Annotated in this window: 51 protein-coding genes (1 of these 51 running past the window's edge); 28 read left to right on the forward strand and 23 right to left on the reverse strand. The window is 43.9% G+C overall.

The window, feature by feature from the left end:
* The first annotated feature begins 104 nt into the window (after nt 1-104).
* Complete coding sequence (locus POW22_RS01630) at nt 105-713, forward strand: hypothetical protein (protein ID WP_272830706.1); 609 nt, start codon at nt 105-107, stop codon at nt 711-713.
* 51 nt (nt 714-764) lie between these two features.
* On the opposite strand, the gene POW22_RS01635 is transcribed toward POW22_RS01630, so the two are convergent.
* A complete protein-coding gene (locus POW22_RS01635; protein WP_272830707.1) occupies nt 765-1,511 on the reverse strand; it encodes a TerB family tellurite resistance protein in 747 nt (248 codons plus the stop codon).
* Nucleotides 1,512-1,647: 136 nt separating this feature from the next.
* Between POW22_RS01635 and POW22_RS01640 the strand changes: the two genes are divergently transcribed.
* The 3 genes from POW22_RS01640 to POW22_RS01650 all read left to right on the forward strand — a co-directional run bounded on the left by POW22_RS01640 (nt 1,648) and on the right by POW22_RS01650 (nt 3,507).
* Nucleotides 1,648-2,058 carry a BrxA/BrxB family bacilliredoxin gene (locus POW22_RS01640; protein ID WP_272830709.1) on the forward strand — a complete coding sequence of 137 codons (411 nt, stop codon included), beginning with the start codon at nt 1,648-1,650 and terminating at the stop codon, nt 2,056-2,058.
* A gap of 65 nt (nt 2,059-2,123) precedes the next feature.
* Nucleotides 2,124-2,864, forward strand: coding sequence for a lysophospholipid acyltransferase family protein (locus POW22_RS01645; protein ID WP_272830711.1), 741 nt, complete (start codon nt 2,124-2,126; stop codon nt 2,862-2,864).
* Nucleotides 2,851-3,507 carry an HD domain-containing protein gene (locus POW22_RS01650; protein ID WP_272830712.1) on the forward strand — a complete coding sequence of 219 codons (657 nt, stop codon included), beginning with the start codon at nt 2,851-2,853 and terminating at the stop codon, nt 3,505-3,507. Before POW22_RS01645 ends, POW22_RS01650 begins: the two co-directional genes overlap by 14 nt.
* Here the strand turns inward: POW22_RS01650 and POW22_RS01655 are convergent, their stop codons facing one another.
* The 9 genes from POW22_RS01655 to POW22_RS01695 form a co-directional block, all read right to left on the reverse strand.
* Nucleotides 3,508-5,514, reverse strand: coding sequence for a hypothetical protein (locus POW22_RS01655; RefSeq protein ID WP_272830713.1), 2,007 nt, complete (start codon nt 5,512-5,514; stop codon nt 3,508-3,510).
* Nucleotides 5,515-5,623: 109 nt separating this feature from the next.
* Entirely contained in the window at nt 5,624-7,603 is a 1,980-nt protein-coding gene (locus tag POW22_RS01660; RefSeq protein WP_272830714.1) for a hypothetical protein, read from the reverse strand.
* A gap of 91 nt (nt 7,604-7,694) precedes the next feature.
* Entirely contained in the window at nt 7,695-10,730 is a 3,036-nt protein-coding gene (locus tag POW22_RS01665; RefSeq protein ID WP_272830715.1) for a carboxypeptidase-like regulatory domain-containing protein, read from the reverse strand.
* Between the two features lie 102 nt (nt 10,731-10,832).
* Complete coding sequence (locus tag POW22_RS01670) at nt 10,833-11,903, reverse strand: PA0069 family radical SAM protein (protein WP_272830717.1); 1,071 nt, start codon at nt 11,901-11,903, stop codon at nt 10,833-10,835.
* A 168-nt stretch (nt 11,904-12,071) separates the two neighbouring features.
* Entirely contained in the window at nt 12,072-12,854 is a 783-nt protein-coding gene (locus POW22_RS01675) for an enoyl-CoA hydratase/isomerase family protein (protein ID WP_272830718.1), read from the reverse strand.
* A 14-nt stretch (nt 12,855-12,868) separates the two neighbouring features.
* Nucleotides 12,869-14,278: a sensor histidine kinase gene (locus POW22_RS01680; protein ID WP_272831836.1), complete on the reverse strand. Its 1,410-nt coding sequence runs from the start codon at nt 14,276-14,278 to the stop codon at nt 12,869-12,871.
* A gap of 86 nt (nt 14,279-14,364) precedes the next feature.
* Entirely contained in the window at nt 14,365-14,904 is a 540-nt protein-coding gene (locus POW22_RS01685; protein WP_272830719.1) for a CopD family protein, read from the reverse strand.
* 1 nt (nt 14,905) lies between these two features.
* Complete coding sequence (locus tag POW22_RS01690) at nt 14,906-16,102, reverse strand: S41 family peptidase (RefSeq protein ID WP_272830720.1); 1,197 nt, start codon at nt 16,100-16,102, stop codon at nt 14,906-14,908.
* Nucleotides 16,095-19,196 (reverse strand): WD40/YVTN/BNR-like repeat-containing protein, encoded by a 3,102-nt coding sequence (locus POW22_RS01695; protein ID WP_272830722.1) that lies wholly within the window; start codon nt 19,194-19,196, stop codon nt 16,095-16,097. The genes POW22_RS01690 and POW22_RS01695 overlap by 8 nt, the downstream gene beginning before the upstream one ends.
* Before the next feature lie 317 nt (nt 19,197-19,513).
* Here POW22_RS01695 and POW22_RS01700 point away from each other — a divergent pair, with 317 nt between their 5' ends.
* From POW22_RS01700 to POW22_RS01715, 4 genes are read left to right on the forward strand one after another with little or no spacing between them, the layout of a single operon-like run.
* Nucleotides 19,514-20,044: a hypothetical protein gene (locus tag POW22_RS01700; RefSeq protein ID WP_272830725.1), complete on the forward strand. Its 531-nt coding sequence runs from the start codon at nt 19,514-19,516 to the stop codon at nt 20,042-20,044.
* A gap of 3 nt (nt 20,045-20,047) precedes the next feature.
* A complete protein-coding gene (locus tag POW22_RS01705) occupies nt 20,048-20,872 on the forward strand; it encodes a CPBP family intramembrane glutamic endopeptidase (RefSeq protein ID WP_272830726.1) in 825 nt (274 codons plus the stop codon).
* Nucleotides 20,873-20,893: 21 nt separating this feature from the next.
* Nucleotides 20,894-21,310 (forward strand): hypothetical protein, encoded by a 417-nt coding sequence (locus tag POW22_RS01710; protein WP_272830728.1) that lies wholly within the window; start codon nt 20,894-20,896, stop codon nt 21,308-21,310.
* A 4-nt stretch (nt 21,311-21,314) separates the two neighbouring features.
* Entirely contained in the window at nt 21,315-22,472 is a 1,158-nt protein-coding gene (locus POW22_RS01715) for a hypothetical protein (RefSeq protein ID WP_272830729.1), read from the forward strand.
* On the opposite strand, the gene POW22_RS01720 is transcribed toward POW22_RS01715, so the two are convergent.
* The 3 genes from POW22_RS01720 to POW22_RS01730 form a co-directional block, all read right to left on the reverse strand.
* Nucleotides 22,469-23,845 carry an MATE family efflux transporter gene (locus POW22_RS01720; RefSeq protein WP_272830730.1) on the reverse strand — a complete coding sequence of 459 codons (1,377 nt, stop codon included), beginning with the start codon at nt 23,843-23,845 and terminating at the stop codon, nt 22,469-22,471. The two genes, POW22_RS01715 and POW22_RS01720, sit on opposite strands and share 4 nt — an antisense overlap.
* Nucleotides 23,846-24,889 (reverse strand): ferrochelatase, encoded by a 1,044-nt coding sequence (gene hemH, locus POW22_RS01725; protein ID WP_272830731.1) that lies wholly within the window; start codon nt 24,887-24,889, stop codon nt 23,846-23,848.
* 85 nt (nt 24,890-24,974) lie between these two features.
* A complete protein-coding gene (locus POW22_RS01730) occupies nt 24,975-25,859 on the reverse strand; it encodes an AraC family transcriptional regulator (RefSeq protein ID WP_272830732.1) in 885 nt (294 codons plus the stop codon).
* Between the two features lie 197 nt (nt 25,860-26,056).
* Here POW22_RS01730 and hemA point away from each other — a divergent pair, with 197 nt between their 5' ends.
* The 13 genes from hemA to POW22_RS01795 all read left to right on the forward strand — a co-directional run bounded on the left by hemA (nt 26,057) and on the right by POW22_RS01795 (nt 37,141).
* Entirely contained in the window at nt 26,057-27,325 is a 1,269-nt protein-coding gene (gene hemA, locus POW22_RS01735) for a glutamyl-tRNA reductase (protein ID WP_272830733.1), read from the forward strand.
* Nucleotides 27,325-28,233 (forward strand): hydroxymethylbilane synthase, encoded by a 909-nt coding sequence (gene hemC / locus POW22_RS01740; RefSeq protein WP_272830734.1) that lies wholly within the window; start codon nt 27,325-27,327, stop codon nt 28,231-28,233. Before hemA ends, hemC begins: the two co-directional genes overlap by 1 nt.
* Nucleotides 28,230-28,883: a uroporphyrinogen-III synthase gene (locus POW22_RS01745; RefSeq protein ID WP_272830735.1), complete on the forward strand. Its 654-nt coding sequence runs from the start codon at nt 28,230-28,232 to the stop codon at nt 28,881-28,883. The genes hemC and POW22_RS01745 overlap by 4 nt, the downstream gene beginning before the upstream one ends.
* Nucleotides 28,880-29,905, forward strand: coding sequence for a uroporphyrinogen decarboxylase (gene hemE / locus POW22_RS01750; RefSeq protein ID WP_272830736.1), 1,026 nt, complete (start codon nt 28,880-28,882; stop codon nt 29,903-29,905). The genes POW22_RS01745 and hemE overlap by 4 nt, the downstream gene beginning before the upstream one ends.
* Nucleotides 29,906-29,908: 3 nt before the next feature.
* Nucleotides 29,909-30,394, forward strand: a complete 486-nt coding sequence (locus tag POW22_RS01755) for a DUF6973 domain-containing protein (protein WP_272830739.1) — start codon at nt 29,909-29,911, stop codon at nt 30,392-30,394.
* A gap of 2 nt (nt 30,395-30,396) precedes the next feature.
* Entirely contained in the window at nt 30,397-31,158 is a 762-nt protein-coding gene (locus POW22_RS01760; RefSeq protein WP_272830740.1) for an EI24 domain-containing protein, read from the forward strand.
* Nucleotides 31,148-32,071, forward strand: coding sequence for an oxygen-dependent coproporphyrinogen oxidase (gene hemF / locus POW22_RS01765; protein ID WP_272830741.1), 924 nt, complete (start codon nt 31,148-31,150; stop codon nt 32,069-32,071). The genes POW22_RS01760 and hemF overlap by 11 nt, the downstream gene beginning before the upstream one ends.
* Before the next feature lie 8 nt (nt 32,072-32,079).
* Nucleotides 32,080-33,054 carry a porphobilinogen synthase gene (gene hemB, locus POW22_RS01770; RefSeq protein WP_272830742.1) on the forward strand — a complete coding sequence of 325 codons (975 nt, stop codon included), beginning with the start codon at nt 32,080-32,082 and terminating at the stop codon, nt 33,052-33,054.
* An 83-nt stretch (nt 33,055-33,137) separates the two neighbouring features.
* On the forward strand, nt 33,138-33,638 hold the full coding sequence (locus POW22_RS01775; protein WP_272830743.1) for a DinB family protein: 501 nt from the start codon (nt 33,138-33,140) through the stop codon (nt 33,636-33,638).
* A 45-nt stretch (nt 33,639-33,683) separates the two neighbouring features.
* The gene (locus POW22_RS01780; protein WP_272830744.1) at nt 33,684-34,781 is read left to right on the forward strand and encodes a CNNM domain-containing protein; all 1,098 of its coding nucleotides are present in this window, start codon (nt 33,684-33,686) and stop codon (nt 34,779-34,781) included.
* Between the two features lie 4 nt (nt 34,782-34,785).
* Entirely contained in the window at nt 34,786-35,259 is a 474-nt protein-coding gene (locus POW22_RS01785; RefSeq protein WP_272831837.1) for a methylated-DNA--[protein]-cysteine S-methyltransferase, read from the forward strand.
* 1 nt (nt 35,260) lies between these two features.
* The gene (locus tag POW22_RS01790) at nt 35,261-36,403 is read left to right on the forward strand and encodes a serine hydrolase domain-containing protein (RefSeq protein ID WP_272830745.1); all 1,143 of its coding nucleotides are present in this window, start codon (nt 35,261-35,263) and stop codon (nt 36,401-36,403) included.
* Nucleotides 36,404-36,433: 30 nt separating this feature from the next.
* The gene (locus POW22_RS01795; RefSeq protein WP_272830746.1) at nt 36,434-37,141 is read left to right on the forward strand and encodes a 3'-5' exonuclease; all 708 of its coding nucleotides are present in this window, start codon (nt 36,434-36,436) and stop codon (nt 37,139-37,141) included.
* Between the two features lie 59 nt (nt 37,142-37,200).
* Here the strand turns inward: POW22_RS01795 and POW22_RS01800 are convergent, their stop codons facing one another.
* Nucleotides 37,201-40,215 (reverse strand): M4 family metallopeptidase, encoded by a 3,015-nt coding sequence (locus tag POW22_RS01800; protein WP_272830748.1) that lies wholly within the window; start codon nt 40,213-40,215, stop codon nt 37,201-37,203.
* 333 nt (nt 40,216-40,548) lie between these two features.
* Between POW22_RS01800 and POW22_RS01805 the strand changes: the two genes are divergently transcribed.
* Nucleotides 40,549-42,225, forward strand: a complete 1,677-nt coding sequence (locus tag POW22_RS01805) for an ABC transporter ATP-binding protein (protein ID WP_272830750.1) — start codon at nt 40,549-40,551, stop codon at nt 42,223-42,225.
* 313 nt (nt 42,226-42,538) lie between these two features.
* On the opposite strand, the gene POW22_RS01810 is transcribed toward POW22_RS01805, so the two are convergent.
* The 6 genes from POW22_RS01810 to trhO form a co-directional block, all read right to left on the reverse strand.
* Nucleotides 42,539-43,195 carry a 3-oxoacid CoA-transferase subunit B gene (locus tag POW22_RS01810; protein ID WP_272830752.1) on the reverse strand — a complete coding sequence of 219 codons (657 nt, stop codon included), beginning with the start codon at nt 43,193-43,195 and terminating at the stop codon, nt 42,539-42,541.
* Nucleotides 43,195-43,896 carry a CoA transferase subunit A gene (locus POW22_RS01815; protein WP_272830753.1) on the reverse strand — a complete coding sequence of 234 codons (702 nt, stop codon included), beginning with the start codon at nt 43,894-43,896 and terminating at the stop codon, nt 43,195-43,197. The genes POW22_RS01810 and POW22_RS01815 overlap by 1 nt, the downstream gene beginning before the upstream one ends.
* Before the next feature lie 10 nt (nt 43,897-43,906).
* Complete coding sequence (locus tag POW22_RS01820) at nt 43,907-46,222, reverse strand: penicillin-binding protein 1A (RefSeq protein WP_272830755.1); 2,316 nt, start codon at nt 46,220-46,222, stop codon at nt 43,907-43,909.
* Nucleotides 46,223-46,224: 2 nt separating this feature from the next.
* The gene (locus POW22_RS01825; RefSeq protein WP_272830757.1) at nt 46,225-46,713 is read right to left on the reverse strand and encodes a gliding motility lipoprotein GldH; all 489 of its coding nucleotides are present in this window, start codon (nt 46,711-46,713) and stop codon (nt 46,225-46,227) included.
* Nucleotides 46,710-47,876, reverse strand: coding sequence for a PSP1 domain-containing protein (locus POW22_RS01830; RefSeq protein ID WP_272830759.1), 1,167 nt, complete (start codon nt 47,874-47,876; stop codon nt 46,710-46,712). Before POW22_RS01830 ends, POW22_RS01825 begins: the two co-directional genes overlap by 4 nt.
* 115 nt (nt 47,877-47,991) lie before the next feature.
* Nucleotides 47,992-49,023: an oxygen-dependent tRNA uridine(34) hydroxylase TrhO gene (trhO, locus tag POW22_RS01835; protein WP_272830761.1), complete on the reverse strand. Its 1,032-nt coding sequence runs from the start codon at nt 49,021-49,023 to the stop codon at nt 47,992-47,994.
* A gap of 558 nt (nt 49,024-49,581) precedes the next feature.
* Between trhO and recA the strand changes: the two genes are divergently transcribed.
* The 3 genes from recA (at nt 49,582) to POW22_RS01850 (ending at nt 52,821) form a co-directional block, all read left to right on the forward strand.
* On the forward strand, nt 49,582-50,589 hold the full coding sequence (gene recA / locus POW22_RS01840) for a recombinase RecA (RefSeq protein ID WP_272830762.1): 1,008 nt from the start codon (nt 49,582-49,584) through the stop codon (nt 50,587-50,589).
* A gap of 138 nt (nt 50,590-50,727) precedes the next feature.
* Nucleotides 50,728-51,270, forward strand: a complete 543-nt coding sequence (locus tag POW22_RS01845) for an RNA polymerase sigma factor (RefSeq protein ID WP_272830764.1) — start codon at nt 50,728-50,730, stop codon at nt 51,268-51,270.
* Nucleotides 51,271-51,273: 3 nt separating this feature from the next.
* Nucleotides 51,274-52,821 carry a hypothetical protein gene (locus POW22_RS01850; protein WP_272830765.1) on the forward strand — a complete coding sequence of 516 codons (1,548 nt, stop codon included), beginning with the start codon at nt 51,274-51,276 and terminating at the stop codon, nt 52,819-52,821.
* Between the two features lie 76 nt (nt 52,822-52,897).
* Here POW22_RS01850 and POW22_RS01855 read toward each other — a convergent pair whose 3' ends face one another.
* On the reverse strand, nt 52,898-53,473 hold the full coding sequence (locus tag POW22_RS01855) for a lysophospholipid acyltransferase family protein (protein ID WP_336407696.1): 576 nt from the start codon (nt 53,471-53,473) through the stop codon (nt 52,898-52,900).
* A gap of 259 nt (nt 53,474-53,732) precedes the next feature.
* Here POW22_RS01855 and trpS point away from each other — a divergent pair, with 259 nt between their 5' ends.
* Nucleotides 53,733-54,701 (forward strand): tryptophan--tRNA ligase, encoded by a 969-nt coding sequence (trpS, locus tag POW22_RS01860; RefSeq protein WP_272830766.1) that lies wholly within the window; start codon nt 53,733-53,735, stop codon nt 54,699-54,701.
* Here trpS and dprA read toward each other — a convergent pair.
* Nucleotides 54,698-55,804, reverse strand: coding sequence for a DNA-processing protein DprA (dprA, locus tag POW22_RS01865; RefSeq protein WP_272830768.1), 1,107 nt, complete (start codon nt 55,802-55,804; stop codon nt 54,698-54,700). The two genes, trpS and dprA, sit on opposite strands and share 4 nt — an antisense overlap.
* A 111-nt stretch (nt 55,805-55,915) precedes the next feature.
* Between dprA and POW22_RS01870 the strand changes: the two genes are divergently transcribed.
* Together POW22_RS01870 and POW22_RS01875 are read left to right on the forward strand one after the other, a co-directional pair.
* The gene (locus POW22_RS01870; protein ID WP_272830770.1) at nt 55,916-56,845 is read left to right on the forward strand and encodes an HU domain-containing protein; all 930 of its coding nucleotides are present in this window, start codon (nt 55,916-55,918) and stop codon (nt 56,843-56,845) included.
* A gap of 57 nt (nt 56,846-56,902) precedes the next feature.
* On the forward strand, nt 56,903-57,415 hold the full coding sequence (locus tag POW22_RS01875) for an acyl-CoA thioesterase (protein WP_272830771.1): 513 nt from the start codon (nt 56,903-56,905) through the stop codon (nt 57,413-57,415).
* A gap of 12 nt (nt 57,416-57,427) precedes the next feature.
* Here POW22_RS01875 and POW22_RS01880 read toward each other — a convergent pair whose 3' ends face one another.
* Nucleotides 57,428-57,671: the 3' end of a murein hydrolase activator EnvC family protein gene (locus tag POW22_RS01880; protein ID WP_272830772.1), read on the reverse strand. 986 nt of this gene lie beyond the right edge of the window; only the last 244 of its 1,230 coding nucleotides appear in the window; its start codon lies off the right edge, out of view; it ends in the stop codon at nt 57,428-57,430.

Raw genomic sequence — 57,671 nt, forward strand, 5'->3', positions numbered from 1 at the left:
AAGCTCGATTTGTGCATTTGAACGAATTTTCCTGCAAAGTGTCGGTTTTTTCTTACAGATCAAAAATCACCTTCTATATTCGCCCCAGATTAATTAACAACAACATGAAAAAACTAGTCGCTTTATTCACCTTATCACTTGCAGTTTTAACCAGCTGCTCTACAGATAATAGAGAAGATTATATTTCGCTTGATGCACCTAGCTTTGAAGTTAACGCTAAAAGACTTGCCGTTACTACTGCTGCTCAAGCCAATACAAGAACCTGTGCTTCTGCTAAGCTATGGGCCGCGCAAACTCAAGTCGCCGGAACACTTACTATAAGTACTGATGACACTTCAATTTTTGTGAAGTATGAAACTACTAGCGAGTGGGTTATTGATGCTACCCACCTTTTCGTAGGTTCTCTTGGCGATATGCCAATCACTCCCAGTGGAAACCCAAGAGTTGGGCACTTCCCGTACACGCAAACCCATGCAATGGGAACAAACGTAGTAGAATACGTTATCCCTATTGACGCTGTACCTGATTGCTTTTCTGTGGCCGCACACTCCGTAGTTACCAAGCTTAACGACGCTGGTAACCCAATTTACTGCGAGACCTCTTGGTCTGACGGAACCCCCGTAGGCGGATCTAACTGGGCGATGACGACAACATTCTGCAAGAGTGGATGTACCTCATCAACAACCGACGGACCTGTCCGCGTAGGACGCTAGTCTTAATCCCCCATTAAAAAGCCCGATCGATTTGATCGGGTTTTTTTGTTTTTAAAAGCCGCGTTCCTGCTGGAGTTGTTCGTAGGCTTCTTGTACTTTTCTGAATTTATCTTCCGCACCTTTTTTGTAGGCATCGTCCATATGCTGCACCTTGTCTGGATGGTATTTCTTGGCCATGGTACGGTAAGCCTTTTTGATCTCAGAGTCTGAGGCAGTTTTTTCTATCTCCAAGATCTTATAAGCGCTATCTGCAGATTTGAAGAACATGGCTTTCACGCTTTCAAAATCTGCCTGGCTGATCGCTAGATAACGTGCAATGCGGCCAATCTCTTCTACTTCTGATTGATCCACACGTCCATCTGCATTGGCAACACTGAACAGAAAGTGTAAAATCTGCAGTCTGGATTCGTAGCGCGTTTTTTGACGCATGAGTTTACAGATATTTTCTGCGGAGATGGCTCGATTCTTAATCACGTCATTAAAGACCTTAAAAGCGGCATTGGCGCGTTGCTTGCCGTAAGCCTGCACAAAGTACTGACGTACGTAATTGAGCTCGTCCTCATTGACGCGACCGTCTGCACGGATCACCAAAGAAGCCAAAGAAAGTAGGTTCAACTCAAAATCCGCCGGCGAGACCTGATCGGATTTGGGTTGATTAAAAACGCGTTTGTAAGGTTGCTTTTTGGATCCGCCTTTGTTGATCTCATCAATAAAACTACCAATGATAAAACCTATAACGGCACCAAAGAATCGGCCTCCAACAACCCAACCTAATACGGCTCCAGCCCATCGAAACATAATTGTGTAAAATAAAGATTAAAAATGCGACTAAAGATAACCATTTCACCTCGTGTGAGCGGCCACTCAGTCGCTAATACTAGTACAAAATTGGTTATCTTTGCAGTCAAATTGTTACACAAAAACAAGAAAAATTATGTATCCACCAGAATTAGTACAGCCCATGCGTGAAGACCTAACGGTTGCTGGGTTTTCTGAATTATATACTGCTGACGAGGTTCAGCAAGCACTTAATCAAGAAGGAACTACTCTAGTTGTAGTGAATTCTGTATGCGGATGTGCCGCAGCAAACGCACGTCCTGGAGCCAAGCATGCCTTGAATAACGGAAAAACACCAGACCATTTGGTGACTGTTTTTGCCGGAGTTGACACTGAGGCTGTAAACGCAGTACGCGAGCGTATGATTCCTTTCCCACCGAGCTCTCCATCTATGGGCTTGTTTAAAGACGGAGAATTGGTGCATATGCTAGAGCGTCACCACATTGAAGGTCGTCCTGCAGATATGATCGCAGAGAACCTGATGGACGCTTTTAATGAATACTGCTAAGCCCTCGACCAATAAAAAATAAGACCACGTTTTTAAACGTGGTTTTTTTATGACTAATTTTGGGCATGGCCAAATTGCTTTCCTATCCCATATCTGCGATCTATTATCTGGTTTTTGGATTGACCTTAGTGATCTTCCACCCCATCCAATGGGTGGCCTTACGCGTTTTTGGATACAAGGCACATAAGGTGACGGTAGATTGGCTGCAATTCTGGCTTATGGCTGGGACTGGTATCTTAGGAACCCGATACAGTTTTAAGAATCCGCATAAAGACAAGATAGGTACAGACAGACCTTTGATCTTGGTGTGCAACCATCAAAGTCTGTATGACATTCCGCCGTTGATCTGGTATTTTAGAAAGAACCACGTGAAGTTCATCAGCAAGAAATCCTTGGGAAAGGGAATTCCTTCGGTTTCCTTTAATCTGAGACATGGAGGCAGCGTGTTAATTGATCGCAAAAATGCGGCTCAAGCAGTTGCGGCTATTGCCAATTTTGGCGACTATATTGAAACCAATAAACGTGCAGCGGTGATTTTTCCAGAGGGAACCCGCAGTCGTACTGGGCAACCTAAACCTTTCCAATCGAAAGGCCTTTTAACACTTTTTGAGAAGATTCCATCAGCCCTAATTGTTCCCGTGAGCATCAACAATTCTTGGAAGTTATGGCGTTACGGCTCATTCCCATTAGGCCTAGGTAATCATGTAAAATTTACCGTCCACGACCCTATTTTATTGGAAGCTGTTGAAGATCGCTCCGCATTGATAGGTCAACTGGAGAAAACCGTCCACGATGCCATTAAGTAGCACCCTCATTGACAACACCATTGCTTTTGTCAAAGAAGAATTGGCTCAGGCAGAAGGCGGGCATGATTGGTTTCATATTGAGCGCGTTTACAAAACAGCTATGCGCCTGGCTAAAGAAGAGCAGGCAGAGCCACAAACAGTCGCTTTAGCCGCTTTACTACACGATATCGCAGATGCTAAATTTCACGACGGAGACGAATCCCTCGGGCCTAAAAAAGCCGCTGAATTCTTAAAATCCCAAAATGTTGACCCGGCTCAGATCAACGCTGTAGTGAACATAATTGAACATATGTCGTTCAAAAACTCCTTTGAGAAGAGTAGTTATGACAGCTTAGAATTACGCGTGGTCAGAGATGCGGACCGCCTTGATGCTATTGGAGCCATTGGTATTGCACGCGCTTTCAATTACGGCGGATTTAAAAACCGTGCCCTCTACGATCCGGAAATAGAACCTCAGCTTAATCTGACCAAGGAGCAGTACAAAAAGTCTACAGCTCCGACTATCAACCACTTTTACGAAAAGCTGTTGCTGCTTCAAGAGATGATGCATACCAAAACCGGCCGCCAAATGGCAGCCGGCAGGCATGAATTCATGAAAGCTTACCTTTCCCAGTTTTACAAAGAATGGGAAGGTGAATTATAATTAGTACTTCAGATCTTTAAGCGTGATCTTCTTGTCCAAATCAGACAGGTTGATCGTTCCCACTTCTTTAGTTTCTTGTGGAGTTGCGTAGTTTCTGTAGATCGTATACTTCAAATACGTTGGATTGATGGAAGCCATTGGATTGAGTGACTCTAAGTTGATCAGCCACTGTCCGGCCTCGGCATCATCGATCTCAAACTGCTGAATAGCATAACCTCCTTTGTAAGCCATTTTCATAGCCTCAAGATTGTCAAAACGGGTTTGTTTGTGCGTAAAGAACTTCCCTGCAGGACTCACAAATTGCAGGTCAAATTCTGCAGACGGATCGTTCCACTCAAAGACAATTCTAATGTCTTTTTTATACCCAACATTGAGCAAACGATTCGGTAAGGTCTCATAAGCAACCTTGTCCTTGTAATTAGACAATAATTGACGCATCTCAGCTTCTGCTACCCCTTGAATTCCAGTGAAATCTAAGGAAGGATTGTTGTTATCCAAAATGAACTTATAAAGGGAGAATGCTTTAGCATACTCACCGGTCTCTTTATACATATACGCCAGATCTCTATAGCTCTGTGCATCGTTCGGGTTAAGTACTGCAATGCGTTGAAAGACCGACTTAGCGCCGTTTAGATCTCCCATTTCTTGCAAACGATACCCAAGGCTCTTTAGCGCTTTTGGATTGTTTGGTGCCTCATCAAGGATACGAGAAGCCACCTTCATGGCAAACTCTTTATCCCAAGTTTCAAAATACTTAGAGGCATTCAAATAATACTCCACACCATAGGCGTTAGCCAATGAGCTTTGTTGCTTGTAAATGTCTTTAGCTTCTTCAAAACTTGTGGCGCGCTGTAACTGACTTAAGTATTCGCTTTTCACCATTTCATCCCTGGCCAAAATACCTTCTGAATAATCGTTATTTGTAGCTTTAAGTGCTTCTAACTTTTCTTCAGGGGTTGGATACTTCCCTTGAGCAGTTGCAAAGGTCTTGGTCTCAATAATGATTACACCACTGCGTCCTAAAGATCCGTAGCGAACACTACCAACCACTCCAGGAATGGTAGTAACGCTGTGAATGTTTTGCACATCAATTTGCGGCACCTGATTGATCCCTTGCTCGTAGATCATATCGTCAATCACCATGATAGGCAAGGTACTCTGTGTCACAGAAGTCCCGAGAGAACGGTTAAAGGCAAAGATCGGGTTTGGACCAAAGATATCGGACACAATGATTCCAGGCATTTTATTCAAAATTTGCCCTAACACAACATAGCTCGGTAAGATCTGCTCTTCTGTAATTTGAGAAGCAGCAAATCCTAAGGCGTCAAAATCCTTAGTTCCGTATGCCGTGTTGATGGTACGTGAACCCACTTTGTTCTCACGCTCCTTACGGGCTCGTAACTCTACTTCTTCTAAAAGCTCACCGTCAGTCTCTAAATTGACCTCCAGATCCTCTGCTTTGGCTACGAGCTCTGCAGGGTAGGTAGTGAGATAATCTACACGCAGTACGTCTCCAGGCAAAGCCTCAATGGTAAAGCGACCCATATAATCGGTCTTGACTTCATTGTAGCTTCCTTTTACACGCACTACAGCGCCTTGAACAGGTTCTCCTTCTGAAAGGACCACCCCGCTAATTCCATCCACCTCAGCTTTATCTTTTATTGTTTCTGCGCTGATGGCTTCATTGTATGGATTTAAGAACAGAATATTATTCGCTTCCAAAAGGTTGTAAAAGCGCGCCATACTCATCTGCTTTGGCGCATAACCTATGGCAGTGATCTCAATCTGATCTGAGGATGAGATCTGTTCTTCAACGATCTCCAATTTAAAACTTCCATCTGCTTGAGTAACTGTTCCGTAGTTGCGATCAACAATATTGATGTTCACAAACTCAACGGGTTGCTGGGTTTTTCCATCCAATACATAGGCGTCAACATAGATGACATTCATTTGTGCAAAGAGCGGAAAGCTCATAAAAACGAGTAGTAGTGTAATGATCTTTTTCATAGGTATGCTTGTTTTAAGGTTATTGGGTTACAGGCCAGAAGCATAGGTACTTCTGGCGTGTAATCCCAGACCCCTAAGGGTCAATGCAATAAATCGTAGCTTGGTCGGCTTAGTAGCGCAACTGCTTAATGGTCACTTTCTGATTCAAATCAGACAGATTCACCATCCCCGTTTCTTGGGTTTGGTTACTCTTGCCGTAATTGGTGTAGACAGTATACTTCAAGTATACGGGGTTGATGGAGGCCTCACCGGCTAATGATTCCACATTGATCAACCAGTTTCCGCGAACGCTGTCGTCAATCTCGAACTGTTCAATGGAATATCCCTTGGTGTATTCGTCTTCCATTTGCTCCAGATTGTCAAAACGCGTGTGCTTATACGTGAAGTATTTTTTACTTGGATCTACAAATTGAATGTCAAACTCTGCCGCAGGATCATTCCATTCAAAGACAATGCGAATGTCTCTTTTATAATCGGTTTGCAACAGGTTGTTTGGTAAGTCTTTGTAGTAAACCTTGTCCTTGTGGTTGGCCAAAAGCTCGCGCAATTCTGCTTCTGCGACTCCTTGAATTCCACTAAAGTCAACTCCTGGAGTTTGATTGGCCAAAATTCTTTTATAGAGAGCAAAGGACTTAGTATACTCTCCGGTTTCCTTATAGATATAAGCCAGATCTCTAAAGCTCTGAGCATCGTTTGGATTAAGCAGCGCCAATCTTTGGTAAGCAGCTTTAGCGCCTTCCAGATCACCCATATCTTCTAAACGATAGGCAAGAGTCTTTAAAGCCTTGTCATTTTTCGGTGCAATGTTCAGGATTTCCTGAGCCACTTTAGCAGCGTACTCCATATTCCACTTTTCGAAATATTCTGAGGCCTCTACAAAGAAGTCGATCCCATAAGCGCTTCCGCTAGCTAAAGATCTTTGCTGATTGTAAATAGACTTAGCAGCATCAAAGGAATTGGCTTGTCTCAAACGCGCGATATAATCACTAACCGGCAGATCTTCTAGCATGACCAAACTTTGGTTGTAGTTATTACCTGTGACCAGAGCAGTCTCTTGTTTCTCGTCTGGTTTGTAATCACCTTGCGCAGAGGCATAGGTTTTTGTTCTGATGATGATTACACCGTTACGTCCAAGAGTTCCATAGCGAACCGAACCGACAATTCCAGGAATCACGGTAATGCTGTAAACGTTATTGATGTCTACCAAACCGTTCACTCCCAAAGGACCAATTTGATCTGGACCGTAAACCATATCGTCAATTACAATAGCACGACCGTTACTCAAGTTGATAGAAGTCGGGTTCACAACTCCTACAGTTGGTAATCTCAACAAAGCTTGCTCAAAGGTCAAAGCGCCAGCAGAGATCTCATCGGCAGTGATCTGAGCCGCTCGGTATCCCAATCGGTCAAACTTCTTTTTGCCGTAAGCGGTCTCGATATTTCTATCGCTTAAGAATTCTCTCTTTTCTGATTTCAAGGTTACCTGCTCCAGGAGTTGACCATCTACGGTCAAGTCAATATTCATGTTCGACTGAGCACTTACTTCTTTTGGAAGTGTGGTCAAATAATCCACCTGAAGTACATCTCCAGAAAGTGCGTCAATTTGGAATTTCCCATCCGCATCGGTTTTTACTTGTTTGTAACTTCCTTTTACGCGAATGGTCGCTCCTTGAACAGGAACTCCTTCTGCAAGCACCACCCCAGCAACGCCTTTGGCGCGACTGCCTTGATTGGTGGTCTTGATGGTTTCCTGACTGATCACCTCGTTATAAGGATTCAAGTACAGGACATTGTTCTTTTCCATAAGGTTATACAGACGCTCCATACTCATGGTTTTCGGAGCATAGCCCAAGGCTACCAATTTGATCTGATCTTGTGGCCCGACTTGATCTTCAATGATCTCAAGTCTAAATTTTCCATCTGCTGTAGTCACGGTACCGAGGTCACGGTCCAAGACATTGATGTTTACAAATTCTATGGGTCGTTGTGTCGATCCATCCAAGACATAGGCGTCTATGGTCACCACATTCATCTGCGCTACGGCTGGTAGCGTCAGAATCGCTAATAAAAATGATAAAACTGTTTTCATAATAGCAACTTTAAAAGTTATCACTGCATGCACAACTAACTGATATCTAAGATACAACGCAAACCGCTAAAAAAGTAATCCCCGATAGAAATTAACGTTTGTTTGTGAAGCGGTCAAGTACCACTTTTGCAGGCAGTTCCGCCAAATTAACCACCTTGGTTCTCTGGGATTCAAAAGGCGTCCCATAATTGAGATATAAGGTGTATTTGAGGTAGGCAGGATTGGCTGCATTGGGTGCTCCAATATTTCTGAGATTGAACTGCCAGATTCCAGGAGCATCTTCTGCGATCTCAAAGGATTTGGTGTACACTCCAGACTTTCTAAATCGAACCATTTCTTCCGGATTGGAAAAACTGTCAAAACTCCAGTTGTAAAATTTCCCTTGCGGATTGACAAATTGCATCTCAAATTCTGCTAAAGGGTCGTTCCAACTTACTTCAACGCGTATTTTCTGAGAAAAATCATCATCCTTCAACCAAGTAGGAAGATCATCTGTATTGAGCTGATGTCCATGTGCATTTAAAAGACGCTTCATCTCAAAGGTCGCGTCCTGAGCCAGCTCTTGATAGTCCACGCCATCGGTCTGATTGGCTAGGATCTGCTTAAAATTCCCAAAGGCTTCCTCATAGACTCCCGCGCGCACTTGCGCTTTGGCCAGATCAAATAGACTTTGGGCTTCATACGGCCTTAATTGATGAATGGTCTGATAAACCTCCATGGCGCGCTTGTATTGCAGTTGTTGTTCCAACACAAAAGCATAAGTCTTTAAGATCTTGGCATTATTTGGCGCCAGAACAGCCAGATTAGAGAACAATCGCTTTGCAAAACGACCGTCTAGCTGTCTAAAATAATTCCCGCTATTGACTAAAAAAGGCACAATGAGCATGTTCTTTTGCCCTTTAAATTCTCTGTAAAGCGTTTTCGCCTCTTCTGTATTGGCGGCGTTCTTATAACGCACCACATAATTGGCATCTTGAATCACAGCCTCCAAGCGCGGCAGGTCTTCTGCAAAATCATTGCCCTTGACCAAGGCTGTATTGGTCTCTTTGGGAGTGTCAAAACGCATGGAACTGTTCTCTGTTTTGATCACAATAGCTCCATATGCGCCCAGAGAACCATATCTGTTAGAAGCCACGACAGATTTTAACGCCACAATGCTTTCAATGGTTTGTGGATCTATTGGCGGCAAAAGCTGATCCAAAGGCGCTTGACCTTGCTGATAGGTGATCCCATCTACCACAATTATTGGACTGGTGTCAAGGGTGACTGAGCCTGTGGTTAAACGGGCAAACGTATAGCGCTTTTCATCGCCTATTCCGGTAACCAATACCCCAGGCAACTTGACAACCAATTGATCCAAGTTCAAATGCTGTGGACCAATATCCTTCCGAGTGACTTGTTGCAGGTCATATCCAACCGCATCCGCATTGCGCTCGCCAAAGGGAGTATCTACTGTAGTTGCCTCTGAGGCAGCAGCAGCCTTGACCACCACTTCATCCAGAAGTTGTCCGTCGGTCTCCATGATCAAATCGAGTTCTCCCAATTGATCCAACACCAATCGCAAGGGCTTCATGCCCAAATAATCTACCGTGATAATATCGCCAATATCGGCATCGATATAAAAAGAGCCATCGCCGCGGGTCACCGTAGATTCAAAAGTTCCTAAAACCTTTATAAAGGCTCCGGGAAGTGGGCCAGCCTCATTACTCACCCGTCCAAATATATCTCCGGTTTGTCCCAGAGCGCCTCTTGCAGCATACCGCAAATTATCATTCAGATCATAGGTGAGATATCGCAGGGCTTGATCCATATTCATTCGGGCAAGGTTGATATAGTGCCCACCGCTTAATCGACAAACATCTTTTAAAGCGGCATCAGCTGCCATTTCATTACTGTTTACAGCAAACAAGGGTACTTCAAAGCGCTCAGAGAGTTGACTGGTAGCGCTGAGTCCGTTAGAAAAAAGAAAGGCCACATCGCTCTTTAAACCAAAATCTTCTTGCAAGACTTTAAAGTCAGCATCTCCGTCATAACTAGTGTCCAAAAGGAAATCTTCCAGCTCATCCCAAGATTTTCTCGCCCGATCAAAACGCTGTTTTTCTCGATAGCCCATGGCAAATTTCACCACAGTAATGTCCAGATCTTTTTGTTTTTTAATGTAATCTTTAAGCAGGTCTAGTTCTTCCTCAAAATTTCGATCCACAGAAGCTGCTGAAGCATCCCAATACAGCATCATTGTTGTTGCTTCTTCTCGTTTGAGCTCTTTGGAGATCCCAGAACTTTTAGGCCTTGAAGTGTCTAACCAAAAGCCCATCCCGATATAATCAGCCCGATCAAAATCGCCTTGGCTAACCAAACGCAAATAGGAAGTTCCGCGATCAAAAGAGCCAAAAAGCGCTAATCCTATCTTTTTACCATAAATCTCTATGAGTTCTATGCTAACCACTATGTCTTCATCTACTATGATGTTGTAGGGTTTGAGATCAATGGTCTCTACACCGTAATCCTTAGAAATGATGTGATAGATGGGTTTGGCTAATATGTTCTTGCCCGGATATTTGTTTCGGTAATCATAGACATTGACCCGTATGCGCAAACTGTCGGAGAGGTTTTCGGAGATCTTAAAACTCAGATTTAAAAGTTTGGTACGTTCTCTTTTTATTCTGATTCGCGTTGCGATCTCTCCACCCAGGCCTTTTTTATCTTTCCAATATCCTATGGTCTTATTGTCCAAGTTTTCAAAACCGATAGTCTCATACTTGCGCTCCTCATTGGTAATGGTGACCACATCCAGCTCATTAATAGCCGGTTTAAGATAGATCTTGGCGCGCTCCTCTCCGTATAAACCGTGATATTTGCCCAAGGACAAATTCAAGGTTTCATATCCAAGAATAGAAAATTGCAGTCGGTCTGTAGGTTCTGCATCGTTTGAAAAGTAAGTAAAGCCGTAAAAACCCGTTTCCTTACTGATGGTACCAATACCTTTAGATACGATTCCCACATTGGCGAATTCTATGGGTTCTTTGGTCTCTGCATCGTAGAGATAGCCCTGCACAATCCATTCTTGCTGTGCCAGCAAGGAAAAACTGCACAAGAGCATTACCCATAAAACGAAGCGCATTTTCATAACAAATCACATAAATCTCCCGCTTGAGATTTATATAAATTTACGACTCAAATGCCGCTTTAAAGGTAAATTCCAATAAAAAGTTACTATGATTCACATAAATCAATCAAACAATTTGAGCTGATTTTCATAAGGATTTGTAAATAGGTCGGTGCGGAGTTTCGGTTTTTCTGCGGAGGGGAAATACTGCTTTTTAGCCAGCGCAATTAGGTCATTAATTTGTGTTGCAATGGCCCCTTGGCCGCGCATACGCGTTCCAAACTCAGAGCTGTTCACTTGTCCGCCGTGACAATCTGCAATTTGGTTCAAAATGCGTTCTGCTCGGTCTGGAAGTGCGGCTTTTAACCAGGCAGAAAAGATCTGCTCCAATTGTCCATTAAGTCTAACTATAGTATGACCTATTCTAAGCGCTCCTGCATCCGCAACGGTTTTGGCTAAGGGCAGAATCTCATGAGAATTGAGTGAAGGAATAATTGGCGCCATCATAACCATTACCGGGATATTGTTCGCCGCCAAAGTCTCTACCGTTTGCAAACGCTTCTTGATGGTTGCCGTTCTGGGCTCCAACAGCCTTCGGGTTTTTTCAGAAAGTGAGGTGATAGAGATCACCACTTGAACCAGATTATGCGACGCCAGTTCTTTTAAAAGATCCAGATCTCTGAGCACTAAAGAGTTTTTGGTAATGATCCCAACCGGGTGTTTCCAGTCCAGCAATACCTGCAAGCATTTACGCGTCAATTCAAATTTCTTCTCGGCAGGTTGATAGCAATCGGTGTTTCCAGAAAGCACAATGGGGCTCGGCTCCCATTTTTTACTCTTGAGTTTTTTGATGAGCAATTCTGGAGCATTCTTTTTGACCATGATCACGCGCTCAAAATCCAATCCAGCACCGTATCCCCAATATTCATGAGAGTTTCTTGCATAGCAGTAGACGCAGCCGTGCTCACAACCTTGATAGGGGTTAGCGGAGAATTGCATCCCCACATCAGGACTGGTCACCGGATTGACAAAACTCTTGGGATAGACTGTTAAATAGCGTGTTTTATTGGATTCAAAGTCTTCCTGTTCCTTGCTGCAGTACTCCAAAAAGTCATCCAGCCACTCGTGTTTTTCGGAGGCGAATTTATTGTGGACACGCTCTTGCGCGCCCCGACCTTTTAGATGTGTTTGCATGTACTTTAGTGGGAATTACTCCTACCAAAGTACAAACTAATTTGGAATATTTCCAATTTTTTGGATTATTTCCTAAAAAGTAAATTTGACAATACTACGCATGCACCTAGCTGTCCTTGCAAGCGCGCTCGGAATTAAATATAGTATAAGAATGGACGGTGTTTACCCCTATTTTCCTGGGAAGATCGCCTTGCGTTTCTCTAAGAAAGCCTGAGTGCCTTCTTTAAAGTCTGCAGTACCAAAACACTTTCCAAATTCGGTGATCTCTGTATCGTAACCGTTCTCGCCGGCTTCGTAATTAGAGTTAATGGCAGTTATAGCAGCGGCAATAGCAACTGAAGAGTTCGTCATGATCTTTCCGGCGATCTCGTGACATTTTGGAATGAGATCTTCTTGGCTGGTGACGTAATTCACCAAGCCGTATTCTAAGGCTTTGTCTGCCTTGATCATCCCTGCGGTCATGATCATTTCCATGGCACGCCCTTTACCCACCAATTGCGGCAAGCGTTGTGTTCCTCCGTAACCCGGGATCACCCCTAAGGAGACTTCTGGCAAGCCCATACGCGCATTATCACTGGCCAGTCTAAAATGTGCAGCCATGGCCAATTCTAATCCACCACCTAAGGCAAAACCATTTACGGCAGCAATTACTGGCGTTGATAAATTAGCAACAAAGTCAAAAAGACGCGCCTGACCACTGCTAGCCAATTTCTCTCCTTCTGAGACGGAAAAATCAGCAAACTCGGCAATGTCTGCTCCAGCCACAAAGGCTTTTTCTCCAGAACCAGTCACTATGATAACCTTAACCTGGTCATCCTGATCTGCTGCCTTAAAAGCTTGATGCAACTCAGAGATGGTCTCTGTGTTCAACGCATTGAGTTTTGAGGGACGGTTTACGGTAATGGTGCAAACGCCATTAGCCGATTCAGATAGCACATTGTTGTAAGTCATGATTGTTTGGTTTTTTAGGTCAGTTTTGGAAAACGAACTTCGAAGGTGGTTCCTACCCCTTCTTCACTGGTAAAATTAATACTTCCGCCGTAGGTTTCCACAATATTTTTTACCATCGCGAGTCCAAGTCCCATCCCGCTGCTCTTGGTGGTGAATTTAGGCTCAAAAACAAGCTCTTTATTCGCTTCAGAGATTCCAACGCCATTGTCCTTTACACGAATCACTGCAGAATCTGCATCGGTTAAAACATGAACAAAGATCTTGGGATCTTCTTTGTTGACCAATGCCTGTGTAGAATTTTTGACCAAATTAGTGATCACACGTATGAGCTGCGTTCGATCAAACTTGGCGATAACCTCCTCCTGGTCTGCCTCAAAATAGATATAAGATTCATTAAAGATGTCCAATGCCAGCTTGGTGATCTTGACCACGTTTAGCGTTTCGTCTTTTTGGGCAGGCATTTTCGCGTAGGTAGAAAAAGCAGAAGCAATAGAACTCATGGTATCAATCTGCTGGATAAGGGTATTGCTATACTCTTTAACCTTCTCTTTGATTTCTGGGTCGTTCGGGTCAAACTTTCGCTCAAAACTCTGCACAGAGAGCCTCATGGGCGTTAATGGATTCTTAATCTCATGCGCAACTTGCTTAGCCATTTCTCTCCAAGCAGCTTCGCGTTCTCCAGCGGCTAATTTTGCAGCACTGATCTCCAGTTCATCAATCATGGCATTGTAGGACTCTACCAAATTGACAATTTCTGGACTGCTGTCATCGGTCACGATCTTCTCATTGCGAATCCCCAAAGAGGTCTCCGTCATTTTATCGCTAATGGATTGCAGCGACTTGGTAATGTATTTAGAAAGGAAGAAAGCCAAAAAGATCGCAATCCCAAGCATCAATAAATACACTTGTGCCAATCGGGTCAGAAACTCAACCAGCTCGCGGCTAATGAAGTCATCTTCCTCTATATAAGGCAGATTTAAGATCGCAATGGGTTTGAACTTATTGTCGGTAATATAGGAATAGGAAGAGCGGAAACTCTTGCCTTCTTCTGTAAACTTTTGAACGTATTTTTTGGTGGATGAATTCCGTAAACCGCTCAACATATCCTCCGGGATTTGAACGCGCGTGGTGTCTCTCATCAAAGACGCTTTGGAGCTCTTGAGCAACTTTCCATCCAGATCATAGATGTACAATTCCAGATTGTGAATGTCCTTGATCTCGTAGATCTTGGTGCGAAAGATCAATGGCAGGTTCTCTGATTCTACCGGATAGGTGGTCGTCTTTAGCACGTAGTTTATGCTGGACTTTATGGCCGATTCTTTACGTTCTAAACGTTCGGTGTGGTAGTCTTTAGCCTCCTCGCTGTACTGATAAATAGAAACCGCGGCAATGAGCACTGAGGCTGCAATCACCAAGAGCAACATGGAGAGGAATATCCGTGTTCTTAAGCTAAGTTTCACCGAGTTTGGAAGTTTTAATGTCCGTTCAAACTACAAATATTAGACCAGAATCATTCTTTTTCTGCTCGATATCTTTTGTAGGCCTTGAATCCAAGCATCAGAAGTAGCGCAAAGACAATGATTCCCAAAGTTCCGTAGATCCAGTTGATCGCATTTTTAAGAATCACCAAAAAGACCACCGCAAACAGGATCAAGGTTGCGCCTTCATTGAACAAACGCATAAAATTGGAACTGTACTTTACTTTATCAGCTTGTAAATCCTTATAGATCAAATGACACTTAATGTGATACGCGATCAGGGCCACCACAAAGGCCAGTTTGACCTGCATCCAAGCATCGGTAATGTAAAATGGACGTAGCGCTAACAGCCAAATGGCAAATCCTGTAGCTAAAAACATGGACGGCCAAGTAATGATAAACCAAAGTCTTTTGGCCATGATCTTTAATTGATCTCCCAGAATGGTCTTATCGGGTTCTGGCTTCTGCGCGGCTTCTATCTGATACACAAACAAGCGCACAATGTAAAAGAGCCCAGCAAACCAGGTGATCACAAAGATCAAGTGTAAGGATTTGATGTAATTATACTCCATATTAGTTGCCTATGCGTTCAAGGGCTTTTTCCATCCACGGATCGCCATCAGAATTCAAATCGTTCCAATTCAAATAAACTTCGGGTAAAAAGTCTTCCCGAGGAGTTCCGTTGACGTGAAATAATTGCTCAAAGGTAATGTTTAATCCGTAGCCTGAATTGGGCAAACTCACAGAATAATTTGCACCGAGCAGTCGCGCCATTTGGGTTCCCACAACGGTAGCATTGCCAAAGGCATCCAATCCAATGGTCACACCCTCTCCCATACTTCCAGTCCAAAAGTTGACCAAGACATAGATAGGCTTTTTATAAGTGACCCCGCGCGGTTCAACAATTTCTGTCCATCGTTTGTCTTCTGCCATTCTGTAATGCGTCTGATATGGCTTAGGTTCTGAGGTGAATCGACCTAAAATGGGCATCCCCACATTAGAATCACCACCAGAAGGGGTGTTCCTAAGATCTATTATCAAGGCTTTGGTATTGATCAACGTATTCAAGGCGTCGTTAAATACAGTGATCAAGTCAGTATTTACCAAAGAGTTCTCTATGCGGATATATCCAATATTCCCATCCAACAATTTGCTGGTGAGTAAAGTATTCTCATTTTGTGGATACGGACAAATCCCGAGATCTAATTCAAGCTGTTTTCCCTCGCGGATGACCGTGATTGTTCTGGGCGATCTATAGTCTCCAGCAAGCGCAATATTGAATCCGTTTTCTAAAGCGATCAGGGATTCTCCATTGAACTTTCCGCTGTAAAGAGCTGCAGCTTCCGATACAGGAATTCCGTTGATGCTAACCACAACATCTCCAGGCTTAATTATTGTCTTTGCTGGCGCTCCTTCTCGAACTTCCAAAATAGTATAGCGGCCATCAACAAGGCCTCCTTTCATATCTGTACCACTGGGTAACAAACGTTGAGATCGATCGGTATTGGTCAGTAAATGGGTGTGTGAATCCGCTAATTCACGCAACACCGCCTCAAGGTAAAGCGTAAAATAATACGGATGCGTGACCGTATCGGTCAAGGGACGGTAGTGGTTTTTTACCGCCTGCCAATCCGTACCTTGTCTTTCAAAATAGGCGTAATTCTTTTCAACCTCATCCCAGAGGAAGTCAAAATCGGCCTTAAAATCTTGCTGCGCTTGGAGACCAAGCGCAGCAGTAATAAAAAGGTATAAAGTCAGCAGCTTATTCATCAGCTACGAACAGATAATTCAAGTTCAAACTGTTGAAGGCGGCATTGAAATTGGCAATTTCTTGGGTGATGAGCACATCGAACTTATCCAACTGCTCGTTGATCAGTGCGGTAAGTTCATTTTTCACCATGATATCTTGCTCGGTAGGTGGGAAGTCATCCATTCCTACTAAAGAATTCAAGTGTGCCAATTTGTTGGTCAATTTGATCGGGAAGTTCAGCGGATCCTGCCCAGAACGGTTCTTGGTTTGATACAAGGCCTTTTCAATCTCCCCGAATTGCTCGCTGAGATTCTTGGCTTGCTCAATAAGTTCTGCAACGCGATCGTCTCCTTTGTACTGCTTTTGGAAAGCCTCCAATTGCTTGTTGACGTTTCTGATCTTCTTGATCGCCTTGTGTGCTTTATCCACGGTTTCATTGACATCATTGATGAAGTTAAACTGCTCGCGCATTCCAGCAATATCCGTCTCCGCATTTTCATCAGCTAAGATGTTGAAGGTCTTTTCTTGACTTTTTCCATCCACACTTAAGGCTACTTTATAAGTTCCGGGAACGGCCTTAGGCGCGTTGGTGCTCGCCCACCACAGGATCATTCCTTTCAGGCGCTCCGCACCTTCTCCACGCATGTTCCAGGTAAAGAGGTTACTGCCTTCAGAAACTTTAAGCTTGTTCTTTGGATCTTTGGTTCCGTAGCTCATAATGGTATCACCGGCCTGAGTCATATAACTCAATCGAATGTCTTTATCCTTAGGTTCGTTCACATAGAAATACGTCATAACTCCTCCCGGATGATTAGCCCCAGAGGTCATGGAGCCAGAACGTCCACCTCCACCCATACGATACGTATCTTTTGGCTGAAACAACATGGCATCTGCTTTGGCATTGCTAGCTGCTTGACGCAATAAGGTTAGGTCATCAATAATCCAAAGGCTACGTCCTTGCGTGGCGACAATTAGGTTATCATCCTTTAAAGCTAAATCTGTAATTGGTACGATAGGTAAATTCAACTGGAACTCTTGCCAGTTGGCTCCGTCATTGAAGGAAACATACATTCCCGTCTCTGTACCCGCATAAAGCAGACCTTTTTGTTTTGGATCCTCACGCAATACGCGAGTGAAGTGTTCTGCAGCGATTCCAGTGGTGATCTTTTTCCAAGTCTTACCATAGTCGCTGGTCTTGTATAGATAAGGTGCAAAGTCACCAGTTTTGTATTTGGTCCCCGCCACATAACATACCGCAGGGTCAAAACGAGAAGGTTCTATGCTGTTGATCATCATCCATTCGGGCATCCCTTTTGGCGTCACATTCTCCCAGGAAGCTCCTCCGTTACGGGTTAAATGCACCAAACCGTCATCAGAACCAACCCACATGAGGCCTTCTGTCACTGGCGATTCTGCCGCAGCAAAAATGGTACAATAGTATTCTACAGAAGTATTGTCTTGCGTAATTGGTCCTCCAGAAGATTTTAGTTTCTCCGGATCGTTTCTGGTCAGGTCTGGAGAAATGATGTCCCAGCTCTGTCCTTCATTAGTAGTCACGTGTACGTGGTTAGAGAAGGTGTACATCTTCTTCGGATTGTGCGGCGAGAAGATGATCGGGAAATTCCACTGGAAACGGTACTTCATGTCTTCTGCTCCATGACCCATCGGATTATCTGGCCATACGCTAATACTACGTACAGTTCCTGTTCTGTGATTGTAACGCGTCAAGAAACCATCATAACTACCACCATAAACAATATCGTTGTCTAAGGGATCTATCGCGATATGCGCACTTTCTCCACCAGCAGTAGATTCCCAGTCGTCCTCTCCAATGCTGAACCCTTCATTTCTGTGATTGATTCTAATGGTAGAATTGTCCTGCTGTGCCGCATATATACGATACGGAAACGCATTATCTGTGGTCACTCTATAGAACTGAGAGGTTGGCTGGTTGTGGTAAGTACTCCAGGTCTCTCCACCGTCATAGGTTACCTGTGCTCCACCGTCATCTCCAATGATCATGCGTTTAGGATCCTCTGGAGCAATCCACAGATCGTGGTGATCTCCGTGAGGTGCGTTATAGGTGCTGAAGGATTTCCCTCCGTCTGTACTTTTATGGTAACGTACGTTGAGTACATAGACCAGATCCTCATCTTGAGAATCTGCATAAATTCGTGTGTAATACCAAGCGCGTTGTCTGAGCTTACGCTCGCTATTAATATGACTCCAAGTGGCTCCACCGTCTTCTGAGCGGTACACCCCACCCTTGTCTTTATTTTCTACTATGGCCCAAACACGATCAGCATTCACCGGAGAAACCGTGACTCCAATGATCCCTAAAGTGTCTGTTGGGAAACCAGGATTCTTAGAGATCTCTGTCCAAGTCTCTCCTCGATCGGTACTCTTCCATAAAGCAGAACCATCGCCACCACTACTCAAACTATAAGGCGTTCTGCGAACGTTCCAAGTAGAAGCGTAAAGCACTCTCGGATTGCTTGGGTCTATAGTTAAATCCACAGCACCGGCATCTCGGTTCGCAAAAAGAACTTTGCGCCAGGTTTTCCCGCCGTCTGTACTTTTATAGACTCCGCGCTCGTCAGTTGGTTTGTAAATGTTACCCATAACCGCGGCATAAACCACATTATGATCGTTCGGGTCAATGGCAATTCGCGGAATGTGTCGGCTTTTTTCCAAGCCCATTTGGGTCCAAGTCTTTCCGGCATCAACACTTTTCCAAACTCCATAACCAGAAGATACATTGCCGCGCACGGTCTTTTCTCCTCCACCAACATAGATCACATTGGGATCGCTTTCTGCCACTTCAATGGCTCCGATAGAACCTCCAAAGAACCCATCTGAGATATTCTTCCAGGTACGTCCCCCATCATTGGTTTGCCAAATTCCTCCTCCGGTCGCTCCGAAGTAAAATAAATTAGGCTTTCCAGGAACACCGGTAACTGCTGCGCTACGTCCGCCTCTAAAAGGACCGACTAGACGATACTCCATCGCATCGTACAGGGCTTCATCTACCGCCTGGGCTTGTGTTTCAAAAGGAATGGCTACAAAAAGGAGTGAGAGTGCAAGGACAGTTGCACGGATCTTTGCGTAAAACATTAGGATGGTTTTTTGGTTTACGTAAAGATAACCAAGAATTCGCTAAGAAGCTGTTAAAAAAGGGGGTACAGCGCTGAATTTTAAGTCAAAAGCAATTTCATGAATATCACCCTAAATACATAAAAGTAGATTTCTTAGAGTTGGAAATGAGCTAATTAGCTTCCTACTTTTATCCTCCTGGCAAAAAGCCATCAGCATTAATTTTAAAAACTCATAAGAATGACATGACCCATCTAACTTGAATCAAGCAGACACCAGGTGTCTCGATTCCCGCTAAACGGCCTAAGGCCAATCATTAACTAAACAATCTCAATATTATGAAAATCAATGTACGCATGTTCATAATGTTACTCCTCTGCACCTTTATTTTCAACAACAATACCTGGGCTCAATCTGCCGCTTATATGAGCGAAAATCTGGCCATCACCAGTATAGATCTTGTAGATCAGAAAGACGGAAGCTTCGTGTTTCAGATCAAACTCACAGACTTTAGTGGCAAAAAACAGCTTCCTGAAGGTTTCGGGTTCAGTGGCGTTACCTTTACTGACGATGGCAAAGGAAATGACACAAAAGCTGGAGACGGCATCTATCACTCCAAAGAGTTGGGTGATTATAAAAAACTGAAAAATCGTGACTTTCTCGATGTGGTTATCGTTGGTAATCAATTCAAACACCATCAAAAACTCGGTAAGGTAAGCACTAAGGGAATTGGCTGTAAGTTCGTTCCTTGTGGTTGCCCTTGTGATAACGGATTAACCTGCAACGCTTGTTATTGGTTTGGTTGGAGCTGTTGGAAGATAGAATCCTGCGAGATCAGTATTAGCCTGAGTGATCTAATTATGCTCTAAACAATGAAAGGCCTCTTTAAAATAGACAAACGCATTCCACTGCTTTTACTGATCGTTCTGGTAGTGGGTGTGATCATAAGACAGTTTCAAGAAGTCCAACTGCCTGATTTGCTCAAAGTGCTAATTACCAACGGGATTCTAATCACCACTGTAGTCATTCTCTTTTGGTCAAACACAGTAGTATTTAGTTTAAAACTGCGCACTGGGATACAAGTAGGAATCTGGTTTTGGATTAGTTTGATTGCTTGCCTTGTATTTTGCTTGGCGACCTCATCAGGAGTGAATTTGGATCAATACGATTCGATATTCTTGATCCAGCTTTTGGGTATTGTCTTTGTTCAGACCTTTGCGGAAGAACTCATTTTTAGAGGCCTTTTAATCAACAGTTACCTTGTTCGAGGGGTTAAGATCCGGCAGGCGGTGTTTTATTCAGCCCTGTTATTTGGCGGTATGCATTTGATTAATCTGAGTTCCAATCCCGATCCCATCTCGGTTCTTAATCAAACCGCAATGGCAACTTTTATGGGAGTTTTTTTAGGAGCCCTTTACATCCATGTTAGAAATATCTATTGGATGGGATTGTTGCATCTGTTAATCAACTTACCGTCATACCTGAAGAAGTATCCCAATACATTTTGGATGGAATATGAGACCACACCCGCAAGTGAAATGGACCTCACCTCCAACCTAATCTCCTCTTTTTTAATCCTAATTATGTTCAGTCCTTTTTTGATATCAGGCTTACTCATGCTCAGAGAAAAAACACTGTCAAAACTGAACTTAGACACCACCAAAAAGGCTAAAGAAAAAGCATTTAGTCGCATTTAACTTCCCCTGCCAATATAAATTATGAAACGCTATCTATTTATGGCAATGGCCTCTTTGGCCTTGTCTCAACCCATCCATGGACAAACCGCAAAAGTGCAGTTTGGACGCTATGGAGACTGTCTTAGTGGTCGCGGAATTTGCGCGATCAGCAGTGAAGCAGAAAGACAGGAACACAACGCAACGATACTCAAAGAAAACGGCATTATCGTTTTGAGAATTCACACGGAAAATCTGGATGAAGCAGCTAAAAGTCAACTTACTGAAACAATCATCACTTCTCCCGCGGGATTCATTAAGATTGACGCCGGCTTTACTTTCAATGAATCCTTTAAAAGTCTGTTGAGCGAACTAGGCTCTACAATCAATGGTTTAAGTGCGCGGAACTATCCAATTACTGTGGAGAAAGGCGAAGTCAATATCTACCTCACCAAAATTTAACGGCATGAAAGCACTCCTTGTATTTACACTCCTGCAGTCTGCCTATATTCAGCCTTTGAATGCATTCAATAATGATCTGCCCCCTGAGAGAACATTCAATCTGATCCTCTTAGAACTGGAACATGAAATAGCAGAGATTAGAACTTCCTACCAGCAGGAATACAAAACCTTAGGACTTGCAATTGCCGAAGTTCGTCAAAACATGCTCATGGCAAAGACAACAACAGCTCTGGTAAAACTTATTTATAGAAAAGACCACCTGTTGGAACTTTTAGACATCACCAAACAGACAGAATATGCCGACATCAGCAAGGTGAGATATCTTAAAGGGCTTCAATTGATTCGGCTGCTTTATGAGAAAATGTTGTCCTTGGATCATCACTTTGAAGCGGTCACTACTTTCTCAGAAATGAGTGCTATGGCCAATCCGAACAACTTTGAAGTCTTCAATGAAGTAAAAGGGATCCTCAAACAACAGCAAAAGAAATCAAATTTTGATCTCCCGAATCTACTCGGAGATAATATCTATACTTCTATTGTTCACTCTATGGTGTCGCTGTTCAACAGCGGACAGTCACGAAAAGAGAAAGAAGCAGCCATAAAGGATATAGAATGTATTTTGGATTTTACGCTGAACATGCATCAGGACCTCAATACGATCTATTTTGAAACTGCTTTTTTAAAGTCGAGCAGCGATGGACTTTTAGCAGGATTGGAAGAGCTTTTCAGAGCATATACACTACCCATAGGTTATCAAAATAGTCTTGAAAAATGCCGATCCATAGACGACTGGGATGCTCTTAAAGAAGCCCTGAATCAATACCTAAACAAGATGCAATCCGCTATTCTGGACCCCTCTAAAAGCGACCAAGCCTTTAAGCTTCAAGTGAATTTGGAATTCAGTATTGACCGATTATTACAGTTCATTGCACAGTACAACAACTTTATTGATCAAGGCGCGAAATTCTATCAGAAGTTTGCCATAATGCTGTCTAGCTACGAGAACGAAGCACTTTGCAGGGGGCAGATTCCCGGGGAGTTTGAAGTTTTAAAACAAAAGATCACGAACTCCATCGATAAGTTCAACAATGCCTACAAGCCTGCAGAAATCAATGGAAGCAAATTAAAAGAGGTCCTTTACGGCATCAATGAATTCGATTAAGACGCGCGCATCTTTTTAACCGCAGCATTTAGGAAATAACCGGTCACTACTGTAGCCAATACGTCTGCTATGGGGAAGGATATCCAGACGCCAAATACGCCCAAATAAGTCGGTAAAATCAAGATCAAAGGGATTAGGAAGAACCCTTGTTTGGTAAGACTCAACAACAATGCGGGAACCGCTTTGCCTATGGCTTGAAAGTAACTCGCCCCAATGAGTTGCACCACTATGATGGGAGTCGCGGCAAATACCCAGCGTAAGGCGTTTGGAGTCCTTTTTAGAATCTCTGTATTGTTGGCCAGAGTTTGTGCATCAATATTATCACTGCTGCCAATAAAAACGGTTACTATTTCTGTTGGAAAAGCCATGATCAAGGCAAAGATCAGTACGGCCAATCCTCCAGAATATTTAATGGAGGTATTGATGGATTCTCGCACGCGCTCAAACTGTTTGGCGCCGTAATTGTACCCTGCAATAGGCAAGAATCCTTGGTTTACCCCAATGACTGGGAAGAGCGCAAACATGAGCATTCTGGATATGATTCCGTAAACGGCCACGTCCAAATCATCCCCATAATGAATCAATACGTTATTCAGCAAAATGGTCAGTACAGCAATAACTCCTTGTCGGGATAAAGTCACAAAACTCAAAGCATTGATCTCACGAACAATATCGCGTTGCAAGGAGAACGAGCTCCATTTTAATCGGAGTTCACTCTTAACGGCAAAGAACCAAAAGATAAAGGCAAAACAGATGGCATAACTTATAAAGGTAGCCCAAGCGGCTCCCTCCATTCCCATGTCGAGTACTTTGATCAAGATCCAGTCCATAAAAATGTTGCCAATTGCCGGCAACATCATGGCATACATGGCAAATTTAGGTTTGCCTTCTGCACGGATCACATTGTTGCCCATCATGCACATGGCCAACATCACAATTCCGTAAAGCACTATGTTGTAATAGGTCAATGCGAGTTCTTTAAAAGACTCGCCTGCTCCAAAGAACTCAATCAAATAATCTTGAAAGATCAGACCCAAGATGGCCAGAATCCCAGAGGTAAAAAAGGTCAGTGTAATCTGATTCCCAAAAACCTTTAAAGCCTTGTCGTTGTCTCCGGCTCCAAGGGCTCGCGATAATACAGAACCTCCTCCAATTCCAACGGCCAAACCAATGGCAGCAATAAAAAATGTTACAGGAATTACAACAGTGATCGCAGAAATGGCCAAAGGGCCAATCCATCGGCCTACAAAAATGGTATCAACGATCATGTTCAAAGACATGACCAAAATTCCAATGGACGCTGGTACAGCCTGCTGAATCAGCAATTTGCTAATAGGGGCCGTGCCCAGTGCTTTGGAATTTGCGTTCGCCATTTAGGCTATAGCTGTTTTTAAATCGGCAATGCGCCAGTGTTCGATCCAATCGACAAGTAGTGCGGCCCAATCATCATCCTCATTCAAACAAGGGATCACGGTAAAGTCTTCTCCACCTACTTCGTGGAAGATCTCTTCTCCTTCCATGGCAATCTCTTCTAGCGTCTCCAAACAATCACTTACAAAGGCTGGAGTAACAATGGCCAATCGTTTGGTGCCGGCTAAGCCCATTTTTTCAATGGTTCTATCTGTATACGGTTGCAGCCAGGGGTCAAAGCCCAATCGCGATTGGAATGTGGTGGAAAAAGTACCTTCCTCCAGATTGAGATATTCTCCAACCAATCTTGTGGTTTCTTTACATTGATGGCGGTAACAGTATGCATGCGCCGGGCTTGGTGTTTGACAACAACTGCCGTCTATTTTACAGTGTGAGTTGGTCGGATCACTTTTGCGAATGTGTCGCTCGGGAACTCCGTGGTAACTGAATAACAAGTGCTCATAATTGCTTCCTTCTAGACCGCGCTTGATAGATTCCGATAAGACCTTGATATAACGCGGATCGTTGTAAAAAGGATCCAAAGTACTGATGTGTAACTGTGGGAAAAACTCTTGACGCAGTTCTTCTACTTTTACTGTGATGGTCTCTGTTGTCGCCATGGCAAACTGCGGATACAAGGGCATTACAAGTATCTCTTCAACGCCTTTGTCCACCAATTCTTGCATTCCCTTTTTAATGGTCATACTACCATATCGCATGGCTAATGCCACAGGGATCTCTAATTTGTCTTGCACCTTAGCCTGTAAACGTTCTGAAAGCACAATGAGTGGAGAGCCTTCCTCCCACCAGATCTTGGAATAAGCCTCTGCAGACTTTTTAGGACGGGTATTCAAGATAATTCCTCTCACCAAGAGAATTCGCGCCCAACGCGGAACGTCAATCACTCTTGGATCCATCAAAAACTCATCCAAATAACGCTTTACGTCTTTAGGGTCTGTACTGTCTGGAGACCCCAAATTGACCATTAAAACACCTTTCTTATGCATGATACTTTTTTTGCGAAGTTAAGCCGCTTCAAGGCTAATCTTCTGCTGCTGTTTTATTATTTGACAATCGATTAATCAAAATCATCTATACTGTTTGACCCATGGTAAACTTCTTGGGCGTGGTTCCGTAGCGCTTTTTAAAGGCGGCTATAAAATGACTTGCTGTGCTATAGCCCAGTTTTAGGCCAACTTCATTCACATTGAGTGTTCCTGAGGCTAAAAGTTGACGCGCCACTTCCATTTTATACTCGAGCAAAAAGCTAAACACAGAATCTCCGTAGATCTGTTTGAAGCCTTCTTTAAGTCTATTGATAGGCATTTGCACTTCATCTGCCAATTCTTGCAAACTCGGTGGTTCCGCCATTCGTTTAATAATGATCTCCTTGGCCTGTTTGATCTTTTTCACATTAGCCTCACTGGCCAAAAACGGGCATTGTGCAATATCGAGTTCTTCTGGCTTGTGGAAATACAAGCTCAACAGCTCATAAGCCTTAGCTTTAAAGTACAGCGATTTTACATTCGGGTGTAAGTTGAATTGTAGAAGCTGATTCAAGGCCACTGCCATGGAAGGCGTGATGAGTGTCTCTTGATAATATTTTTGCTTGCTGTTTTCTTCGGACAGAAAGGTGATATAATTCGCCTCGGTTGAGAAAAAGCTGTGAAGCTTAGAAATGGGCACAATGATGGACAACAACCATGAATTAGGTTCCAAAGTGAGCGCTATCGGTAGTTCTTTCTTCGGATTGTAAAGTAGAATAGCCTTGCCCTCTCCCGCTGGAAAAGTGTAGGTGTTGTTATTGAATTGAAAGAATCCGCTGCCTTTAACACAGAAATGAAACTGCAAGCAATCTTGACGTACTTCCCTGCTGTAGAAGGCATTAGTATCTTCTTCATTCAAAAATTCCAGCACAAAAAAGCCTGGGTCGATACTGGTTTGATCGTAAATGCCGTTAGCGACACTTTTTTCCATTTTGCAGTTCTGTTTAAGTTTAATTATTTAGACTCATTCTAAATAAAGAGTTGACATTTATCATATCTCAGCCCCCAAAAATAGTGCATTTTGCGCCCCAAGGTTTCAATTTAAGTCAATATTAACAGGCTTCGATATTATAAATACCGCTAGCGTTATTTTTTAAAAATCGTAGCCATTAATTTTGCGGCGTTTCTATGAGCAAGAACACCCAAAGAACAACCACGGCTATGGCCGACTCTCGTTTTATCGTTATCGGGCTGAACTATCAGAAGGCCGATGCCGAGACGCGCGGACACTTTAGCTTGAGTCCGGATGCGCAACTTGCTCTTTTAGAAAGTGCAAAGCAGCAAGGCATTGATGCCATCAGTGTAATATCAACCTGCAACCGCAGTGAAATCTATGGCTTTGCGCGCTCGGCGGATCAATTCATTGATCTGCTCTGCGACCACACCAACGGAAACAAACCAGAATTTCTCACCGCATCCTACATCTACACTGGCAATGAAGCGATTCGCCATTTGTTCCGAGTAGGTACAGGACTGGATTCTCAGATTTTGGGTGATTTTGAGATCATCAGCCAATTGAGAAGATCTTTTAAGCAGGCCAAAAACCTGGGATTGCTCAATCCGTTTATGGAACGTCTCATCAATGAGGTGATTCGCGCCAGCAAACGCATTAAGAATGAAACGGCTTTATCCAGCGGGGCGACTTCGGTTAGTTTTGCTGCCGTTCAATATATTTTGGCACGTGTTCCTTACGTGACCAACAAAAATATTTTGCTTTTTGGGACTGGGAAGATCGGGCGCAATACTTGTGAGAATCTCATAAAACACACGCGCAACGAACACATCACATTGATCAACCGAACGCGTTCCAAGGCAGAGAAAATTGCTGGAAAATTCAATTTGATCGTTTCTGATTACGCCAATTTACAGTCTGAGATTGCTCAGGCAGACATTTTAATTGTGGCCACCGGAGCGCAAATGCCTACAATCTCTAACTCCCTGCTGCATCTCAAAAAGCCTTTGTTGATATTGGACCTATCGATTCCAAAGAATGTAGCCCAAGATGTGGAGAACAACCCATTGGTTCACTTGGTACACTTAGATCAACTCAGCAAGATTGCAGATGACACGCTTTCTGAACGCGCACAACAGGTTCCTAAGGCCTACAAGATCATTGAACTGATCGAGACCGAATTCTACGAGTGGGTAGAAAAACGCAAGTTCGCTCCAACGCTGCGCGCGCTGAAGGAACAGCTCAATTTATATGCAGCTGCAGAAATTGACAATCAACGCAAAAAATTAGACGATTTCAACGAAGAACAAGCGCAGATCCTCACCGATAGAATCGTCCAAAAAATTACAACACAAGTGGCCAATCACCTCAACAAGATGGATACTAAAGAGGTGGACCAACACGAATTGATCCGCAAAGTGTTCAACCTGCAAACCGAACAATAATGGAGGCCGCAATAAGAATTGGAACCCGTCAAAGTCCTTTGGCCCTTTGGCAAGCCAACACCGTAAAATCACTTTTGGAGGCTCAAGGGCATAACTGTGTATTGGTGCCTATTAATTCCCAAGGCGATCTCAATTTGGAACAACCACTTTATGAATTAGGTGTGGTTGGTGTCTTCACTAAAACTTTAGATGCCGCTTTACTAGCGGATAAGATTGACGTGGCGGTACACTCCATGAAGGACATGCCCACTGCTTTGCCTAAAGGCATTGCGCTTGCTGCTGTACTGGAACGAGCAGATTCGCATGATATATTGGTTCATAAGGGAACCGACTTTTTAAATGGCGAGGGAACTATTGCCACAGGAAGCCTGCGCAGAAAGGCGCAATGGTTACACAAATACCCGAACCATGAAGTTGTTGGATTGCGCGGGAATGTGCAAACTCGGCTTCAAAAATTAAAGGACAATCCCTGGAATGGTGCCATCTTTGCCAAGGCAGGTTTGGCCCGCGTTGATCTCTTGCCAGAGAAGTACCATCAATTGGATTGGATGATCCCTGCGCCAGCTCAAGGAGCGGTAGCGGTTGTCGCCAAAGAGAAAGATTCACAACTCCTTGAAGACTGTAAAGCGATCAATGACCAAAATACTGCCCTTTGCACCCATATTGAGCGTCAATTTTTACGCACGCTTGAAGGTGGTTGCACGGCGCCCATCGGAGCCATCGCAAAGGTAGAAAATGAGCAGATCCACTTTAAAGGAAGCCTGCACAGTTTGGATGGAAGTCAAGCCAAACTCATTGAGCAAACGGCTCCCCTTGAACAAGCAAATGAGCTTGGAGCCAGTTTGGCAGAAGCACTATTAGCTGATGGAGGAACGGAAATTATGGAAGCAATTAGAAAGGAATTATGAGATTGTTGTCTACCAAAATACTCAATGAAGAACAACGGGCTCGGTTGGAAGCAGCAGGATATCAAGTGACCCATTACGACAGTCTTTCCATTGAACTGCTCGCTTTTGAGATTCCTGAGCAAGCCGAACATTGCATTTTTAGTTCCCAAAATGCAGCAAAGGCCTTTATTAATAACGATTCGGTTATTAAACAGCGCTCGGTTTACTGTGTGGGAGAAAAAGCGGCACTGCTTTTAGAGGAAAATGGTCAAAAAGTGATTGAAATTGGTCAAAATGCTGCTGATTTAGCTCAAAAGATCATAAAAAACCACAAAAACGTTTCTTTTTATTATTTCAGCGGAAATCTTCGCAGACCAGAAATGCCACAGTTACTTGCTCAAAATCAAGTGGTATTTCACGAAGTACCGGCTTATGAAACCCGTTTGAATTATCCTGAATTCGATTTGGACTTTGAGACCATTCTCTATTTCAGTCCTACAGGCGTTCAGAGCTACCACAACAAAAACAACAACACGAATTACACAGCGATCTGCATTGGTGAAACCACCAGAGCAGAAGCTTTAGCATTTACATCTCATACCGCAACAGCACTTCACACCACCGTAGACGGTGTTTTGGACGCTGCCCTGCAACACTTAGAAAAAGCATGATAAAGAACGATCTATTTTTACGCGCCCTAAAAGGCGAAACCGTTGAGCGTCCACCCGTTTGGATGATGCGTCAAGCAGGCCGATACTTACCTGAATTCATGGAGATCAAACACAAGTATGATTTCTTCACGCGTTGCAGAACTCCAGAATTGGCCAGTGAGATCACTGTGCAGCCTATTCGCCGTTACGGCATGGATGCCGCGATTTTGTTTAGCGATATCTTGGTGATTCCACAAGCGATGAATATTGAGGTAGAAATGAAGCCAAATTTTGGCCCCTACCTACCTAACCCGGTGCGCACTGCAGAAGACGTAGAGCGCGTTATTGTACCAGATGCGAAGGAATCGCTTAACTATGTGATGCAAGCCATTAAGGCCACCAAAGAGAAGCTCAATGATGAAGTGCCGCTCATCGGATTTGCAGGATCTCCTTGGACTATTTTGTGCTACACCGTTCAAGGACAAGGATCTAAGAATTTTGACAAGGCTAAAGAGTTTTGTTTTACCCAACCAGAAGCCGCGCATCAATTATTACAAAAGATCACCGATACTACCATTGATTATTTAAAGGCAAAAGTAGAGGCTGGAGTAAACGCTGTACAGGTTTTCGATTCTTGGGGAGGCATGCTAGCTCCAGAGGATTATCAAGAATTCTCATTGCAATACATCAATCAAATTGTGACGGCCTTAAAACCTTTGGCTCCCGTGATCGTCTTTGGTAAAGGATGCTGGTTTGCTTTAGGCGATATGGCCAAATCTGGCGCTTCCGCTTTGGGTGTAGATTGGACGTGTTCTGCGCGTAATGCGCGTTACCTCTCTGGAGGAAAGATCACCTTGCAAGGAAACTTTGACCCGAGCCGTTTGTTATCGCCTCCAGCGGTTATCAAAGAGCGTGTGCATCAAATGATTCGCGAATTCGGGAAAGACCGTTATATCGTAAACCTAGGTCACGGAATATTGCCAAACATCCCAACAGAAAATGCAGGCGCCTTTATTGAGGCGGTGAAGAGCTACAAAGAATAAACTATGTTCTGGAGAACACTCAAGCGATTGAATTTTGCGCAACTGATCATGTTGTGTGGAATTACTTTGCGTTCTCCGATTAGAATGCTTAAAACAGCTTTGGCGACCAAAGAGTGCATGCAGATCTGTAACCGTGAATTTGGGCAAGCCCATCATTTGCATAACAGAGCCAACGCCATTCGTCATGCGCTTTGGAATATTTTGATCATGAAGCGTATCTACAAGAATCCATCGAATATTCTTTCAGCCTTAGCTTGGACTGATAAGATCACTTCTTGGCACGAGGATTTCTCAGTGAATGAGCCTTTAGAACGCGCCATGGACTTGCACAACAATCAGGTTGGGCGTTATTGGTTTTCTGATTACAAGGCCAGCTCAGAAAAAGAAATTGTCGAAAGTTTGAAACAACGAGCCCTAAAAGCGCGTCAAATACTCGATATTAATGAAACCAAGTACTCCTTTGGACGCTTGGTGTATTTAAGCGAATAGTTATGATCGGTTCTGTATTTTCAAGCATAAAAGCATATTCTGACGCACTCCCGCTGATGAACAGATTAGGATTGTGGCGCTATTTTGTGGTCCCAATAATTATCAGTTTGGTAGTTGCCGTTGGAATCATAGTGGCGGCCTACGGATTGAGTGACAATTTAGGCGCACTAATTAGTAAGGCGTGGATTTTTGACTGGGGCAAGGAAGCCTTTGCGGTAGTTGCAGAGATCCTAAGTGTGATCATGATCATTACCTTCGGATTTATTATTTACAAAGCCGTGGTCATGGCTTTGAGCGCTCCATTTATGAGTCCGGTTTCTGAAAAGATAGAGGCAGATATGCGCCCCGGTGAGCGTTTTTACAGAAATACAGACTTTAACGACCAATTGTGGCGCGGTATTCGGATCAACGCGCGCAATTTAGGTATGGAATTATTGTGGACTGTTCCAATTTTCTTTTTAGGACTGATCCCTGTCATAGGTTTGATAGCTCCAATTTTGCTCTTTTGCATGCAAGCTTATTATGCCGGCTTCGGAAACATGGATTACACCTTGGAAAGACACTTTGGATACAGCGACAGCATTCGCTTTGTAAAACGCAATCGCGGTTCAGCCATTGGCAACGGATTGGTTTTTATGACGGTGCTTATTATACCAGTTATAGGTCTGATCTTGGTACTCCCGCTTTCGGTAACGGCAGCTAGCTTGAGAACTGTACAATTAATGGACAAAGAACAACCTAAGTTAATCGACTATGCGAACTAAATTTCACGAGTACATCCAAACCCTGCAAGATCAAATTACCTCAGCTTTAGAAGCGGCAGATGGGCAAGCTAAGTTTCAAGAAGACCTTTGGGAACGCCCAGGCGGTGGTGGAGGCCGTACACGAGTTATCGAAAACGGAGCCGTATTTGAAAAAGGTGGAGTGAACATCTCCGCAGTACACGGCGCCTTGCCCCCGGCTATGCAGGACTATTTTAAAGTAAAAGAGGCGGACTTTTTTGCCTGCGGACTCTCCCTAGTGATCCACCCAAAGAACCCTATGGTGCCAACCGTTCACGCGAACTGGCGCTATTTTGAACTCTACGATAAAGCCGGAAATGTGGTCACCCAATGGTTTGGTGGCGGTCAAGACCTAACCCCATATTATCTGTTTGAACAAGATGCCATTCACTTCCACGAAGTCTGTAAAACCGCCTGTGATAAACACGATCCAGAGTTTTATTCTAAATACAAAGCCAAGTGTGACGACTATTTCTGGAACGCTCACCGCAATGAAGCGCGCGGAGTAGGTGGATTGTTCTTTGATTACTGCAAGCCTACGGAAGATTTTAGCTTAGAGCAATGGTATAACTTTGTAACAGAAGTGGGCAATAGCTTTGTAGAAGCGTACGTGCCCATTGTGGAGCGCAGAAAGAACCTAGAATACACCCAAGCCCAGCGCGATTGGCAAGAAGTGCGTCGTGGGCGCTATGTGGAATTCAACCTAATCCACGATAAAGGCACCTTGTTTGGCCTTAAGACCAACGGGCGTATTGAAAGTATTTTAATGAGCTTACCGCCACATGTGCAGTGGCACTATAACCATCAGCCAGAACCGGGTAGCCCAGAAGCAGCCTTGGTAGAAGTGTTGCAAAACCCAAAGGATTGGGCGGCACGGATTCCGGCAAATTCTTAAAAAAGATTATGTATCCCATCATTAGAAATAGACGTTTACGTGCATCCGCAGCCATGAGAAATCTGGTTCGCGAAACCATCATTACTCCTCATGACTTTTTAGTGCCTTTGTTTGTGACAGAAGGTAAAGGCGTGCGCGAGGAGATTCCATCCATGCCGGGCTATTACCGTTTGAGTTTGGATCAATTGGCTGGCGAGGTGAATGAACTCTGGAATATGAACCTGCAAGCGGTCTTGCTCTTTGTAAAGGTTCCAGACAACCTTAAAGACAATGAGGGCACAGAGGCCTTGAATCCTGATGGCTTGATGCAGCGCGCCATCAAAGAGGTGAAAAATGCACAACCGGGAATGTTAGTGATGACTGACGTGGCTTTGGATCCTTTTTCCAGCTACGGCCATGACGGTATTGTTGCTGATGGGAAGATCTTAAACGATGAGACCAATGAAGTACTGGCAGCCATGAGTGTTTCTCATGCCGCTGCTGGCGCCGATGTGGTTGCTCCAAGTGATATGATGGACGGACGCATTCTTAGCATCCGTGAAGCCTTAGAAGATGAAGGCTATATTGACACAGCAATCATGAGTTACAGTGCCAAGTACGCCTCGGCCTTTTACGGACCGTTTAGAGATGCTTTGGATTCTGCCCCTGGATTTGGCGATAAGAAGACCTATCAAATGGATCCGGCAAACCGCTTTGAAGCCATCAAAGAAACCCAAATGGACATTGATGAGGGTGCCGACATTGTGATGGTAAAACCCGGTTTGGCTTATTTGGATATAGTCCGAGAAGTTCGCAACGAAGTTGATGTTCCTGTAGCGGTATATCAAGTGAGCGGTGAATACGCCATGCTAAAGGCCGCGGCAGCTCAAGGTTGGCTAGACCACGATGCAGTAATGATGGAACAACTCATCAGCATAAAACGCGCTGGAGCTAATATCATAGCGAGTTACTTTGCCAAGGACGCAGTTCGTTTACTTTCGTAACTTAGATGCCAAAGCAAAGTGGTTGATCTATGCAGATAATTTTTATTTGCTTGATTATCTCGGAAATAAAAATTATTAAATAGATGAAACATCTTCTAATTGCCTTTGCTCTTTTTGGGGCTACAGGAGCTATGGCGCAGGCTACAACACCCAAAGAAGCTTTTCTGGAAAAATGGGAAAACGCCAAGAACTACACCTTGGAGATCGCCAAATCCATGCCCGAAGAAGAATTCGGATTTAAACCCACTGATGGACAAATGAACTTTAAAGAACAGTTGATTCATATGAAAGCCAATATGGATTGGTTGAGCACTACCTATTTTGGAGGCACTGAACCTAAGGCTATCACAGACACCAAGGCCAATATCATCAAATCATTGGAAGCTTCTTTTAATGGTGTGGCTGATGCCGTAAAAGCCACTGACCCTAAAACCTTTACCGAAACTGTTGATTTTTTTGCTGGGCCCAAAAGCCGTTTGCAGATCTTAAACCTCTTGCAAGATCACCTCACCCATCATCGTGGTCAGCTGATTGTATACATCAACCTTAAACAAGTAGCGCCTCCGCGCTATGTGGGTTGGTAATTTTTGGTATTTTTACTCATATCAAGTCAACTATAAGCTAGCTCTGTGACCTTACTCATTGTTTACGCCGTACTCTCGATCTTCTTTTCGTTTCTGTGTTCGATCTTAGAAGCTGTACTGCTCAGTATTACACCTTCGTTTATCAATATCAAAAAGTCGCAAGGGAAAGGCTATGCGAATACCTTGGAGCGTCTCAAGAAAGATGTAGACAAACCTTTGATCGCAATCCTAACCTTGAATACAATTGCCCATACTGTAGGTGCAATTTTGGTTGGGGTGCAGGCAGAGAGTCTGGATTTTGAGATCGATTTCTTAGGAATTAATATCGTCGGGATCGTTTCTGGGATCATGACCTTTTTGATTCTAGTACTTTCTGAGATCATTCCAAAGACCATTGGAGCTACTTACTGGAAAAAGCTCGCGAATTTCACTGCCAAAGCCTTATCAGCCCTAATTTTTCCATTGAAATACACAGGAATACTTTGGTTCCTGCAACTCACTACGCGCTTGATTGGTAAATCTGCCCATGTAAGCACTTTAAGCCGAGAAGAATTCATTGCCATCGCCGATGCTGCGCAAGAAGAAGGTGTTTTCGCAGAAAACGAATCCACAGTCATTAAAAACCTCTTGGTATTCAAATCCATTTTGGCCAAAGATGTCATGACCCCATGGGTTGTGGCCATTACAGAAGATGAGAACACCACCATTGAAGCCTTCCATGAAGGTCATAAGAATCTGAAGTTCTCTAGAATTCCTATTTATAACGAGAACGCGAATAATGTAACCGGAGTCATCTTGAAAGATCATGTACTGGAAGCAATAATTGACAGCAAGGGACACGAACCGCTTAAGAGCATTAAGCGAGAACTCTTGGTTACTGATAGTCGCACGCCGATTCCGAATCTCTTTGAGCTCTTTATTGGAAAACGCGCTCATATGGCCATTGTCATGGATGAGTTTGGGAACCCTGTAGGCCTAGTCACTATGGAAGACATCATTGAGACCTTACTTGGGCTAGAGATCATGGATGAAAGCGACAATGTTGCCGATATGCAACAAATGGCCCGCCGCACTTGGGAAGCCCGCGCTAAGCGTCTGGGAATTGTCATTACCAAAGCAGAAGACGAAGACCAAGACGAGTAAGATGATGCAAAGCGCTTATTTGGATTCGCCCCTCGGGACCCTTTTATTAGAGGGTAATGCTGATGGAATCCAAAAGCTCACCGCACTTGATACCGCAGAATCCCCATCCGCAGAAATTCCAGAACCTCTAAAAGAAGCGGCCCGCCAAATTCAAGACTATTTTAAGGGGAATCGCAACGATTTTGACCTTAAGCTCAATCCGCAAGGAACAGCCTTCCAACAACAGGTTTGGAAGCAGTTGCTTGAGATTCCGTTTGGAAAAACTACCAGCTATATGGATATGGCCAAACGTTTGGGCGATCCCAAGACCATTCGGGCAGCTGCAAGCGCAAACGGCAAGAATCCAATTATGATCATCATTCCCTGTCATCGGGTGATAGGCAGTGATGGCAGCCTAACTGGTTATGCAGGAGGTCTCTGGCGCAAACAATGGTTGCTTGAACACGAGTCGCCTGTGACCCAACAAAAATTATTCTAGTATGAAAGCTCTTGTCCGTTTCTTAAAGGGATTTTTAGCGTTGATCCTAGCGCTAATTGCCCTTTTGTACATCACCGATTACGAATACATCATCAAAGGCGTTCGCGTGGTTTATATGACCGGGCACACTACGGCCTTTATAGATGATCACGTCTATTTTGAAAACGAGACCATCGCTAAATCTGAAGCTCCTTGGGAATGGCCCAAACACAAAGGCTACAACACTGTTGAAGCTACAGAGACTTTAAAGCAGACCAATGAAGCTCTGGGAACCGTTGCTTTTGCAATTATTAAGAACGACAGCCTCTGGTATGAAAACTACGCGGAAGGTTATGGCCCAAGCTCTCAAACCAATTCCTTTTCTATGGCCAAGAGCATTACCACAGCACTCTTGGGCAAGGCGATAAAAGATGGCTATATCAAAAGCTTGGATCAGCCTATTGGTGACTTCTTTGATAAATACAAAGACGACAAAACAACGGTTGGAGACCTCTCCTCCATGGCCTCTGGTTTGGATTGGGAGGAAAGCTATAAAAGCCCTTTTAGCGTTACTGCACGCGCCTATTATGATGATGATCTCGCGGAAACCATCTTAGCCCAAGAGGTGGTCGATACTCCCGGCGCTGGTTTTCGTTACCTCAGCGGAAACACTCAGCTCTTGGGTATGATCATTCAAGAGGCGACTGGTAAATCGCTCTCTGAGTATTTGGAGGAGAGCTTTTGGCAGCCTTTAGGCATGCAAGAAGATGCCCTTTGGCAGATTGATGACAAGGAAAATCGATTGGCAAAAAGCTACTGTTGTATTGCCAGTAACGCTTTGGATTTTGCGCGTTTTGGAAGACTTTTCAAAAACGATGGGAAATGGAACGGCCAGCAAATCTTAGATTCCGCATTTGTGGCTAAGGCCACTGTGGCTCGTTTTCAAGGCGAGCCTTATGGATACGGGTTTTGGATCTCAGATCACATGGACAAACACATCTTTGTAATGCGCGGTATTTTGGGACAATACGTTATCACCATCCCAGAAGACGATCTAATTATAGTGCGTCTAGGACACCAATTAGGAAGCCGCCAAGCTGGTGATGATTTTACCAGTGACTTTTATAAATATGTGGAAGAGGCTTATGCCATGATTAGTAATTAAAGTGTACTTTCGAGAGCAAATCTGCTCACTGTGCTGCAAAAAATTCCACTGAATAACATTCTCTTTTTAGACATCGAAACGGTGCCTGAAGCCGCTGATTTTAATTCATTGGATGAGGAAACCAAAGAGTTGTATGCAGCCAAGACCCAATATCAACGCAAGGAGATCTCTGCAGAAGAGTTCTACGAGCGCGCAGGTATTTGGGCAGAGTTTGGTAAGATTATCTGCATAGCCGTAGGTTATTTTACGGCTGCGGATGGTGGCGAGTTCCGAGTGACCTCCTTTAGTGGAGAAGAAACACAATTACTGCGCGAGTTCAATGAGCTGTTAGAATCGCATTTTAATCGTCCATACCACAGACTGTGTGCACACAACGGCAAGGAGTTTGACTTTCCGTATTTAGCGCGTAGGATGACCATTTTAGGGATTCCATTGCCTAATAAGCTCCAACTATTTGGAAAGAAACCTTGGGAGGTTCCTCATTTAGACACCATGGAACTTTGGAAATTCGGAGACTTTAAGCATTATACTTCCCTACGTCTTTTGGCCAAAGTACTCGGCATTCCCTCTCCTAAGGAAGACATTAGCGGAGATCAGGTACGGGAAGTGTACTACGAGGATAATGACTTAGACCGCATTGTAGAATACTGCCAGCGCGATACCATAACCGTGGCCCAGATCTTTTTGCGCTATCGCAATCAAGCCATTCTTCAAGACCATCAGATCAAATACCGCTAATAAAAAAACCCCGCCCGAAGGCGAGGTCTTTCCAATTTAGTTAGTTGATGAGTATGTGATTACTCTTTGATGAAGCGATCTGTTACGATCTCTTCTCCTTCGTTGATCTCTAAGATATAAACTCCGGATTGTAGACGTGAAACGTCAATAGTTTGCATCAAAGTTCCTTCAGAAACTACTTGTCCTAGCAAGTTGATGATGCGGTAAGTCTCTTGACCTGTTTGATCAAGTAAACGAACGTTAAGTGTGCTTCCCACTGGGTTTGGATACATCATGAAGTCTCCTTCAAAGTCAGGACCTTCATCATCTCCAACAAAACCAGCAGGTGCTCCAAGCGCAGTGATACGGTTACCTCCAATGAAACCAGAACCAGCGTCAGCAGTAATGGTTACTTGATCGATATAAACGCGGTCAGCATTCGTAGATGCATCACAACGGAAACGGAACTGTGCATTGCTTGGGAAGTTGTACTCCGCGCTGCTAATAGTTACAGTAGCCGTATAGAATTGGTTGTTGCTGAAGTTTGATCCGCTAGCCCAAGAAGCTACGGTTCTCCAAGCAGATCCATCATAGAATTGCAACCAGAAGTCCTCTCCAGTCTCCATAGAGTTCGGATAGAAATAGAACTCAACATCTACACTACTGTGACTGGTCATATCGAAAGAACCTAAAGTCATCGTAGACGAGTTGGTGTTGTCTCTCAAACGGATCGAGTATGTGCCTTCATAAGAGCGTCCACCAGCATAACGGAAAGAGTCAGATCCTCCATCAACCCAGCCGTCCCAGCCAGATTCGAAGTTACCTTCGTGAAGAACCACTGGTCCTCCTCCACCTCCGCCTCCGGAAGATTCGGTAGTAAAGCTTACGCTTGCAGTGCCTGAGTTGTTTCCGGCTGCGTCATAAGCGCGAACATCAAAAGTATAAGAAGTACCAGCAGTCATTCCTGTAATATTAGCAGAAGTACTGGTTGTAGTTCCCAAAGAAGTTCCTCCTTGAAGGATCTCATAACCTTCTACTCCTACATTATCAGAAGATGCGTTCCAAGTTAGGGTTGCAGTAGTTTCTGTAATAGCACTAGCTGCCAATCCTGTTGGAGTAGACGGAGCTTCTGTATCGGCACCTCCGCCGCCTCCTTCAATACAGAAGGTATGCGAAGCCGAGCTTCCAAAAGATCCACCGCTAAACAGCGTTCCTGAACTGCTAGATACGGTATAACTACCTGATCCATAAGAACAGCAAATACCGTCTCCGTATGAATCTGTAATCGTGAAGGTATAGTCACCTGCAGCTAATCCTGACCAAGTAGCCGTTACTGTAGATCCATCAGGGTTTGCAGTAGAGTAGCTAGCAGATTCAATAGTTGTTCCAGAAGCATCTTTTAGCGTCCAAGCAGTCTCTTCTGGGTAGTTATCTAAAGTGATCGATAGGAATACATCACCAGTAACACAATCTGGTGGTGGAGGTGTTCCTCCGTAAGCATCTCCTACGTTTACTGCATACCAAGCGTTAGTTACAGCGATCTCTTCTGGGCTTCCTGCACCATAAAGATCAATAGCCGCTTGAATTGCACCTGCACGAGCATCAGTAAACTGAGAGCTCTGTGTCAAGTACACAGCAAGGTTACGGTAAGCAATTGCCTCTGCTTTGTCCCATCCGATTGCGCTCACGCTAAATACGTCACCAACGTCGTTAGTTCCAGATCCACCGTTAACCAAAAGGTAGAACCAGTAATTCTGAACCCCAGAGTTGATGTGTACTCCACCGTTGTCTCCTGACGAAGTCCACCAGTATGTACCTAAATAAGTATCTGGATCGTTGAAAGCATTAGGATTGCTCATTGAGCGTAAAGCTCCACCGCTTCCTCCAGCTCCGATAGCATCTCCCATCAACCAGTCGTTGGTCCCTTGCGCATAGTGCTCAATTGACTCTCCAAAGATATCAGAGAAAGACTCGTTAAGTGCTCCAGACTGGTAGCTATAAATAAGGTTTGCTGTAAACTCAGTAACCCCGTGAGTGATCTCGTGTCCTACAATATCCAAAGATACTAGAGGACCGTAGTTTACACCGTCACCATCACCGTAAGTCATACGTGAACCGTCCCAAAATGCATTTACATAGTTGCTAGAATAGCTAACGTAAGAGTTAATGATTGCACCCGCTCCGTTGAACGAGTTACGGTTGTGCTTGCCCATAAAGTATTTGTGGGTTTGCTCAGCACCAAAGTGTGCCTGTACTCCAGTAGCGGTTGATGAAGGAAAGGAAGTATCGCTACTAGTGATATCAGAAGCGCCGCTGTAGTTGGTTCCGTTATTCATGTCAAAAGTACGGATCCCACCACCATCAGCTGTCTGACGCAAACGGTATCCACCGGTATAGCTGTCTGCAGTAAAGCTAACAGTACCGTTGTACAAACTAACTCCAGTTGCTGGAGTGTCTGCATGGTGAATGCGCTTGTTCTCAAAAAGGACAGCTCCAGTCTGAGCGTCTACATAAACATCTGCTCTGTAAAGTGGAGCAGAAGCGTAGATATCAAACTTATAAGCCAAACGCGCCTCTGTAGTGATCTGATCAATAGCTGGGAAGATCACCAATTCGCCTTCCGGTCTTTCATAACCGATCATTGCAGCATCGTCTGTTTGTTGCCACAGGTACTTTTCTGCACCGATGTGGGCAGTCGCTCGGTTAAGAGCTGCTGTAGCAGAAAGACCAGGAGTGATGGCTACCTCATCAAGTCTAAATACACTGTTAGACATAGAAACTACTTTCCCTTCTTTAGCGTGGAGCGTAGATTGACCAAACTCTACTTTGATCCCTTTGTAAAATTGTTGGAATTTTTGGTGGGTAAAACCGAGTTCATCTGTGCGTTCTGACACTGCACTAAAGGTGTTGTCTGTTGCAAGTTTGAATTCTTCGGTAAAAATGCTTTGGGGAGCAGCAAATGATTTTTGCTGATTGTCATTAAAAACTTTGAGCTTTTTAATGGGCTTGGGCTGACTCTCCTGAGCAAAACTCATGGTAGAAAACAGCATCGCGGCCATTGCTAGAAGCAAGGGCCTGAATGAATTTTTCTTCATTGTTAAAGTAATTGTTAGTTAGTGAATTTTGAGATTGTTGTTAATCCTTTGTTAAGATACTATTAATACCTCAGCCAAATTCAAAAAAAGATGAATAATCGATAAAGTGCAGAAATTGAAAATACTTGTTCAGTCATTTGTCTAAACAGCTAAACAAGATTGTGTCATTTGTAAGAATTGCCGTAATTTTTCCACCCTGATATTACGGTTATTCCGTAAGTGTCTCTGGTAAAGCGATTTAGTCCAACACACTTCAACTTTGTAGTTTTTTGATGGGGATTTGAGCCAAAATTTCCAGCGTACTAAGCATTAAAAAAGAAGTATCTTTAAACAATGGCGCAAGCACCAATCTTATCGGTAAAGGACCTCAGCATTCGCTTTGGAAAAGCAGCCCCTGTACTCCATGGGATTGACTTAGAACTCTACCCTAATGAGATCTTAGGGTTGGTTGGAGAATCGGGTTCGGGAAAGTCCATCACCAGCTTAGCGGTAATGGGATTACTGCCAAAAACAGCTGTAATTGAAGGGGAGATCGCTTATCAGGATCAAGAGCTTGCCAAGCTATCGTCAAAAGCGCTTAGAAGCCTCAGAGGGAATGAAATAGCCATGATCTTCCAAGAACCCATGAGTGCGCTAAATCCAGCACTTAAATGTGGCCCGCAAGTAGCTGAAGTCTTGAAAATTCACAAAGGACAATCAGAATCAGTGGCTAAAAAAGAGGTTCTGTCGCTGTTTGAACAGGTCAAACTGCCTCGAGTCAATGAGGTGTACAGTAGCTATCCACACCAGCTTAGCGGCGGACAAATGCAGCGCGTAATGATTGCTATGGCATTGGCTTGTAAACCCAAGATCCTCATTGCAGATGAGCCAACTACGGCCTTGGATGTAACGGTACAGAAGGAGATCATTGAGCTCTTAAAGAGTCTGCAAAAGGAAAACCAGATGAGTGTGCTTTTCATTTCTCACGATCTGGCCTTGGTCTCTGAGATTGCAGATCGGGTTGCAGTCATGTTTAGAGGCTCCATTCTTGAGGTAGCTGAAACGCATACACTTTTTACCAATCCACAACATAATTATACAAAGGCACTCCTTAATAGTAGACCAGATTTAGACCAACGACTCAAAAGACTTCCTACGGTTGATGACCTCTCTGACAACAGTTTTAAGCCTGAAGAAATAAGCGCCCCGCAACGCGCCGCGAAACATAAAAAACTTTACACCCAGGCCCCTTTATTAGAGATCAATAATCTGGAGAAAACTTACTACGGAAAAGCGGCCTTATTTGGAAAGCCCAAATCAGTAAAGGCGGTCAAAGGAGTCAATTTTCAGGTTTTTGAAGGCGAAACGCTAGGGCTTGTTGGCGAGTCTGGCTGTGGAAAATCTACCTTAGGGAAAACTATCATGCAAATTGAAGCGGCTACCGCCGGCCAAATTAAGTTTCGCGGAAAAGACATCACTCACCTCAACAAAGCAGAGCGACAACGCTTGCGCAAAGAAATTCAAATCGTTTTTCAAGATCCTTTTGCGTCCTTAAATCCTAGAATGACCATAGGCGAGGCTATTGAAGAACCCCTGCGCGTGCATCACTCCTACAGTGCTAGTAAGCGCAAACAAGAGGTTTTGGAATTATTGGAGGAAGTAGGCTTAGATGCCACCTATTACAACCGATATCCACACGAACTATCAGGTGGACAACGCCAGCGTATCGGAATTGCCAGAGCAATTGCTTTAAAGCCCAAACTGCTGATCTGCGATGAATCCGTCTCTGCCCTGGACATAAGTGTTCAAGCTCAAGTATTAAATCTGCTCAATCGCTTAAAAGACAATTACGGCTTTACGTATATATTTATTTCACATGATTTAGCCGTTGTCAAATATATGGCAGATCAATTGGTAGTTATGAATGCAGGGCTGATTGAAGAGATAGGAGATGCCGATGAAATCTACGCCAACCCCAAAAAGAAATACACCAAACGCCTTATTGATGCCATCCCAAAAGGCTTAAAATAAGACATAAAAAAAACCCGCTCTAACCTCACAAAGAACGGGTAAAACCTTTATCTGATCGTTGCACAGATTTGGGGTTTGTATTTTACATTAACAAAAAAACTTTTTTAGCTAAATACAGGAAGGTTGTTATTAACCGTAGTGTATTTTTAATCGCCATTAGCATAGTAGGTTATGTTACTTTAATTAGGGACTGCTAAGATGCGCGAAAAATTTAAAATTCGCGATTAAGTGCCTTTTTATTAGACGAAATGCACTTTATTTTAACATTTTAACATACCTATACGTAATTTCCTACGTTTCAAGGCAATAAAAATCAAATGTTCATTTCAGGTACGGTATCCGGAACATGAAGTTTTCCGGCTGTAGCATTCACGATTTCCTCCACAGAAACCCCTGGTGCGCGCTCGCGCAGTACAAAACCATCAGAAGTGATATCCAAGACCGCGAGATTGGTCACTACCTTCTTTACACAACCCACGCCAGTGATCGGTAAGGAACAACGCTCGAGCAATTTGGATTCTCCGCGTTTGTTGGTGTGCATCATAGCGACAATGATATTTTCTGCGCTGGCTACCAAGTCCATAGCGCCTCCCATACCCTTAACCATCTTTCCTGGGATCTTCCAGTTGGCAATATCTCCATTCTCTGCAACCTCCATGGCACCAAGAATAGTTAAATGGACGTGTTTTCCTCTAATCATAGAAAAACTCATTGCAGAGTCAAAGAATGAGGCTCCCGGTAAGGTGGTGATTGTTTGTTTACCTGCATTGATGATGTCTGGATCTTCCTCTCCCTCAAAGGGAAAAGGTCCCATCCCCAATACACCATTTTCGCTTTGAAACTCTACGCTAATATCGTCTCGAACGTAATTAGCCACAAGCGTAGGAATACCAATCCCCAGATTTACATAATAGCCGTCATTTACTTCTTGTGCAATGCGTTTTGCAATTCCGTTCTTATCTAATGCCATTATTCTCTAGGTCTTACGGTTCGTTGTTCAATGCGTTTTTCATAGACAACGCCTTGGAAAATGCGCTGTACAAATATTCCAGGAATGTGAATTTGATTTGGATCCAATTCCCCAACAGGTACTAAGTGCTCTACCTCAGCGACGGTGATCTTAGCCGCCCCACAAATGTTCGGATTGAAGTTTCTCGCAGTTCCTTTAAAGATCAAATTCCCGGCTGTATCTCCTTTCCAGGCTTTTACAAAACCAAAGTCAGCATCAAAAGCATATTCTAAGATGTGCTTCTTGCCGTTAAACTCGCGAACCTCCTTGCCTTCTGCAACCTCTGTTCCGTAGCCGGCAGGGGTATAAAATGCAGGAAATCCTGCTTGAGCAGCTCGGCAACGTTCAGCTAGAGTCCCTTGCGGAATCAATTCCACGTCTAACTCTCCACTGAGCATCTGTCGCTCAAACTCGGCATTCTCTCCTACATAAGAAGAGATCATTTTTTTGATCTGTTTACGCTGCAGTAAAAGTCCCAAACCAAAATCATCCACACCGGCATTGTTAGAGACGCAAGTGAGGCCATAAATATCTTGTTTAGATAAGTAGCCAATGGCATTCTCAGGAATACCACTTAGGCCAAAGCCTCCAAACATAAAGGTCATGTCTGATGCTACGCCTTGGCAGGCTTCTTCTACATTAGCAACGGTTTTATTGATCATAGGTTCTCGATTAAAACTCGAATTCGTTAGGCACTTCTTCTTCAGGCTTGTTGTTTTCAGCCCATTTTTCGCAGTCTGTTTCTATGGTAATGTCCTCCGGCTTTTCAAATTCTCCATCAGATACATCCAATCCTTCATCGTAACACTTTCTCATATAAATGGCCCAGATAGGAAGCGCCATAGTTGCTCCTTCTCCATAGGCGGTTGAGGCAAAGTGCGTTGCGCGGTCATCACCACCAACCCAAACTCCAGTCACCAGATTAGGGACTATTCCCATAAACCAACCGTCACTGTTGTTCTGTGTGGTTCCCGTCTTTCCTGCGATAGGATTCGTAAATTCATAAGGATAACCCGTCACAGCCGCTTTGTACTTGGCCGTATTGACTGCCCATTTATGTCGCAATCGCTGTCCAGAACCAGCTTGAGTCACTCCTTCCATCAAACTCAAGGTCACATAAGCGGTCTCTTCTGAGATCACATCTTTAGCCTCTGGAGTAGCTTGGTCCAAAACAGTACCGTTCTTGTCCTCTATGCGTGTGATCAAGATCGGCTTAATGTATACCCCTTGATTCGCAAAGGTTCCATAAGCACCAACCATCTCATAAAGGGTCACGTCTGGCGTTCCTAGCGCAATAGAGGGAACTTCGGGAATATCTTCAGGATCTACTCCCATGCGCTCTACCAATTCAATAACAGGTTTTGGTCCTACGCGATCTATTAAACGCGCTGTAACGGTGTTTACGGAGTTTGCCAAGGCATTTCGTAAACTCATGGTTCCGCCATAGTCTGCGTTGGAGTTCTTCGGACACCATTCTTTCATGTTTCCATGCTTGCCCTGCGGAATACAATAAGGTGTATTTGGCAAGGTATCGCAAGGAGACATATGCATTTGGTCAATGGCCGTAGCGTATACGAACGGCTTAAAGGTTGACCCGATCTGTCTCTGACCGGTCTTAACCATATCGTATTTGAAATGCTTATAATCAATTCCACCAACCCAAGCTTTGATCTCTCCGGTCTGTGGCGTCATAGAAAGTAATCCAGCCCTCAAGAAGCCTTTGTAATATCGAATGGAATCCATCGGAGTCATTAAAGTATCAATGTCGCCTCCCCAAGAGAAGATGCGCATATCTGTCTTTTCATTGAAAGAAGCAATGATCTCCTTCTCTGATTTTCCTTGACGTTTCATAGTGCGCCAGCGATCGGAACGTCGCATCGCAGCATTCATGATTCCGTCAATCTGATCTTGAGTAATATCTCTAAAAGGAGCCGTTTTATTCTTGGCACCTTGCTTGTCAAATTCTGCCTGTAGGTTAGACATATGCATGTCCACAGCAGCTTCTGCAAACTCTTGCATGCGGGAGTCAATGGTCACGTAAACCTTAAGTCCGTCTCTATCGATATCATAAGTAGTGCCATCTGTTTTAGGATTGTCCTTAGCCCACTGCTTCATATAGTTACGAACATACTCTCTAAAGTAAGTTCCGATTCCTTCATCATGGCCTTGAGGAGTATAGTTGATCTTTAAAGGCAAGGCCGTCAAAGAGTCTCGGGTTTGCTCATCGATATATTCGTACTTGGCCATTTGGCTGATCACCACATTGCGTCGTGCCAACGATTTGGCTTTAGAAATCTCACGTTTGGGATTGTATTGGCGCGGATTTTTAAGCATTCCGACCAAAATGGCACTCTCTTCAATGTTTAGATCTCTGGGCTCCTTCCCGAAGTAGATATTAGAGGCGGATCGGATCCCCACCGCTTGAAAGATAAAGTCCATTTCATTGAGATACATGGCCACAATCTCTTCTTTGGTGTATCGTTTTTCCAAACGCACCGCAATGATCCATTCTTTCATCTTTTGGATCACACGCTCTACCGTATTACTGGCCACGTCATCCGTAAAGAACAGCTTGGCCAACTGTTGGGTAATGGTACTTGCCCCTCCGCGTTTGCCTAAAAAGGCAGCAGCGCGCACAAATCCTCTGGCGTCAATTCCAGAGTGGTCGTAAAAGCGAGCGTCCTCTGTTGCGATCAAGGCCTCCACCAAATGCGGAGGAAGTTCATCAAAGGTTATGGGTGTTCTATTCTCTTTGTAGAATTTTCCAATGGTCTTTCCATCAGAAGAGATAATCTCTGTGGCGAGATCCTTTTCTGGATTTTCTAAAGCCGTCTCATCAGGGAGTTTTCCAAAAACGCCCCAAGAGGCCAATAAGAACATCAGGATAATGAATAAAAAGCCTCCAGCTACCAACTTCCAAAATAGAAAGATGTACTTTCTAAGCTGAGACTTTTCCATAGCTTCTTTCTTTGCTGCTTGTTTTGCCATAGTTAGTCTGTTTGGGGAAGCTCTGCACTGATTCCCACGTCCGTAATGCCTGTTAATCGTTCAACGCCATCTACCGCTCCATTATTGCGGACCGCATGAACTATGCTCAATTTATATTCGCCTTGTTCTGCAAAGCGCACGCCTTGTTTATACCAAAGCTTGTTCTCTTTTACACTTCCTAAACCACTACCCATCCAAGTTCCGTCTGGATTTGCCATGCGATATTCCAAGGTATCTGTGACCACCTTTCCTTGTGGAAACTCCATACGCGCAATCAGGAATAAATTATTGAAGGGATAATCATTGGTGTTACGCACATTGATAAAAAGGTCATAAGCCGCGGTAGAGTCCATTTCAGGGAGACTGACCTCAACCGTATCGGTTAGATCCCATCCATCAGAAAAGGAAGTCATACTACTAAAAACGGCATCGCCAGTACAACTACTCAAAAGCAGTGCCAACACTATTGCTATGCCTGTAATTCGGATCACTTTTGTTTTGATTTTGGAGCGTTATTGCGCTTTTGATTGCGGTTTTTGTTTCTTCGTTTTTTGCGGCGTTTTTTAGGCTGATCGAATCGTGTTAAACTATCCTGACCGGCACCGTCATTAAACTCAAAAGTACTCAAGTTGATCTCTACCTTATAGTCCTCGAGGCTAGTTACCTTCTTACCCTTTTTATTTACGGTCATGATTTCACGAACCTGGGTCGCTGAGAGTTCAAACCACTGCATCCAGTCGCCTTCATAGGCATACCACAAACGTTCTTTAAAGATGTCAATCTTTTGACAGACTCCAGTTCCTTTGTTGGTTTGCAGACGAACATCACTTTTAGGAAAGTTCTCTAATGCATCCAGATAGGTATCGAGTTCATAGTTCAAACAACACTTGAGTTTCCCACATTGACCCGCTAATTTCTGCGGATTTAAAGAAAGCTGCTGATAGCGTGCAGCAGCCGTATTGACTGATCTGAAATCGGTCAACCAAGTAGAGCAACAGAGTTCGCGTCCACAAGATCCAATGCCACCCAAACGGGCAGCTTCTTGTCTAAAGCCAACTTGCTTCATCTCAATACGCGTATTGAATGCGCGTGCAAAATCTTTGATGAGTTGTCTGAAATCCACACGATCTTCTGCCGTGTAGTAAAAGATAGCCTTGGAGCCATCTCCCTGAAATTCCACGTCAGAGATCTTCATCTGCAAGCCCAAACGGATCGCGATCTCACGAGACTCTTTTTTAATGGCCTCTTCACGATCTCTTGCCTTTTGCCAAATGTCAATATCTCTTTGTCCCGCCTTGCGATAGATCTTGGGTAGCTCCTCAAGCGGTTCTTTGATGCGCTTTTTCTTCATCTGCACCCGAACCAATTCTCCAGTAAGGGTTACTTGACCTATATCATGACCGGGGCTAGCTTCTGTCGCGACTATGTCTCCAATAGAAAGCGTTAAACCCTCGCTGTTTCTGTAGTAATTCTTGCGTCCGTTTTTAAAGCGTACCTCAACCGCATTGAATGGGGTCATCTCTGCAGGCAAAGCCATATTGCCCAACCAATCAAAAACGGTTAGTTTGTTGCAGCCATCGGTGCCACAAGTTCCGTTATTTTTACAGCCTTTTGGCAGGCCATCCGCAGCGGAGGCACAAGAAGAACAGGCCATAGAGTGATATATATATTGCTCGAAAAGTGTCCAATTCGAGTCGGAAGTTAATACTTGATTTCGACCTCTAAGATAGGTATAATTACCGTATCTGTTGCCCCTTAAAAAGGTCTAATTACTTTTTAAACTTGAGCTTTTCTGAACGGCCTTTCTTAAAAATCTTGTTGCTGTTGTGCTGTCCTGAACGCAATCTTTTTTGCTCTTCATAAGGCAATTGGATAACCTCTTGACAATCTGTACTGCAGCAGCTCTCCATCTTTGCAGCACATTCTTCACACTGAATGAAGAGTAAATGGCAAGCTTCATTGGCACAATTCACGTGGGTGTCACAAGGCTTTCCACATTGGTGGCAATTAGAAATGATGTCCTCACTGATGCGCTCTCCGCGTCGGTGATCAAAAACAAAGTTTTTGCCCAAGAATTTATTCTCCAATTCTTGCGCCTTTACCTGTCGGGTGTACTCAATGATCCCACCTTCTAATTGGTATACTTGCTGGAATCCTTTGTGCTTGTAGTAAGCGCTGGCCTTCTCACAGCGGATTCCTCCGGTGCAGTACATGACCAATTTTTTGTCCTCTTTATTGTCTTTTAGGTCTTCTTCTATGATATCCAAAGAGTCTCTAAAAGTGTCAACATCTGGAGTAACCGCTCCCTTGAAATGCCCGATCTCACTCTCGTAATGATTGCGCATATCCACCACCACGGCATTTGGATCTTCCAAAAGCTCATTGAAAGTTTGAGCATCTACGTGAACCCCTTTATTGGTCACGTCAAAGGTTTCGTCATTAAGACCGTCCGCAACGATCTTGTGTCTGACCTTTACCTTCAGCTTTAAAAAGGATTTCAAATCCTGTTCTACGGCGATATTGAGTCTACAACCCTCTAAAAAGTAAATTCCGTCTAAGAAATTCTTGAATTCCTCAAAGCGCTTCGCGGGTACAGAAAGCTGAGCGTTGATGCCTTCATGGGCCACATAGATCCTTCCCAGAACCTCCATATCGTTCCAGGCAATGAATAAGTGATTGCGAAATAATTCGGGATTGCCAATTTTGGCGTATTGGTAGAATGAAAGGGTCAAACGGTCTTCACCGGCTTGTTCAAGTAACTCTGCCCTTTCAATCGCACTTAATTTGTTGTACAGTTGCATGCTATACTTGCGTTTAAGTTGAATGAAAAAGTAATTGACCGCAAAGGTAATTTATTAATATAAATGACCAAAGAATGCACTAACTACAGGGAAGAGTAGCGTTGAGAAGCGCAAAAATGCAAAAAAATCGAGGGCTTTATAAATTTCAGCATAGCAGCGCTACGGTGAAATTTAAAAGTGCATTTCAATTTCGATTTTGAAGAAGATTTGTGCTGTAACAGATAGTCTGACCAAGTAGTTAGTGCGAAAAAAAAGCGCTGGAGTGGAATTTCCGGCGCTTTTTTTCGAATGGCTAATTCGTTAATACTTTTTAATTTTTTAAGAGTGACTACAGGCGTAGCTAGCCACCGTCGAGGCGGCAGTTGAAAATGACTACTTGGGTAACTGCCAGTCCTTTTTTATTTACCATTTCGGTTTGTTTAACATATTTCACAGCAATGAATTTTCCCTTTGTATCTGATAGACTGTAAATTCATAAATGGTTGCGTGATTTGATTGAAATTAAGTAAAAGAAGTAGTATTTTAGCCTTCTATCTTCAACCACATTATACTGCCGATATGAGTAACGAAAAAGACGCCAAATTAAAAGCCTTAAAATTAACTTTAGACAAGCTTGACAAGACCTACGGAAAAGGTACGGTCATGAAAATGGGAGACGCTGCTGTTCAGCAAGTTGACGCCATTTCAACAGGCTCATTAGGGTTAGATTTAGCCTTAGGCGTTGGTGGATTACCCAAGGGAAGGATCATCGAGATTTACGGTCCGGAATCTTCAGGTAAAACCACGCTTACTTTGCACGCCATTGCAGAGGCTCAAAAAGATGGTGGTATTGCAGCATTTATTGATGCAGAACACGCATTTGATCGTTATTACGCAGAAAAGTTAGGAGTGGATATTGAGAACCTGATTATCTCTCAACCAGATAACGGTGAGCAGGCCTTGGAGATCGCTGATAATTTGATCCGTTCTGGCGCTATTGACATTATTGTTATTGACTCTGTGGCGGCATTGACGCCAAAAAGTGAGATTGAAGGAGAAATGGGTGAGTCTAAAGTAGGACTTCACGCCCGCCTGATGTCTCAAGCCTTGAGAAAACTCACCGGATCCATCAGCAAAACAAATTGTACGGTGATCTTTATCAACCAGCTTCGTGAGAAGATCGGAGTCATGTTTGGTAATCCAGAAACCACCACAGGAGGTAACGCCTTGAAATTCTATTCTTCGGTACGTATCGATATCCGCAGATCTACTCAGATCAAAGATTCAAACAGCGCTGTTATTGGAAACAAAACTCGAGTTAAAGTGGTGAAGAACAAGGTGGCTCCACCCTTTAGAACCGCAGAGTTTGACATCATGTACGGAACTGGTGTTTCTAAAGCTGGAGAGATCATTGACCTAGGCGTAGACTACGAGATCGTGAAGAAAAGCGGTTCCTGGTTTAGCTATGATGGCACCAAATTGGGTCAAGGTAGAGATGCCGTAAAAACACTTCTCAAAGACAATCCAGATCTTATGGATGAACTCGAGGCCAAAATCAAAGAGGCCATCGCGATCATCAATGAATAAAATTTTATACTTTCATACGCAACCTTAGCGGAGTTTTATCATCTACACATTGACTCCGAGACTATGGTTGCTCACTGTGCAGCAGGGGAACTAAGTTGAACCATGCTTACGTGTTAGTAATAAAATTCGCGGATCAAAGTGGCTCTGGAAGCACTTATAGACAGATGTAAAAACAACGAAGCCAAAGCTCAGGGCGAGCTTTATCAGTTGTATTCTGCCAAATTATTTTCGGTTTGTCTCAAGTACTCGCGCAATTATACCGAGGCACAAGACAACCTGCAAGACGCTTTCATAACCATTTTTAAGACCATTGGTCAATTTAAACACAAAGGTTCTTTTGAAGGTTGGTTAAAGCGTGTTACTGTAAACACTGTGCTGCAAAAATACCGCAAGCAACGGGTTTTTGACTTGGTCAATGAGCAGCAAATAGAAGCAGTAGACGAGCAAGTAGAGGATACGACAGTTCCCTTGGATTATCTCTTAAAAATCATTCAAGAGCTACCAGACAGATACCGTTTGGTGTTTAACCTCTATGCGATGGATGGATACTCGCACAACGATATTGCAGAAATGCTAGATATTTCTGCTGGAACCTCTAAATCAAACCTGGCACGAGCTAGGATGATTTTAAAAACAAAGATTACGGCTTATAACAGCAATAGTTCGGCCGAAGGATATTAAACAATGAGCGATAAAAAGCACATAGATAGAATTTTTCAAGAGGGCTTCAAAGACTTTGAAGCAACCCCTCCACCAGAGGTGTGGGAGGGCATTCAGGCTGCTCTTAAGAAGGAAGAAAAGGAAGATCGCAAGATCATCCCGATCTGGTGGCGTGCTGGTGGTGTTGCGGCCTTACTCGCCTTGCTTTTGACAGTTGGCGGTGTTTTCTGGCCGGATTCAGAACCTGCCAATTCGTTTTCTACGGAAGATAATATTCCTGCAGAACAAACTGAGGATGCAACTGGTCAAGACCAAAAACCGTCTACCGACTTGTTGTTAGACAATGGTTCCATTGATGCTGTTGCGGATGGGCCGAATGATGGAGCAACTGAAGGTACTATTGAACAAGCTTCGGAGGCAGACGCCAAACGATTGGTAGCAGATCAAAAAGATGCGGTGGCTACTCAAGGCACACAGCAAACCAACATCCAAAAAGGTATAGACAAAACAGCTTTAGATACTGCTTTTGACGCCCAAACCACAGGCGTTGCCACTACAGATAGCACAAAAGACACTAACGATAACGAACAAGATACAGGGCAAACCACTACGGCTGTAGCGGGAGGCGCTGATACCCAAACTACAGTTGTGGATGATAAAACGGCTGATACCTTGCTAGAGAGTCAAACCGGAGGTGCCACAACTACTGCAGTGACCGTTGATGAAGAAATTTCTAAAGACCCAGAAGTCAGTGATGACCAAGAGGGCAAGATTTCCATCTTTGACGCCATTGAAGACCAAAAAGATACCGAAACAGCCCTTGAGCTCAACGATCAAGATAATCTTGATCAACGCTGGAGTGTTGTGCCACAGGCGGCTCCTGTGGTTTACGGTTCTTTTGGGGAAGGATCTACTGTAGGTTCAGAATTTGCTGATAACAGCACCTCTGCAGATGCCAATTTAAGTTATGGGGTACAAGTTCAGTATCAGGTAAATAATAGGTTGGCGGTACGATCTGGGGTGAATCGAGTGAACCTCAGCGTAAACACCAACGACATTGAGTTTGCAGTTGCTCCTGCAGCTTTTAATGTAGGTTCAAAATTTGTCAACGGACAGGTTGCTTATTCGGTAGGTGATAAAGGAACTTTGGCAAATCGTTTTGCCCAAGCGGCACCGACGGAAGGTTTAGACATCCCTCCTATTGACGCTTTTGAAGGTTTCCTAAATCAGCAGTTTGAGTATTGGGAAGTGCCGCTAGAATTATCCTATGCGGTAGTGAACAATCGTTTTAAGGTTAATGTATTTGGTGGATTCAGTACGCTTTTCTTACAAGACAATTCTATAACCGCCGTAAGCGGTCAACGCGAAACCACTTTGGGTAGTGTTGGAAACTTGAACAGCTTGAGCTTCACAACCAACGTGGGGATGGGCTTACAATATGACATTAGCAAGCGCTTTGCGATCAACGTGGAGCCTGTATTTAAATATCAACTCAATCCGTATTCAGATTCCAGTATAGGTTCTCAACCCTATTATATGGGAGTCTACAGCGGTTTGAGATTCAGCTTTTAGGTTAGTTTTTTAGTTGGTTAGGTTAGTTATTGCGCTCGCAATAATGCCTTAAGGCCGCTCTCCGCTACGAGAGCGGCTATTTTTTTAGCAATTTTTGAACTTCGAGTTCTTTTAAGATCAATTCTCTAGTCTGATTTCTGAGTTCTTGCTTTTGCCGCAGTTCCATGCCGGCTGTTGGAATAGTAGGAAGTACAAGTGCCCTCATCTTTCCCGGAGCCCCTCCGAAAAAACGAAAAGGAAAACGCTTTTTGTTGTCGTAAAATACCAGTGGAGCGATAGGAATCTGATGTTCTATAGCCAAACGGAAAGCTCCGTCTTTAAAGCTATCCAAAATGACGGATTCATCATCAGGCACACCGCCCTCAGGAAATATACAGATGCTCAAACCATTATTGAGTCGCTCTTGCGCCTGCTGAAAAACAGCCTTTCTACTTTGTGCGTTACTGCGATCTACCAAAATACAGGTCCGTTTGTAAAAAAATCCAAAAACAGGTATCGATGAAAGCTCCTTTTTTCCAACAAATACAAAAGGACGCCCTACAGCGTGCAGCATAAGCATGATATCGGTCATGGACTGGTGATTGGCCACAAACATATAACTCTGGTCTTTATTGTGTCTTTCTAAGCGTTTTACGTTCGGCCAAAAACCCATTCCAATAAGAACGAACCGGCCCCATCCGCGGGCTATTTTAAAATAAAGTGGATACCATGCATCTCTGGAAATAAGAATCAGTAATACCGGAAAAAGCACCACGATAGGCAGGGCGACCAGAAGGTAAAACCATATCCGCCATAAAATCTTAAAAGGGGCGCCGATCCAATGCATGAGGCTCAAAAATAAAAATTCCAAATCAGTTCTAATTCATTAGAGCAAACTTTGTAAAAAAAGTAACTTTGCCAAAAACATCACTATGGCTCGAATTTTAACCGGCGTTCAAAGTACAGGCACTCCGCATTTGGGGAACTTACTCGGTGCTATTTTGCCAGCGATTCAAATGGCAGAATCGCCAGAGAACGAATCTTTTCTATTCATTGCAGACATGCACTCTTTAACACAGATCAAAGATGCTGCAACGCTTAGAGACAATACCTATCGTACTGCAGCAGCTTGGCTAGCATGCGGCTTGGATATTGAAAAGACGGTTTTTTACAGACAAAGTGATGTTCCACAAGTGACCGAGTTGGCTTGGTATCTGGGATGTTTCTTCCCCTACCAACGTTTAACCTTGGCACACTCTTTTAAGGACAAGGCAGATCGATTGGAAGATGTCAATTCCGGGATCTTTACTTATCCTATGTTGATGGCTGCAGATATTTTGGCCTACGATGCTGAGATTGTTCCTGTGGGGAAAGATCAGCAACAGCACTTGGAATTCACTCGTGATGTTGCCAGCAGATTCCACGCCAAAATGGGCGAGTGTTTTGTGCTACCAGAAACGGAATTACAAAAAGACACCATGTACGTTCCAGGCACCGACGGCAATAAGATGAGTAAGTCTAGAGAGAATACCATTAATATCTTTTTGGCCGATAAGAAATTGCGCAAACAGATCATGGGCATCCAAACAGACAGTACGCCTTTAGAAGATCCTAAAGATCCAGATACTTGTAATGTTTTTGCCTTGTACTCTTTAATGGCTACTGCAGATCAAACCGAGGAAATGGCTGCGAAATACCGCGCTGGAGGCTTTGGATACGGTCATGCAAAACAAGCGCTCTACGAGTTGATCATTGATAAATTTGCCACAGTTCGCGAGCGTTTCAATTACTATATGGACAATTTGGGCGAGATCGATGCAGCCTTGGCCGTAGGTGCAGCGAAAGCGAGCAAAGTGGCCAATGAGGTCATTGGTCGCGTGCGCGAGAAGACTGGTTACTAGACTTTCTTAAAAAGCTGACCAGGAAGCGGCTTGATCCAGCCTTTGAGTTCCATGGACAGCAGCATGGCCGCTAAGTTCCCACTTGGACCTTTCCATAAGATTCTCAGCTGTTCAATGTGCATATGTGCGTCTCCATCAAAGAGCGCTAAAAGCATCTGTTCTTCTGGTTTTAATACTTCAAGAATCCGCAAAGGCAGTTTTGTTTGGACTTCAGAGGGATCTTGATCCCAACCCAGATCGCTCACTAAATCTTCAACAGAGGTATATACCTGCGCAAGCTGTTTGGATATAAGACTGTTGCAGCCCGCGCTTTGGGAATCGGTCAATCTGCCGGGTACCGCATAAACCTCACGGTTATAAGAGAAGGCCATCTCCGCAGTGGTCAAACTTCCTCCGCGCTCTGCAGATTCGACCACAATGGTGGCTGTTGAGAGTCCGGCAATGATCCTGTTGCGTCTTATAAAATAGCGGTTGTGAAATCCGGCATTGATCAAAGTCTCTGAAAGCAATCCTCCTTGTTGCGCTATCTGTCCGGCGATCTTAGTATGCCTTTTGGGGTAAACCTGATCCAGACCTTGTGCTAAGCAAGCCACGGTCTGCATTCCATTGGCCAATGCAGCTTGATGTGCGGTCACATCAATTCCAAAGGCCAAACCAGAAACAATAACAGGGTCATAAGGTCGCAAAGCCTGAACTAGCGCTGCACACTGTTGTTGACCATAAGTGGTCATTTTGCGTGTGCCAACTATAGATAACCAGCGCCGCTTTTGCCAAGGCGGACGACCTTTGTAAAATAGAATAATGGGGCCATCTATGCAGTGTTTTAATTGAGACGGGTAATTGACATCAGTATAGGTCAAACCACTAACGCCGTGTTTATGCATCGCCTCTATTTGTTTCAACGCTGTGTTTCTCGCTTCTTCCCAGTTCCAATGGGATAAAAGCCGTTGTGGAAACCAGGGTATGGATTTGAGCTGGGTGCTTGTGGCATCAACTACGGCCTCAGGTTGCTTGAAATAGTTCAATAATTTTTTCGCCAAGGCATTACTCAGCCCTTTCTGGCAATACAAGACCATAACTGGCAGCAGATCAGCAGTGTTCAAATTCGATAAAATTGCAGGGGAGGGTCATTAAAATTACGACATAATTACCAGTGTTAATAAGTTCTTAGGTGAGGTACTTGGTGGGATTCAAAAAATGCTAAATTTGTTTTTATGCGGCTTGATCAATACATCAGCGATTTACTCTACAGATACGAATGCGTTATTCTGCCTGGATTTGGTGCTTTTCTTACACAGTATCAACCAGCAAGGATTCATGAATCTACGGATGCTTTTTATCCACCGAGCAAATTGTTGTCTTTCAATAGACAATTACAATCCAATGACGGCTTGTTGGCTGATCATATTGCCAAGGCCAAAGATGTTAGTTACGCAGAAGCTTTAGACAGTATCCGCAGCTATACGCGCTTTTTAGAGCATGAATTAGAAGCGGGGAAAAACATCCTGATTGAGGCTGTTGGTTCTCTTTCTATGGATCAAAACAAGATCAGCTTTGAGCCAACAGCGCAGAATAACTACCTGACGGAATCCTTTGGACTGTCGCATTTTGTGCAACCGGCTGTAAATCGCTCTCCAGAGCAGGTTGAGGAAGTTATTACCTCAGAGCCAGAGCCACTACTATTCACCCCTACAAAACAGCGTCCGGTGTATTTGAGATATGCCGCTATTGGACTTGTAGCGATAGGACTTGCGAGCTTTGGAGGTCTTAAGATTTATGAATCTGGAGTAAAAGAGCACAACTACGTGCAAACTCAAGACGCTAAAGACCGCGTTCAGAACAGTATTCAAGAAGCTACTTTTGTGATTAACCCTTTGCCGAGCTTAGAGGTTAATCTTCCAAAATATCAGGGCAAATACCACATCATTGCTGGAGCATTCCGAGAGGAAGCCAATGCCCACAAAAAAGTAGCTCAGCTTCAAGCTCAAGGCTTTGAAGCGCGCTTGTTGGGTAAAAACAAATACGGCTTACACCAAGTGAGCTATGAAAGTCACAGTGAGCGTTTAGACGCTTTGCGCGCCCTTAGAATTATCAAGAACAGCAACAATAAAGATGCTTGGCTCTTGGTAAAACAGTTCAACTAGTCCCCTATTCTTTTTTTCACCAAGTAAATTGGTCTTAACTTTGCCAAAATTCTAGTTATGGAGGCTAAGACACCTAAAGATTCCTGTACCATCATTACCGATTTGGTCCTACCCAGTGAGACCAATCCCTTAGGAAATATGTTTGGAGGCGAACTATTGGCTCGTATGGATCGTGCTGCGAGTATCGCTGCAAGACGCCACAGCCGTAGAATTGTGGTAACTGCGTCAGTAAATCACGTGGCCTTTAATAGAACCATTCCTTTAGGTAGTGTGGTAACTGTAGAAGCCCGTATTTCTAGAGCGTTTAGAAGCTCTATGGAGATCTTTTTGGATGTTTGGATCGAGGATCGTGAAAGCGGACTGCGTTCTAAGGCAAACGAGGCTATCTATACTTTTGTCGCTGTAGATGATACCGGCAATCCCGTTCCCGTTCCACCAGTTAAGCCTGAGAGTGATCTAGAAATTGAACGCTATGATGCTGCCCTAAGACGCAGACAGCTCAGCTTGGTATTGGCGGGAAAGATCAAACCTTCTGAAGCTACTGAGCTCAAAGCTTTGTTTACCGAATAAGGATTTCAATAACTACATTCTGTATACCCAATCCGCGGGATTGAGGCGCGTGGTATTCTTGTAGATCAACAGCTTAATGATCGTTTTACCACTCGCTGGATTCTTGGCAATAGTTCCTATTTGCTGCTTGGTGGTTACTTTGTCGCCTGGACTTACCGAGACCGAACTCAGATTATAATAAACACTGATATAACTACCGTGTTGAATTTGGACGAGCTTGTTAGCGCCTTTGATCTGTTTAACATCCAAGACCACG

This window comes from Gilvibacter sediminis (assembly GCF_028561565.1).
In the GTDB taxonomy this organism is placed as follows: domain Bacteria; phylum Bacteroidota; class Bacteroidia; order Flavobacteriales; family Flavobacteriaceae; genus Gilvibacter; species Gilvibacter sediminis.

What these genes read in the sequence shown, in the direction of transcription:
- POW22_RS01630 (WP_272830706.1), top strand. Translation starts at nt 105, where the DNA reads ATGAAAAAACTAGTCGCTTTATTCACCTTATCACTTGCAGTTTTAACC.
- POW22_RS01635 (WP_272830707.1), bottom strand. Translation starts at nt 1,511, where the DNA reads ATGTTTCGATGGGCTGGAGCCGTATTAGGTTGGGTTGTTGGAGGCCGA.
- POW22_RS01640 (WP_272830709.1), top strand. Translation starts at nt 1,648, where the DNA reads ATGTATCCACCAGAATTAGTACAGCCCATGCGTGAAGACCTAACGGTT.
- POW22_RS01645 (WP_272830711.1), top strand. Translation starts at nt 2,124, where the DNA reads ATGGCCAAATTGCTTTCCTATCCCATATCTGCGATCTATTATCTGGTT.
- POW22_RS01650 (WP_272830712.1), top strand. Translation starts at nt 2,851, where the DNA reads ATGCCATTAAGTAGCACCCTCATTGACAACACCATTGCTTTTGTCAAA.
- POW22_RS01655 (WP_272830713.1), bottom strand. Translation starts at nt 5,514, where the DNA reads ATGAAAAAGATCATTACACTACTACTCGTTTTTATGAGCTTTCCGCTC.
- POW22_RS01660 (WP_272830714.1), bottom strand. Translation starts at nt 7,603, where the DNA reads ATGAAAACAGTTTTATCATTTTTATTAGCGATTCTGACGCTACCAGCC.
- POW22_RS01665 (WP_272830715.1), bottom strand. Translation starts at nt 10,730, where the DNA reads ATGAAAATGCGCTTCGTTTTATGGGTAATGCTCTTGTGCAGTTTTTCC.
- POW22_RS01670 (WP_272830717.1), bottom strand. Translation starts at nt 11,903, where the DNA reads ATGCAAACACATCTAAAAGGTCGGGGCGCGCAAGAGCGTGTCCACAAT.
- POW22_RS01675 (WP_272830718.1), bottom strand. Translation starts at nt 12,854, where the DNA reads ATGACTTACAACAATGTGCTATCTGAATCGGCTAATGGCGTTTGCACC.
- POW22_RS01680 (WP_272831836.1), bottom strand. Translation starts at nt 14,278, where the DNA reads ATGTTGCTCTTGGTGATTGCAGCCTCAGTGCTCATTGCCGCGGTTTCT.
- POW22_RS01685 (WP_272830719.1), bottom strand. Translation starts at nt 14,904, where the DNA reads ATGGAGTATAATTACATCAAATCCTTACACTTGATCTTTGTGATCACC.
- POW22_RS01690 (WP_272830720.1), bottom strand. Translation starts at nt 16,102, where the DNA reads ATGAATAAGCTGCTGACTTTATACCTTTTTATTACTGCTGCGCTTGGT.
- POW22_RS01695 (WP_272830722.1), bottom strand. Translation starts at nt 19,196, where the DNA reads ATGTTTTACGCAAAGATCCGTGCAACTGTCCTTGCACTCTCACTCCTT.
- POW22_RS01700 (WP_272830725.1), top strand. Translation starts at nt 19,514, where the DNA reads ATGAAAATCAATGTACGCATGTTCATAATGTTACTCCTCTGCACCTTT.
- POW22_RS01705 (WP_272830726.1), top strand. Translation starts at nt 20,048, where the DNA reads ATGAAAGGCCTCTTTAAAATAGACAAACGCATTCCACTGCTTTTACTG.
- POW22_RS01710 (WP_272830728.1), top strand. Translation starts at nt 20,894, where the DNA reads ATGAAACGCTATCTATTTATGGCAATGGCCTCTTTGGCCTTGTCTCAA.
- POW22_RS01715 (WP_272830729.1), top strand. Translation starts at nt 21,315, where the DNA reads ATGAAAGCACTCCTTGTATTTACACTCCTGCAGTCTGCCTATATTCAG.
- POW22_RS01720 (WP_272830730.1), bottom strand. Translation starts at nt 23,845, where the DNA reads ATGGCGAACGCAAATTCCAAAGCACTGGGCACGGCCCCTATTAGCAAA.
- hemH (WP_272830731.1), bottom strand. Translation starts at nt 24,889, where the DNA reads ATGCATAAGAAAGGTGTTTTAATGGTCAATTTGGGGTCTCCAGACAGT.
- POW22_RS01730 (WP_272830732.1), bottom strand. Translation starts at nt 25,859, where the DNA reads ATGGAAAAAAGTGTCGCTAACGGCATTTACGATCAAACCAGTATCGAC.
- hemA (WP_272830733.1), top strand. Translation starts at nt 26,057, where the DNA reads ATGAGCAAGAACACCCAAAGAACAACCACGGCTATGGCCGACTCTCGT.
- hemC (WP_272830734.1), top strand. Translation starts at nt 27,325, where the DNA reads ATGGAGGCCGCAATAAGAATTGGAACCCGTCAAAGTCCTTTGGCCCTT.
- POW22_RS01745 (WP_272830735.1), top strand. Translation starts at nt 28,230, where the DNA reads ATGAGATTGTTGTCTACCAAAATACTCAATGAAGAACAACGGGCTCGG.
- hemE (WP_272830736.1), top strand. Translation starts at nt 28,880, where the DNA reads ATGATAAAGAACGATCTATTTTTACGCGCCCTAAAAGGCGAAACCGTT.
- POW22_RS01755 (WP_272830739.1), top strand. Translation starts at nt 29,909, where the DNA reads ATGTTCTGGAGAACACTCAAGCGATTGAATTTTGCGCAACTGATCATG.
- POW22_RS01760 (WP_272830740.1), top strand. Translation starts at nt 30,397, where the DNA reads ATGATCGGTTCTGTATTTTCAAGCATAAAAGCATATTCTGACGCACTC.
- hemF (WP_272830741.1), top strand. Translation starts at nt 31,148, where the DNA reads ATGCGAACTAAATTTCACGAGTACATCCAAACCCTGCAAGATCAAATT.
- hemB (WP_272830742.1), top strand. Translation starts at nt 32,080, where the DNA reads ATGTATCCCATCATTAGAAATAGACGTTTACGTGCATCCGCAGCCATG.
- POW22_RS01775 (WP_272830743.1), top strand. Translation starts at nt 33,138, where the DNA reads ATGAAACATCTTCTAATTGCCTTTGCTCTTTTTGGGGCTACAGGAGCT.
- POW22_RS01785 (WP_272831837.1), top strand. Translation starts at nt 34,786, where the DNA reads ATGCAAAGCGCTTATTTGGATTCGCCCCTCGGGACCCTTTTATTAGAG.
- POW22_RS01790 (WP_272830745.1), top strand. Translation starts at nt 35,261, where the DNA reads ATGAAAGCTCTTGTCCGTTTCTTAAAGGGATTTTTAGCGTTGATCCTA.
- POW22_RS01800 (WP_272830748.1), bottom strand. Translation starts at nt 40,215, where the DNA reads ATGAAGAAAAATTCATTCAGGCCCTTGCTTCTAGCAATGGCCGCGATG.
- POW22_RS01805 (WP_272830750.1), top strand. Translation starts at nt 40,549, where the DNA reads ATGGCGCAAGCACCAATCTTATCGGTAAAGGACCTCAGCATTCGCTTT.
- POW22_RS01810 (WP_272830752.1), bottom strand. Translation starts at nt 43,195, where the DNA reads ATGGCATTAGATAAGAACGGAATTGCAAAACGCATTGCACAAGAAGTA.
- POW22_RS01815 (WP_272830753.1), bottom strand. Translation starts at nt 43,896, where the DNA reads ATGATCAATAAAACCGTTGCTAATGTAGAAGAAGCCTGCCAAGGCGTA.
- POW22_RS01820 (WP_272830755.1), bottom strand. Translation starts at nt 46,222, where the DNA reads ATGGCAAAACAAGCAGCAAAGAAAGAAGCTATGGAAAAGTCTCAGCTT.
- POW22_RS01830 (WP_272830759.1), bottom strand. Translation starts at nt 47,876, where the DNA reads ATGGCCTGTTCTTCTTGTGCCTCCGCTGCGGATGGCCTGCCAAAAGGC.
- trhO (WP_272830761.1), bottom strand. Translation starts at nt 49,023, where the DNA reads ATGCAACTGTACAACAAATTAAGTGCGATTGAAAGGGCAGAGTTACTT.
- recA (WP_272830762.1), top strand. Translation starts at nt 49,582, where the DNA reads ATGAGTAACGAAAAAGACGCCAAATTAAAAGCCTTAAAATTAACTTTA.
- POW22_RS01850 (WP_272830765.1), top strand. Translation starts at nt 51,274, where the DNA reads ATGAGCGATAAAAAGCACATAGATAGAATTTTTCAAGAGGGCTTCAAA.
- POW22_RS01855 (WP_336407696.1), bottom strand. Translation starts at nt 53,473, where the DNA reads ATGGGTTTTTGGCCGAACGTAAAACGCTTAGAAAGACACAATAAAGAC.
- trpS (WP_272830766.1), top strand. Translation starts at nt 53,733, where the DNA reads ATGGCTCGAATTTTAACCGGCGTTCAAAGTACAGGCACTCCGCATTTG.
- POW22_RS01870 (WP_272830770.1), top strand. Translation starts at nt 55,916, where the DNA reads ATGCGGCTTGATCAATACATCAGCGATTTACTCTACAGATACGAATGC.
- POW22_RS01875 (WP_272830771.1), top strand. Translation starts at nt 56,903, where the DNA reads ATGGAGGCTAAGACACCTAAAGATTCCTGTACCATCATTACCGATTTG.